The sequence below is a fragment of the Micromonospora sp. LOL_015 genome, from assembly GCF_048060275.1.
GTDB lineage: Bacteria > Actinomycetota > Actinomycetes > Mycobacteriales > Micromonosporaceae > Micromonospora_E.
The window spans coordinates 55,914-113,584 of sequence record NZ_JBHMIO010000014.1 but is presented as its reverse complement, the minus strand read 5'-3'; the positions used below and the strand labels follow the sequence as shown (position 1 = coordinate 113,584).

The 57,671-nt window shown below is 70.6% G+C and carries 50 protein-coding genes and 2 pseudogenes (2 of these 52 cut by a window edge); 16 read left to right on the top strand and 36 right to left on the bottom strand.

From position 1 onward, the window contains the following. The 3 genes in view from ACFHWU_RS14420 to ACFHWU_RS14410 are tightly spaced (at most 43 nt apart) and all read right to left on the bottom strand, a layout consistent with a single transcriptional unit that may run on beyond the window. Positions 1–566 carry the 5' portion of a carbohydrate ABC transporter permease gene (locus tag ACFHWU_RS14420; protein WP_416568336.1) on the bottom strand. It extends 376 nt beyond the left edge of the window, so 566 of the gene's 942 nt are visible here — the first part of the coding sequence; its start codon is at positions 564–566; the stop codon falls past the left edge of the window. Between the two features lie 43 nt (positions 567–609). Continuing rightward, positions 610–2,058, bottom strand: coding sequence for an N-acetylglucosamine/diacetylchitobiose ABC transporter substrate-binding protein (gene ngcE, locus ACFHWU_RS14415; RefSeq protein ID WP_416590779.1), 1,449 nt, complete (start codon positions 2,056–2,058; stop codon positions 610–612). Between the two features lie 12 nt (positions 2,059–2,070). Further along, on the bottom strand, positions 2,071–3,021 hold the full coding sequence (locus ACFHWU_RS14410; protein WP_416590778.1) for a MurR/RpiR family transcriptional regulator: 951 nt from the start codon (positions 3,019–3,021) through the stop codon (positions 2,071–2,073). 77 nt (positions 3,022–3,098) lie between these two features. On the opposite strand from ACFHWU_RS14410, the pseudogene ACFHWU_RS14405 reads away from it, so the two are divergent. Both ACFHWU_RS14405 and ACFHWU_RS14400 read left to right on the top strand, forming a co-directional pair. After that, a pseudogene (locus tag ACFHWU_RS14405) lies at positions 3,099–3,305 on the top strand (winged helix-turn-helix domain-containing protein); the annotation flags it as partial. Positions 3,306–3,544: 239 nt separating this feature from the next. Next, positions 3,545–4,009, top strand: a complete 465-nt coding sequence (locus ACFHWU_RS14400) for a hypothetical protein (RefSeq protein ID WP_416554985.1) — start codon at positions 3,545–3,547, stop codon at positions 4,007–4,009. Positions 4,010–4,081: 72 nt separating this feature from the next. On the opposite strand, the gene ACFHWU_RS14395 is transcribed toward ACFHWU_RS14400, so the two are convergent. The 6 genes from ACFHWU_RS14395 to ACFHWU_RS14370 all read right to left on the bottom strand — a co-directional run bounded on the left by ACFHWU_RS14395 (position 4,082) and on the right by ACFHWU_RS14370 (position 8,608). Beyond that, on the bottom strand, positions 4,082–4,477 hold the full coding sequence (locus ACFHWU_RS14395) for a hypothetical protein (protein ID WP_416590777.1): 396 nt from the start codon (positions 4,475–4,477) through the stop codon (positions 4,082–4,084). After that, entirely contained in the window at positions 4,477–6,639 is a 2,163-nt protein-coding gene (locus tag ACFHWU_RS14390) for an ATP-binding protein (protein WP_416590776.1), read from the bottom strand. Before ACFHWU_RS14390 ends, ACFHWU_RS14395 begins: the two co-directional genes overlap by 1 nt. Continuing rightward, complete coding sequence (locus tag ACFHWU_RS14385; protein WP_416590775.1) at positions 6,636–7,205, bottom strand: GNAT family N-acetyltransferase; 570 nt, start codon at positions 7,203–7,205, stop codon at positions 6,636–6,638. The genes ACFHWU_RS14390 and ACFHWU_RS14385 overlap by 4 nt, the downstream gene beginning before the upstream one ends. Positions 7,206–7,268: 63 nt before the next feature. Beyond that, positions 7,269–7,784, bottom strand: a complete 516-nt coding sequence (locus tag ACFHWU_RS14380) for a DUF6879 family protein (RefSeq protein WP_416590774.1) — start codon at positions 7,782–7,784, stop codon at positions 7,269–7,271. Positions 7,785–7,786: 2 nt separating this feature from the next. Further along, positions 7,787–7,993, bottom strand: coding sequence for a hypothetical protein (locus ACFHWU_RS14375; protein ID WP_416590773.1), 207 nt, complete (start codon positions 7,991–7,993; stop codon positions 7,787–7,789). Between the two features lie 165 nt (positions 7,994–8,158). Further along, entirely contained in the window at positions 8,159–8,608 is a 450-nt protein-coding gene (locus ACFHWU_RS14370; RefSeq protein WP_416590788.1) for a class I SAM-dependent methyltransferase, read from the bottom strand. A 51-nt stretch (positions 8,609–8,659) separates the two neighbouring features. On the opposite strand from ACFHWU_RS14370, the gene ACFHWU_RS14365 reads away from it, so the two are divergent. Continuing rightward, positions 8,660–9,556, top strand: coding sequence for a DUF397 domain-containing protein (locus ACFHWU_RS14365; RefSeq protein WP_416590772.1), 897 nt, complete (start codon positions 8,660–8,662; stop codon positions 9,554–9,556). A gap of 560 nt (positions 9,557–10,116) precedes the next feature. Here the strand turns inward: ACFHWU_RS14365 and ACFHWU_RS14360 are convergent. The 5 genes from ACFHWU_RS14360 to murD form a co-directional block, all read right to left on the bottom strand. Continuing rightward, positions 10,117–10,683 (bottom strand): Uma2 family endonuclease, encoded by a 567-nt coding sequence (locus ACFHWU_RS14360; RefSeq protein ID WP_416554971.1) that lies wholly within the window; start codon positions 10,681–10,683, stop codon positions 10,117–10,119. Positions 10,684–10,757: 74 nt separating this feature from the next. After that, positions 10,758–12,260: a CoA-acylating methylmalonate-semialdehyde dehydrogenase gene (locus ACFHWU_RS14355; RefSeq protein ID WP_416554969.1), complete on the bottom strand. Its 1,503-nt coding sequence runs from the start codon at positions 12,258–12,260 to the stop codon at positions 10,758–10,760. Beyond that, on the bottom strand, positions 12,257–13,588 hold the full coding sequence (locus ACFHWU_RS14350; RefSeq protein ID WP_416554967.1) for an aspartate aminotransferase family protein: 1,332 nt from the start codon (positions 13,586–13,588) through the stop codon (positions 12,257–12,259). Before ACFHWU_RS14350 ends, ACFHWU_RS14355 begins: the two co-directional genes overlap by 4 nt. 143 nt (positions 13,589–13,731) lie before the next feature. Continuing rightward, positions 13,732–13,971 carry a hypothetical protein gene (locus ACFHWU_RS14345; protein ID WP_416554965.1) on the bottom strand — a complete coding sequence of 80 codons (240 nt, stop codon included), beginning with the start codon at positions 13,969–13,971 and terminating at the stop codon, positions 13,732–13,734. Positions 13,972–13,977: 6 nt separating this feature from the next. Further along, positions 13,978–15,375 (bottom strand): UDP-N-acetylmuramoyl-L-alanine--D-glutamate ligase, encoded by a 1,398-nt coding sequence (murD, locus tag ACFHWU_RS14340; RefSeq protein WP_416554963.1) that lies wholly within the window; start codon positions 15,373–15,375, stop codon positions 13,978–13,980. Between the two features lie 100 nt (positions 15,376–15,475). On the opposite strand from murD, the gene ACFHWU_RS14335 reads away from it, so the two are divergent. Beyond that, positions 15,476–16,834: a hypothetical protein gene (locus tag ACFHWU_RS14335; protein WP_416554961.1), complete on the top strand. Its 1,359-nt coding sequence runs from the start codon at positions 15,476–15,478 to the stop codon at positions 16,832–16,834. A gap of 33 nt (positions 16,835–16,867) precedes the next feature. Here the strand turns inward: ACFHWU_RS14335 and ACFHWU_RS14330 are convergent, their stop codons facing one another. The 6 genes from ACFHWU_RS14330 to ACFHWU_RS14305 form a co-directional block, all read right to left on the bottom strand. Next, positions 16,868–17,170 (bottom strand): hypothetical protein, encoded by a 303-nt coding sequence (locus tag ACFHWU_RS14330; RefSeq protein WP_416554960.1) that lies wholly within the window; start codon positions 17,168–17,170, stop codon positions 16,868–16,870. A 10-nt stretch (positions 17,171–17,180) separates the two neighbouring features. Continuing rightward, complete coding sequence (locus tag ACFHWU_RS14325; RefSeq protein WP_416590771.1) at positions 17,181–28,319, bottom strand: LamG-like jellyroll fold domain-containing protein; 11,139 nt, start codon at positions 28,317–28,319, stop codon at positions 17,181–17,183. Positions 28,320–28,642: 323 nt separating this feature from the next. Next, positions 28,643–28,768: a hypothetical protein gene (locus ACFHWU_RS14320; RefSeq protein WP_416568346.1), complete on the bottom strand. Its 126-nt coding sequence runs from the start codon at positions 28,766–28,768 to the stop codon at positions 28,643–28,645. Between the two features lie 525 nt (positions 28,769–29,293). Next, positions 29,294–31,048: a SulP family inorganic anion transporter gene (locus ACFHWU_RS14315; RefSeq protein WP_416554954.1), complete on the bottom strand. Its 1,755-nt coding sequence runs from the start codon at positions 31,046–31,048 to the stop codon at positions 29,294–29,296. Next, positions 31,045–31,632, bottom strand: coding sequence for a rhodanese-like domain-containing protein (locus tag ACFHWU_RS14310; protein ID WP_416568348.1), 588 nt, complete (start codon positions 31,630–31,632; stop codon positions 31,045–31,047). Before ACFHWU_RS14310 ends, ACFHWU_RS14315 begins: the two co-directional genes overlap by 4 nt. A 47-nt stretch (positions 31,633–31,679) precedes the next feature. Continuing rightward, positions 31,680–33,008, bottom strand: coding sequence for an MBL fold metallo-hydrolase (locus ACFHWU_RS14305; RefSeq protein WP_416590770.1), 1,329 nt, complete (start codon positions 33,006–33,008; stop codon positions 31,680–31,682). Between the two features lie 162 nt (positions 33,009–33,170). On the opposite strand from ACFHWU_RS14305, the gene ACFHWU_RS14300 reads away from it, so the two are divergent. Then, positions 33,171–33,440: a metal-sensitive transcriptional regulator gene (locus tag ACFHWU_RS14300; protein ID WP_416554949.1), complete on the top strand. Its 270-nt coding sequence runs from the start codon at positions 33,171–33,173 to the stop codon at positions 33,438–33,440. A gap of 89 nt (positions 33,441–33,529) precedes the next feature. Here the strand turns inward: ACFHWU_RS14300 and ACFHWU_RS14295 are convergent, their stop codons facing one another. The 3 genes and pseudogenes from ACFHWU_RS14295 to ACFHWU_RS14285 all read right to left on the bottom strand — a co-directional run bounded on the left by ACFHWU_RS14295 (position 33,530) and on the right by ACFHWU_RS14285 (position 35,842). Further along, positions 33,530–33,673, bottom strand: coding sequence for a hypothetical protein (locus tag ACFHWU_RS14295; RefSeq protein ID WP_416554947.1), 144 nt, complete (start codon positions 33,671–33,673; stop codon positions 33,530–33,532). 83 nt (positions 33,674–33,756) lie between these two features. Beyond that, positions 33,757–33,855 (bottom strand): annotated as a pseudogene (locus ACFHWU_RS14290) (hypothetical protein); the annotation flags it as partial. Between the two features lie 202 nt (positions 33,856–34,057). After that, positions 34,058–35,842 (bottom strand): PucR family transcriptional regulator, encoded by a 1,785-nt coding sequence (locus ACFHWU_RS14285; RefSeq protein ID WP_416590769.1) that lies wholly within the window; start codon positions 35,840–35,842, stop codon positions 34,058–34,060. Between ACFHWU_RS14285 and ACFHWU_RS14280 the strand changes: the two genes are divergently transcribed. After that, on the top strand, positions 35,735–36,688 hold the full coding sequence (locus ACFHWU_RS14280; protein WP_416554943.1) for a TrmH family RNA methyltransferase: 954 nt from the start codon (positions 35,735–35,737) through the stop codon (positions 36,686–36,688). The genes ACFHWU_RS14285 and ACFHWU_RS14280 overlap by 108 nt on opposite strands. On the opposite strand, the gene ACFHWU_RS14275 is transcribed toward ACFHWU_RS14280, so the two are convergent. From ACFHWU_RS14275 to ACFHWU_RS14265, 3 genes are all read right to left on the bottom strand, one after another. Further along, positions 36,685–37,443 carry a hypothetical protein gene (locus tag ACFHWU_RS14275; protein WP_416554941.1) on the bottom strand — a complete coding sequence of 253 codons (759 nt, stop codon included), beginning with the start codon at positions 37,441–37,443 and terminating at the stop codon, positions 36,685–36,687. The two genes, ACFHWU_RS14280 and ACFHWU_RS14275, sit on opposite strands and share 4 nt — an antisense overlap. A gap of 169 nt (positions 37,444–37,612) precedes the next feature. Beyond that, positions 37,613–38,752 carry an SPFH domain-containing protein gene (locus tag ACFHWU_RS14270; RefSeq protein WP_416554939.1) on the bottom strand — a complete coding sequence of 380 codons (1,140 nt, stop codon included), beginning with the start codon at positions 38,750–38,752 and terminating at the stop codon, positions 37,613–37,615. Between the two features lie 47 nt (positions 38,753–38,799). Beyond that, positions 38,800–39,258 (bottom strand): NfeD family protein, encoded by a 459-nt coding sequence (locus ACFHWU_RS14265; RefSeq protein WP_416554937.1) that lies wholly within the window; start codon positions 39,256–39,258, stop codon positions 38,800–38,802. Positions 39,259–39,429: 171 nt separating this feature from the next. Here ACFHWU_RS14265 and ACFHWU_RS14260 point away from each other — a divergent pair, with 171 nt between their 5' ends. Then, positions 39,430–40,728: a serine hydrolase domain-containing protein gene (locus ACFHWU_RS14260; protein ID WP_416590787.1), complete on the top strand. Its 1,299-nt coding sequence runs from the start codon at positions 39,430–39,432 to the stop codon at positions 40,726–40,728. Between the two features lie 59 nt (positions 40,729–40,787). Here ACFHWU_RS14260 and ACFHWU_RS14255 read toward each other — a convergent pair whose 3' ends face one another. Beyond that, the gene (locus ACFHWU_RS14255; protein WP_416568353.1) at positions 40,788–41,612 is read right to left on the bottom strand and encodes a DUF3097 domain-containing protein; all 825 of its coding nucleotides are present in this window, start codon (positions 41,610–41,612) and stop codon (positions 40,788–40,790) included. A gap of 121 nt (positions 41,613–41,733) precedes the next feature. On the opposite strand from ACFHWU_RS14255, the gene ACFHWU_RS14250 reads away from it, so the two are divergent. Beyond that, positions 41,734–42,525, top strand: a complete 792-nt coding sequence (locus tag ACFHWU_RS14250) for a hypothetical protein (protein ID WP_123602363.1) — start codon at positions 41,734–41,736, stop codon at positions 42,523–42,525. A gap of 42 nt (positions 42,526–42,567) precedes the next feature. Here ACFHWU_RS14250 and ACFHWU_RS14245 read toward each other — a convergent pair whose 3' ends face one another. The 4 genes from ACFHWU_RS14245 to fabG all read right to left on the bottom strand — a co-directional run bounded on the left by ACFHWU_RS14245 (position 42,568) and on the right by fabG (position 45,984). Beyond that, on the bottom strand, positions 42,568–43,404 hold the full coding sequence (locus tag ACFHWU_RS14245) for an HAD-IIA family hydrolase (protein WP_416555019.1): 837 nt from the start codon (positions 43,402–43,404) through the stop codon (positions 42,568–42,570). After that, positions 43,344–44,384, bottom strand: coding sequence for a ferrochelatase (locus ACFHWU_RS14240; RefSeq protein WP_416554933.1), 1,041 nt, complete (start codon positions 44,382–44,384; stop codon positions 43,344–43,346). Before ACFHWU_RS14240 ends, ACFHWU_RS14245 begins: the two co-directional genes overlap by 61 nt. A gap of 52 nt (positions 44,385–44,436) precedes the next feature. Continuing rightward, positions 44,437–45,204, bottom strand: a complete 768-nt coding sequence (gene fabI / locus ACFHWU_RS14235; RefSeq protein WP_416554931.1) for an enoyl-ACP reductase FabI — start codon at positions 45,202–45,204, stop codon at positions 44,437–44,439. A 72-nt stretch (positions 45,205–45,276) separates the two neighbouring features. Further along, positions 45,277–45,984: a 3-oxoacyl-ACP reductase FabG gene (gene fabG, locus ACFHWU_RS14230; protein WP_416590768.1), complete on the bottom strand. Its 708-nt coding sequence runs from the start codon at positions 45,982–45,984 to the stop codon at positions 45,277–45,279. A gap of 125 nt (positions 45,985–46,109) precedes the next feature. On the opposite strand from fabG, the gene ACFHWU_RS14225 reads away from it, so the two are divergent. From ACFHWU_RS14225 to ACFHWU_RS14210, 4 genes are all read left to right on the top strand, one after another. Beyond that, a complete protein-coding gene (locus ACFHWU_RS14225) occupies positions 46,110–47,384 on the top strand; it encodes a sensor histidine kinase (protein WP_416590767.1) in 1,275 nt (424 codons plus the stop codon). Positions 47,385–47,411: 27 nt separating this feature from the next. Beyond that, positions 47,412–48,077: a response regulator gene (locus ACFHWU_RS14220; RefSeq protein WP_416554927.1), complete on the top strand. Its 666-nt coding sequence runs from the start codon at positions 47,412–47,414 to the stop codon at positions 48,075–48,077. A gap of 73 nt (positions 48,078–48,150) precedes the next feature. Beyond that, positions 48,151–48,984 carry an alpha/beta hydrolase gene (locus tag ACFHWU_RS14215; protein WP_416590766.1) on the top strand — a complete coding sequence of 278 codons (834 nt, stop codon included), beginning with the start codon at positions 48,151–48,153 and terminating at the stop codon, positions 48,982–48,984. Continuing rightward, complete coding sequence (locus ACFHWU_RS14210; protein WP_416590765.1) at positions 48,981–50,198, top strand: acyltransferase family protein; 1,218 nt, start codon at positions 48,981–48,983, stop codon at positions 50,196–50,198. Before ACFHWU_RS14215 ends, ACFHWU_RS14210 begins: the two co-directional genes overlap by 4 nt. Positions 50,199–50,413: 215 nt before the next feature. Here ACFHWU_RS14210 and ACFHWU_RS14205 read toward each other — a convergent pair whose 3' ends face one another. The 3 genes from ACFHWU_RS14205 to ACFHWU_RS14195 are packed head-to-tail and all read right to left on the bottom strand — an operon-like array spanning position 50,414 to position 53,462. Next, a complete protein-coding gene (locus ACFHWU_RS14205; protein ID WP_416554921.1) occupies positions 50,414–51,364 on the bottom strand; it encodes a VWA domain-containing protein in 951 nt (316 codons plus the stop codon). Further along, positions 51,361–52,344 (bottom strand): DUF58 domain-containing protein, encoded by a 984-nt coding sequence (locus ACFHWU_RS14200; protein WP_416590786.1) that lies wholly within the window; start codon positions 52,342–52,344, stop codon positions 51,361–51,363. Before ACFHWU_RS14200 ends, ACFHWU_RS14205 begins: the two co-directional genes overlap by 4 nt. After that, positions 52,323–53,462, bottom strand: coding sequence for an AAA family ATPase (locus ACFHWU_RS14195; RefSeq protein ID WP_416554919.1), 1,140 nt, complete (start codon positions 53,460–53,462; stop codon positions 52,323–52,325). Before ACFHWU_RS14195 ends, ACFHWU_RS14200 begins: the two co-directional genes overlap by 22 nt. A 318-nt stretch (positions 53,463–53,780) precedes the next feature. On the opposite strand from ACFHWU_RS14195, the gene ACFHWU_RS14190 reads away from it, so the two are divergent. Genes ACFHWU_RS14190 through ACFHWU_RS14180 form a run of 3 tightly spaced genes read left to right on the top strand, consistent with a single transcriptional unit; the run spans position 53,781 to position 56,053 of the window. Further along, on the top strand, positions 53,781–54,005 hold the full coding sequence (locus tag ACFHWU_RS14190; protein ID WP_416554917.1) for a hypothetical protein: 225 nt from the start codon (positions 53,781–53,783) through the stop codon (positions 54,003–54,005). An 18-nt stretch (positions 54,006–54,023) separates the two neighbouring features. Further along, positions 54,024–54,545, top strand: a complete 522-nt coding sequence (locus tag ACFHWU_RS14185) for a PH domain-containing protein (RefSeq protein WP_416568356.1) — start codon at positions 54,024–54,026, stop codon at positions 54,543–54,545. Positions 54,546–54,580: 35 nt separating this feature from the next. Then, positions 54,581–56,053: a PH domain-containing protein gene (locus ACFHWU_RS14180; RefSeq protein WP_416590784.1), complete on the top strand. Its 1,473-nt coding sequence runs from the start codon at positions 54,581–54,583 to the stop codon at positions 56,051–56,053. Between the two features lie 33 nt (positions 56,054–56,086). Here ACFHWU_RS14180 and ACFHWU_RS14175 read toward each other — a convergent pair whose 3' ends face one another. Together ACFHWU_RS14175 and ACFHWU_RS14170 are read right to left on the bottom strand one after the other, a co-directional pair. Then, positions 56,087–56,860 carry an SIR2 family NAD-dependent protein deacylase gene (locus ACFHWU_RS14175; protein WP_416590764.1) on the bottom strand — a complete coding sequence of 258 codons (774 nt, stop codon included), beginning with the start codon at positions 56,858–56,860 and terminating at the stop codon, positions 56,087–56,089. 92 nt (positions 56,861–56,952) lie between these two features. Beyond that, positions 56,953–57,426 carry a hypothetical protein gene (locus ACFHWU_RS14170; RefSeq protein ID WP_416590763.1) on the bottom strand — a complete coding sequence of 158 codons (474 nt, stop codon included), beginning with the start codon at positions 57,424–57,426 and terminating at the stop codon, positions 56,953–56,955. Between the two features lie 165 nt (positions 57,427–57,591). On the opposite strand from ACFHWU_RS14170, the gene ACFHWU_RS14165 reads away from it, so the two are divergent. Further along, positions 57,592–57,671, top strand: partial view of a helix-turn-helix domain-containing protein gene (locus ACFHWU_RS14165; protein WP_416554910.1) — the start only. The gene runs 706 nt beyond the window's last position; the window shows 80 of its 786 coding nt (coding positions 1–80); it begins with the start codon at positions 57,592–57,594; its stop codon lies off the right edge, out of view.

Genomic DNA, 57,671 nt, shown 5'->3' with positions numbered 1-57,671 from the left:
AAGCCGACCCCGCCCCAGACGGCGATCAGCAGCAGCCACCACAGCACCGCCGGCACGCCGAGGAACGGCGTCGGGTCGGAGACGAACTTCAGCGGCTGCTCCGCGTCGACCAGACCGATCCTGATCAGGATGCCGTTGAGCAGCCCCTGACTGTCGCCCCGGTAGATGGCGCCCCACATGATGGCGACCAGGACCAGGGACAGCACCTGCGGGAAGAAGAAGATCACCTTGTAGACGCCGGAGCCGCGTACCCCCCGCACGCCGGCCCTGTCCCCACGCCCTCCCACGTTGAGCAGGAAGGCGAGGAACAGGGCCAGCGCGATGGTGAACAGCGGCAGGGTGACCAGGAAGAAGACGTTGTGCCAGAACGCCGTACGGATCAGTTCGTCGCCGAACAGCCGGACGTAGTTGGCCAGCCCGACGAACTCCTGGGTATCGGAGTAGCCGCCCCAGTTGGTCAGCGAGTAGCCGGCCGCCTGGGCGTACGGCCAGACGACGTAGAACACGTACAGCGCCACCGGCAGTGCCAGGAAGCCCGTCACGAACCGGGCCTTTCCGTGCTGCATCGTCAGGTCACCTTCTGCTCGGTCGGGTCAGCGGAGTGACGGCTCAGGACCGGGTGAACTTGTTCACCGCGTCGTCCGCCGCGATCTCGTCGGCCGCCTCCTGCAGAGTGTCCTGGAACTCCTTGGCGGTCATCCGGCCGGCCATCAGCTCGCCGATCGCGTTCTGCTCCACCTTGTCCAGGTCGGCGTACCAGTCGGGGTGGCGGAACGAGACCAGGTCGCCGGGGGCGTTGGTCATCAGCTCGTTGGCCGAGGTCAGCGCGGTGGAGGTGGTGACGTTGTCGCCGGAGCCCTTGACCGAGGCGAGCGAGCTGGTCAGTTCGGCGAACTTGCCGGCGCCCTCCTTGGAGAGCATGGCCCGCAGGAACTCCATGCCGCCGGGGGCGTTGGCGGCCTTCTTCGGCACGATCCAGCCTTCGCCGGAGCCGGCCTGCACGGTGCCGTACGGGGCGGCGTCGTCGGCGCCGACGCTCCACACCGGGGCGATCTTCATCTGGAAGCCGCCCGGGATGGTGGCCCGCATCTCGTTCTCCAGCCAGGTGCCGCAGGGCAGGAACGCCGCCTTGCCGTCCAGCCAGGCCTGCTGCGACTCGGTGTGGGTCAGGGTGTCGCTGCCGGTGAGGGTGTAACCGTCGGCGACCATCTTCTCGACGGCGCTCATCGCGGCGGTGACCGCGTCGGTCTGCCAGGCGCCTTCCTTCAGGTTGTCGATGTCGACGACCGCCTGCCGGCCGCCGGCCAGCCAGATCCAGGTCATGATCGGCCAGCGCATGTAGTACGGGTACTTGCCGGCGAAGGCGAACGGCGCGACACCGGCCGCCTTGATCTTCGGCGCGAGGGTGAAGAACTCGTCGAAGCTGGTCGGCACCGCCCACCCGTTGCGGTCGAACAACGCCTGGTCGAACCAGAGACCGAAGACCGTGTACGCGTAGTTGAGCTGGAAGAACTCACCGTCGAACGTACCGTCGTCGACGGTGCCGGGCAGCAGCGTGTCGCGGACCTTCACGGCCGGGTCGTCCCAGCTCGGCGCGTCCAGCAGCGGGGTCAGCTCGGTCAGCGCGCCCTCGTTGATCAGGGTGTCGATCGCCATCAGGTCGGCGCCCGAGTTGTTGATCAGGTCGGCCGGGGTGGTGGAGAACTTCGGCTGCTGCTCGGTCTTGATCTTCTGGGTGGAGCTGAGGTTCACCGTGACACTGTCGTGCTTGGCCACGAACAGCGTCTTGTCGAACTCGGGGTACTCGTCGCCGAGGCCGCCGTTGAACACGACGACGTCGACGCTGCTGTCGTCGGCGACACCGAACGGGTTGTCGGCGCTCTTGGTGCCGGTCTCCGTACCCGTGCCGGGGTCGCTGCCGGCGCAGGCGGAGAGCAGGCCGGCCGCCGGGCCGGCCAGCAGCCCGGCGGCGGCCGCGCGGCGCAACAGGGTCCGCCGGCGGACCGAGGCACCGGCGACGGCGGACGGGATCCGCACGGAATCTGGGTAAAGCGACATGATGTGTGCTCCTCAGCTGGGGGTTTCGGCGGGGCGGATCGTGCTCCGGTCGACGGCCTTGTGGCCGTCGACGGCTCGGGCGGTGCGGCGGAACGCCGCGTGCGCGCGGTCGTGGGTGCGCTGCGCGACGGCGACGTAGAGCAGGTCGAGGACGACGAGTTGCGGGTGGCGGGCGGAGAGCGCGTCCGGCCGGAAGGTGGTCGCCTGGGGGGCGGTGAGCAGGACGATGTCGGCCAGGTCGGCCAGGGTGGAGCGGGGGAAACTGGTCAGCGCGACGGTGGTCGCGCCGTGGCTGCCGGCCTCGGCGACCATCTCGATGGTCTCCCGGGTCTGGCCGGTGTGCGAGATACCGAGGGCCACATCGCCGTCGCGCATCAGCGCCGCGCTGGCCAGGCCGTTGTGCACGTCGGTCCAGGCCCAGGCCGGTACGCCGATGCGGTGCAGGCTGAACTGCATCTCCTCGCCGACCAGGGCGCTGCCGCTGGCGCCGAAGATGTTGACCCGGCTGGCGGCGGCGACCGCGTCAGCGGCCTGCTCGACCTGGCTGAGGTCGAGCAGTGCGGCGGTGTCCTGCATGGCCTGGGTGTCGGCGGCCATGATCTGGCCGAGCACCCGGTCAAGCGGGTCACCGGGCTGGATCTCCCGGCCGATGTCGACGGTCCAGCCGGCGGCGCGGGCCCGGCCGGTCTCGGCGGCGATGCCGAGCCGCAGGTCGGCGTAGCCGTCGAAGCCGAGTGCCCGGCAGAACCGGGTGACCGTCGCCGGCGACGTACCGCTGCGTTCGGCCAGCTCGACGATGGTGGCGCGGGCGGCTGCGGTTGGGTCGGTGAGCACCTGGTCGGCGACCCGGCGCAGCGCACCGGTGAACTCGGTGAGCCGGATCCGGGCGAGCACCGTGTCGGCCGGCCCCGGGGCGTCGACCACCGCAGTCCCCGCGGGGATCTCCACCTCGCTGTCAGCCATCGGCGTCGACCTTTCGGGAAGGACTGTTAACTGTTAGTGGTAAAAGTTCTTACTAACACCCCCTCCGTGTCAAGACCGTGGGCGAAGTTTTCAAACCGTTACCGGCTGGGAGCACGGCCAGTACGAATTGGACCTGGAACACAAGCAGCTACGCTCACCGGGGCCAGCAGATCCTGCTGGAGCCGCGAGCCGTCGAGTTGCTGTGCCACCTCGCTGCCCACCGGGACCGGCTGGTCACCAGGCAGGAACTGCTGGACACGCTCTGGTCCGGGCGGCACGTCACCGAGTCCGTCTTCGTCTCGGCCCTGCGCGCCGCCCGTCACTCGGTCCGCGAGACTTTCTCGAGCTGCGGCCCGCATCCACGAGCCGCTGGCACACTCCCCGCTGCCTCGTCCGGGAGAACGCCGCACCCACCCACCCCGACGGCTACCGCAACGTCCACCTGTGGCCCGCCATCACCGGAGGCGACCTGCCGCTGCTCGTCGCCGCCGAACGGGCACTGCTCTCCCTGGAACTGGACGTCGTGTGGCGGCTGCTGGCTGCATCCGCGATCGGCACGGACGTTACCGAACAGGCACGACGGCTGGCCGATACCTTCGCCAGCCGCAAGCCACCTGACGGCCGCCGACAAGCGTCGGCCAGCGCCGCCGACGCCCTGGAAGCATCGATCGCCGCCACCAATCCAAAGGACACCAAGGGCGGGACGTACCGAAAGTTCCGCGAGGATCTGCGAGACAACAAGATCAAGGACCGGGGTATGGCGCAGGCATGGCCAGCGCACATCCTTGTGCTACTCAACAGAGCCCGTGATCGCGCTCCGATCACCCACGGCACCGCGACCACCGCGGACGCGGTCATCGTCGAGGCTGCCGCCGCCCTGGGTGGATTGGGCAAGGCGGGTCAAGCCGGCGGCCTGCTGCACCGTCATCGCCAACTCCATGGCGAGGTCAGCGGTTGCATCCGTAGCCGGACGCAGCCCACCCGCTGACGATCCACTACCGCTCAGAGCCGTTCGGCGCGGCAGTGAACCAGTCCCTGCGGCTGCTGACCAGCCCGGTCCTCACGCCCCGGTCCCAAAGTGCACGCCGTCGTGGATGTCACGTGCCTGCACCGCCGGACCGCGGACCGGGCCGGAGATCGTGTTGCTGGCCCGGCTGTGGTCGTCTGCCGTCCGCGCAGCCCTGACCTCAGCCCAGAGCCGGTGCAGCTCGGCGGCGAAAACCTGGTCGTTGAGCGTGGCTGCGGTCAGCGCGGCGCGTAGTTCCGCGATCCGCGGACCGTCCAACGGCTCACGTTGGGCTGCGTCGAGTGCGTTCCCGGTGGCGGGCTGCTCGGCAGCCTTCCGCCGGACGAGCCGGACCAGTGCCGCGAACGCGGCCTTGCCGCCAGCGGTCACCTCGGCTGCTGCGCCCGTCGCCAGCGCCGTCGCGACAGCGGTCAGGACTGGGTCATTCATCAGTACTCATGTCCTTCCTCAATTGGCTCCAGCCGCCGCCGCACCTCGGCGACCAGCGGGGCGTCCAACCCGATCAGCGTCGTCAGCGCCGCCGACCACGCCTGACGCGCTGCGGTCCGGTCTCCGTCCGCCGCGTGCGCATCGCCCACGTACACTAGGGTGATGCACTCATGGCGGGGATCGCCGGCCGCCGCGAACAACTCGCGAGCGCGGGCAAGATGGTCCAGCGCCGCGACAGGCTCCGGCACGTCGGTCAGGGTGCGACCGAGCTGCAGCTCGACCAGCGCCTCGCTCCAGCGGTTCCCCAACGTCCGAAAGATCTCCATGGCCTGCTCGTACGACGCGATCGCCTCGGCGTACCGGAGCATGTTGCGGTGGCCGTTCCCGAGGCTCATCAAGGACAGACCGATGCCCCGGTCCTCGCCGGCGTCGCGGAAGATCTCCAACGCGCCCTCGGCGCACGCGATCGCCTCGTCGAAGCGCCCCGAGTCCTCGTAAGCGAGGCAGCAGCCGCGCAGCGCGTAGCCGGCTGTCCAGCTGTCGCCGACCTGCTGGGCCGCGTCCCGCGCTTCCGAGTAGTACCGCAGTGCCTCGTCGATTTCGCTGCGGTCCCACCAGGCATCGCCGAGGAGCAGCAGCATGAAGCCTTCGGCCGATCGGTCCGCCAGGTGGCGGGTGCAGTCGAGGGCCAGGAGATGACTGTCGATCCAGGCCCGCCAGTAGGAGCGTCGTTCGAAGAACGCCATCGAGGCGGCGGCGAGTTTCCAGGTGACGTCGCAGTGCCCGGTGTCGTGCGCCAGGCGGATGACGTCGAGTACGTTCAGGCGCTCCTGCTCGGACCAGCGCAACGCCTCGTCGAGCGTCGCGAACGGAGGCCGCCCGTCAGCGGTGACGCCGGTCAGGCCCGGAATCGGTCGGCCCTGGGGAAGGATCTTGCGATAGCTGTCGTACGCCCGGACCAGGTGCCAGTCGAACATCCGCGCCAGCCCAGCCTTGGCCTCGGCGGGTGGCTCGTCCGCCTGCGCCCGTTCCGCAGCGTACAGCCGGAGCAGGTCATGCAACCGGTACCGGTGCCCCACGATCCGGGTCAGCAGGTGCAGCCCAACCAACGAATCCAGGTGCCGCCGCGCCTCCGACACCGGCCGCCCGGTCAGTGCCGCCACCGCCGAGAACGAGACATCTGCGCCCGGATGCAGCCCCAACAACCGGAAGGTACGCGCGACCGGAGGGTCGAGCGACCGGTAGGTCCACGAGACGACGGTACGGACGGCGGACAACTCGTCACCGGGCACGGACAGTGCGTCGAGCCGACCATTCTCCTCCTCCAGCTCCGTCACTAGATCGGCCAGGCTCATGTCCGGGTCGCTGACGGCGCGGTCGGCCACGATGCGTAACGCGAGTGGGAGCCGCGAGCAGAGTGCCGCCAGCCGCACGGCCGCCGCAGGCTCGGCGTCGATGCGTTCCGGGCTGGTCGTCTCGCGCAACAGCCGGATGGAGTCGTCGTCGGTCAGCACGTCGAGTACCGCCCGGATCGCACCGTCGCGCACCGCCAGACCGGAAAGCCTGTCCCGGCTCGTGATGATCACCATGCAGGTCGGGGAGGCGGGTAGCAGCGGTCGTACCTGCTCGGCGGTCGACGCGTTGTCCAGCAGCACCAGCATGCGACGTCCGTCGGTCAGTGACCGGTAGAGCGCGGTCCGCCCGGGCAGGTCCGTCGGAATCTTCTCCGGCGGTACGTTGAGCGCCCGTAGGAACCCGTCGAGGGCCTCCTGCGGGGTCAACGGCGGCACCGCATCATAGCCGCGCAGATTGATGTAGAGGTCTCCGTCCGGGAACCGGGCGCGCACCCGGTGTGCCCAGTGGACCGCGAGCGCTGTCTTGCCGACCCCGGCGCTACCCGAAACGGTCGAGATCGTCACGACCGGGAGCCTGCCGTCGCTGGTCCGTAGATCTGTCTCGTCGAGTAGCGAATCGAGCTGCCGGATATGCAGTTCCCGGTCGATGAAGCCTTTCGTGGCGGGTGGCAGTTGGCGTGGCGGGGGAAGCGGGACATCGGTGACCCGGACGTGCACGCCACCAGATATCTGCGCGGCCTGGACAACCGCACCGGCGCCTCCGGCGAAGTCGTTGTCGGCGTCTGCGTTGCCGTGGGCCGGGTTCATGGCACCTCGGCTCCGCCACGCGCGGCGAGAAAATTGGGACCCCGCAGCCCCATCAGTACGAGATCCTGATACCTGCCGTCGAAGTACTCCTGTTCGCGAAGTAGCCCTTCGACGACGAATCCCAGTCGTTCGTGCAGCCGCAGCGAAGCGACGTTACTAGCGTGAATGTCCGCAAGGCACTTGTGGTAGCGCCGTTGCGTGAACATGTAGCGCAGCAGGATTCGTGCGGCTTCCGTCGCATAACCGTGGCGCCGTTGGTTCCGCGCGATGGCGAGGCCGTAGCTGAAGCTGCCGCTACGTTGGTCCGTGTCGCGGGTCGAGATCGCCCCGATCATTCCCGAGTTGTCGACCCGTTCGATGGCGAGCGCGAAGCAGTCACTTCCAGGCTGCCAGGTGCCGACAGCGACGATCTCCTGCCGGCGTTGTGCCGTCGAGCGCGGCGGCTCGACCCGGAACACGGACCGTGCGTCCTCGGTGTGCTCGGCGAAGGCCTGGTAGTAGCGGTCGTCATCGGGTTCGATCGCACGTAGCCGGACAAGGTCGCCGACCCAGAGTGAGCTCGACATGCCTGCACCTCCCTCACTTCGCCGCGGACCTGGACTCACAGACGGTCACCGCGCATCGCGTCACTACGACCGGTAGTCGGCGAACCTGGTCGCGCGGGTCCATGCCACGTCGCGCCAGTAGCAGTGCTGGAGTATGTCGTCCACACCGTCGACCGCCTCAAAGCCGAGGAACGTGTCGTCGTCGCCGAAGTGCAGGACCGCGAGTTTGCGCGAGTCGAAGAGCCAGAAATCATGGTGCGGGAGGTCCAACGCATCGGCCACGTCGCGATCGATGTATCGAATGTCCTCGCCGACAGCCAGGTTGTACGGGGTGATGGAAATTTCGAAACGGAGGTAGTCGCTCGGTGGATCATCGACGACTCGGACGCGTTCCACCCGCTTCCCGGTCGAGGTCTGCGACGCCATCAGGTCGAGCCAGCCCCGAAGCCATTCGATGCCCGGGTCCCGGCCAGCAAGAAAATCCTGAAATGGAAGATCCTCGGCCTGCACCCCGTAAGATCTTCGCACCTCGAACTTGAAGGCGACATGCTCAAAGCCCAGAAAGAGCTTCTGGAAAGCATCAGGGTCGTCGACGATCACCGTCATTCGCTACTCTTGCCCTCGAACCAGGACATGAGCGAACGGGGCACCACGACAAAATTCTCGCCCGGCAGCACGTCACGGAGCTGGGAAAGCGCCTCCGGGTCGGTCAACTCATGACCTTGAACGACGATGTCCCCGGTATCGGTCTCGTAGAGCGTCGGACAAGATCCAGCGTTGCTCGATGTGGACGAATACCAGTCGATCAATTAATGACGGAAGCTGTCTTTGCCCCTACCTGTCCAATCTTTCGCAATGTGAGACCTGTCCCATAAGCGGCCTGTCGACCTACGCTGTGGAAGTTAGCGCTCGTCCCCTGTGGCCGCCGTCGAGGGTCGACGCCGGGCGTCCGCTGCGAAGCTCTACAGCGGAACTCACAGCTCGGGCCGCTCGGCAGTGGCGGTGAACCGGTCCTTGCGTGGCTGCTCACGTCCAGCTGCGCGACGCGCAGCCCCACCTTGCGACACAGCGCGGCGAGGTCCTCCGGCTCGTAGTAGCTGAACCACCGGAGGGCCGGGAAGTCGAGGTGCTGCGCCACCCGTCACGACCCCGTACTTCACGCTGATCAGCACCTTACCGCCCGGCAGCAAGACCCGACGGATGTCGACCGGCGCGGTAACCGCGTACTGCCGGGGCAGGTGCAACCGGACCCCGCTGGCGATGACACCGGCGAAAGCCGCGGACCGCAGCGGCAGGGCGAGCGCGTCGCAGCAGACGGCAGCGTTGACTGCGATCCGTACAGTGGTCGCGCGTAGCAGCTCCGGGGTGACGTCGGCGAGGACGACGGCCCGGCCGGTGCCGGCGACTAGGTCGGCGCCGCGCAGGAGCGACGCACCTGGCAGGAGGTGAAGCGGGCCAAGGTCTGTTCGCGTACGATGTCGTGGCGCATCGAGAACGGCAAGTTCCCCGCCAAGATGAACACGGTCCGAGGTCTGTGCTGGTTCTACGGAGCGGGCCCCGAGACAACGAACGCGCTGACCCGCCTCGCCGGAGCGGGTGACGAGCACGGCTGGTGGGAGTCGCACGGCGACGCCGTACCGGACTGGTTTCAGCTCTACGTCGGCCTCGAAGCCGCCGCCACCGAGATCCGCAGCTACAACCCGGAGTTGGTCCACGGTCTCTTGCAGACCCCGGACTACATGCGGGCGGTGTTGCGTGCCGCCGACCCACAGACGTCCGAGCAGCAGATCGAGCGGCTGGTGTCGCTGCGGCTCAATCGGCAGATCTCCTACTACGACCGTGAGGAGCCGGCCCGGATCGTCGCCGTCCTCGGTGAGGGCGCCCTCCCCCGCGAGGTCGGCAGCCCGGCGGTGATGGCCGAGCAACGCGCCCACCTGGCCAGCGTCGGTCGGCGGGTCCGGGTGGAGATCCGGGTTCTCCCCTGGTCCGCCGGTGCCCACGCCGTGATCGCTGGTGCTTTCACCGTCCTGGACTTCGCCGACCCGACGACCGGACGTGGTCTACGTCGAGTCCCATATGGGCGCTCGCTACCTGGAGCTTGCAGTAAAGCTGGCGGAGTACCGCCGAGTCTTCCGGCTGATCCGCCAGCAGTCGGTCTCGATCGAGGAGCACCTGCGATGAAGCCCGGCACCCCCCTGGTGCACCTCCAGCCGCAGCGCCGGCAACGGCGGCGAGTGCGTCGCGTACCTCGGCACGCCGGCCACGCCGAGGTACGCGACAGCAGGGACCGCACCGGCCCCACCTTGATGTTCAGCACTGCCCAGTGGGGCACCTTCACCACGGCCCTGCAGACCGGCGCCCTCCCCCACTGACCCAACCCACCACGGTGTCGCCCGGCTCCCGTAACGAGCCGGGCGACACCTCCGTCTGCACCAATGAAGGGCAGCTCCCGACAGAGCTGCGACAGGGTCGAAGTCTTGCCCATCCTGGCCTGCGGCGAAACCACCGGCCCGCGAGAGGTCCATGCTCACGGCCGTCACGCGGGCTGCATCCGCAGGACCTTCCCGGACTGAGCCAAAGACGCTACCAGGACACGACCGCCTCGGCCAACGTCAGCTGACTGCCGTCTGGCTGCCAGTCGCAGACGTACCGCTCGTAGTGGAGGTCGTGCCGCCGGGTACAGAAGGCATCGACCCGGTCACCAAGCACAACGAGTACGCGGCAGCCGGCATATCTCAGTACTAACTCGTGGACCAGGGTCCGGCCCGGACAGTCACGATGCATCGCCTGGCCGGTTATCGCTTCACGGTGCCCGCAAGGATGCCCCTGCCTGGATCCTCAACATGAGCGCGGACGAGCACGATCTCCGCTGACCGCCGACGACCAGGTCGATGCTGCCGAGTGGCGGCGTCGCCGCACCGACCCGGAGCTGTCAAATCTCGCCGAGATCGACCTCAACAGGAAAAGGCGCTGCCAGCTTCACGAGGCCGGTGAAGACTTCGTCGTCGCGGTAGCGGCCCGTTGCTGGGTCGAGCACGTACGTGTAAACGATGGGCGCGCCAGTGACTACCTGCTCAACACGCCAATAGAACTGAATTCCAGCCCGCGCATACTGACTTGCCTTGACGATCCGGTCGGTCGTCTCCGATCCGGGAGAGACCACCTCGACCACGAGAAGCACATGCTCGGGTCGTGTCGGCGTGACGTCGATGGTGTCCGCCCGGTAGACCGTCACATCCGGACGGCGGTTGTTCAGCGGCACGTCTTGGAGCCGGAGATCGAAGTCAGTGTCCGCGTTCCAATCCGGCCCCGCCGCGAGGTCCAAGGCGTTCGCCAAAATCCTGGCGAGGCGGTTGTGCCGCTTGGAGGCGCTCGGACTCACGAGGACCATCCCATCCACGATCTCGATACCCGCGCACTGCTCTTCTGTCCACGTCGCGTATTGCTCGGCCGTGACCTGCTCATGCATCCAGTCCGGCGCGACCATTTCTACAGTCATACACACCTCCTGAATGACGGTCGGCTACCAGGTCCAAGATACCGTGGCTCCGGATGACTCACCGAAGGGACCGGTCAGGTCTGGGTGGGAAAGCCGAGGTTGACGCCGCCGTGGCGGGGGTCGAGCCAGCGGCTGGTCACCACCTTGCCCCGGGTGAAGAAGTGCACCCCGTCACGGCCGTGGGCGTGGCTGTCGCCGAACAGCGACGCCTTCCAGCCGCCGAACGAGTAGTACGCCATCGGCACCGGGATCGGCACGTTTATGCCGACCATGCCGACCTCGACCTCGTGTTGGAAGCGCCGGGCGGCGCCGCCGTCGTTGGTGAAGATCGCCGTACCGTTGCCGTAGGGGTTGGCGTTGACCAGCTCCAACGCGGCGTCGTACGAGTCGACCCGCAGCACCGACAGCACCGGGCCGAAGATCTCGTCGGTGTAGACCGACATCTGCGGGGTCACCTGGTCCAGCAGGGTCGGGCCGAGCCAGAAGCCGGCGGCGTCGCCGTCGGCCGACACGCCCCGGCCGTCGACGACGACCTTGGCGCCGTCGGCGGCACCGGCGGCCACGTAGCCGGCGACCCGGTCCCGATGTGCGGCGGTGATCAGCGGGCCCATGTCGCAGCCGGGCCGGCGGCCGTCACCGGTGCGGATCCTGCCGAGCCGTTCGACGATCCGGGCGACCAGGTCGTCGCCGACCGGTTCCACCGCCACCAGGGCGGAGATCGCCATGCACCGCTCCCCCGCCGAGCCGAACCCGGCGTTGACCGCCGCGTCGGCGGCCAGGTCGAGGTCGGCGTCGGGCAGCACCACCATGTGGTTCTTCGCCCCGCCGAGAGCCTGGACGCGTTTGCCGGCGGCGGTGCCTCGCTGGTAGACGTGCCGGGCCACCGGGGTGGAGCCGACGAACGACACCGCCCGTACGCCCGGATGGTCCAGCAGTGCGTCGACAGCCTCACGGTCGCCGTGCACCACGTTGCAGACCCCGGGCGGCAGGCCGGCTTCGGTGAACCATTGCGCGAGCAGCACCGCCGCCGACGGGTCCTTCTCGGACGGTTTGATCACGACAGCGTTGCCGCATGCGACGGCGATCGGCACGAACCACAGCGGCACCATCGCCGGAAAGTTGAACGGTGAGATGACCGCGACGACGCCGAGCGGCTGGCGCAGGCTGTACGAGTCGACCTCGGTGGAGACGTTCTCGCTGAAGCTGCCGGTGAGCAGCGCGGGAATCCCACAGGCGTACTCGACGACCTCCAGGCCGCGTTGCACCTCGCCGGCGGCGTCGGCGAGGACCTTGCCGTGTTCGGCGGTGATCGCGGCAGCGAGTTCGTCGCGCCGGGCGTTGATGATCTCCCGGAAGGCGAACAGCACGTTGGCCCGCCGGGACAGCGACACGTCGCGCCAGTCGCGGGCGGCCCGCGCCGCGACCTGCACGACGGCGTCGACCTGCGCGGCGCTGGCGAACCCGACGGTGGCGGCGACCTGCCCGGTCGCCGGGTCGAACACGTCACCGTGGCGACCGTCGCCGCCGGCTGCCAATGTGGTACGGGTGCCGTCGACGAAATGCGGGATCCGGGTCATGCCGCAGCTCCTTCCACAGCGGCCGACACGGAGACGGCGCCGGACACCGACGCGATCGCGTCGACCAGGATCGCCAGGCCTTCGCGGGCCTCGTCGTCGGTGAGCGTCAACGGTGGGCCCATCCGCAGCACGTTGCCGTACAGGCCGCCCTTGCCGACCAGCAGCCCGCCGGCCCGGCAGGCCTCGAACACGGCGGTGGTCGCGGCCGGGTCCGGGTCGTGGGTGCCGGGCCGGACGAACTCGACGGCCAGCATCAGGCCCTTGCCGCGCACCTCACCGACGATCGGGTGCCGAGCCGCCGCCTCGACCAGTCCGGTGCGTAGCAGCTCGCCGGTGCGGGCGGCGTTGGCCTGCAGGTCGTGGTCGCGCAGATAGTCGAGCACGGCGACGCCGGCCGCCGTGCTGACCGGGTTGCCACCGAACGTGGAGAACGAGATCGCCGGTACGCAGTTGAGCACGTCGGCGCGGCCGACGACGCCGGCCAGGGCGAAGCCGTTACCGATGCCCTTGGCGAAGGTCAGCAGGTCCGGCACGACACCGTGCGCCTGGTAGCCCCAGAAATGATCGCCGGTACGCCCCCAGCCGGTCTGCACCTCGTCGGAGATCAGCAGGATGCCGGACTCGTCGAGGACCTTCTTCCACGCGCCGAGCAGCCCGTCGGGGCCGTGCACGAAGCCGCCGACGCCCTGGATCGGCTCGGCGATCAGGCAGGCGACGTCACCGGCGGTCTGGGTGGCGAGGACCTCGCGCAGGTCCTCGACGGCGGCGTCGAGCTGGGCGTCGGGGCCGAGCCGGGCCAGCAGGCCGCGCAGCCGGTCACCGGAGTGCAGCCAGGCCACCTGCAGCGGGTTGAGGGCGCTCGCCGACCAGCTGCGGTGCCCGGTGATGCCCATCGTGGCGTACGACCGGCCGTGGTAGCTGTTGCGGACGGCGAGGATCTGGTGTGAGCGGCGGTAGTTGGTGGCAGCCAGCAGCGCCGCCTCGTTGGCTTCGGTGCCGGAGTTGGTGAAGAAGACCCGGGCGTCGGCGATGCCGGACAGCGCGGCGATCCGTTCGGCCAGCTCCACCTGGTAACGGATCAGGTAGAGGGTGGAGGTGTGCACCACGCCGGTGCCGAGCTGACGCTGTACCGCTTCGCGGATCTCCGGGATGTCGTAGCCGATCATGTTGGTCAGCACGCCGCCGAAGAAGTCCAGGTAGCTACGGCCGTCGGCGGCGGTGACCCGCCGTCCGGAGCCGGCGACGATCTCCAGTGGTTCGGCGTAGTAGAGCGGCATCCAGTCGGGCATCACGGCCCGGTGCCGGGCCAGCAGGTCGTCGGAGGTCATCTGCGGCGCCACCCTTCCCCGGGAGAGTCGGTGCATGCACCTTCCCACCGGGGAACGGGCATCGGCAACTGCCAGCCTGTAGTGGCCGACCCGGCTCGACCTGACAGTCCGTCCCTGGGCTGGTTTGCGGCCTGCGGCTCGCCTCAGTCGTTCGAGGCGCTCGCCCCCGCATCTGCCTCTACTTCCGCCTCCGCGCCGCTGGAGCGTTGCCGCGCCGAGCGCACCCACAACCACACACCGGTCAGGCCACTCGTCACGGCCGCGACGGCGACCACGGCCTCCACCGCCAACGGGAAGTCGCTGAACGGGGACATCCGCTGCATCACCAGCCCGGCGAAGGCGACGGCGAACAACAGACAGGCGATCATCCGGTCACGAATCATGCCGTCCTATATAGCACCGGTGCCCCGTGCCGCCGTTGCCGGCACTGCGGAGTTGCCGGGTGCGGTGTCGCGGACGGCTGCGGTGAAGACCTCGGAGCGGTGTTCGAAGTTGCGGAAGTGCCCGTAGCTGGGGGCGGCCGGGGACAGCAGCACCACGCCACCAGCCGGGGTCAGTTCGCGGGCCAGCCGGACCGCCGCCGGGACGTCGTCGGCGAGGGCGGTGTGTACGCCGGGCAGCCCGGCCAGGGTGTCGACGATCCGGGGGCCGCTGTCCGGCACACCGATCACCGTCAGCTCAAGGTCGGCGACGTGCTCACGCAGCGGTGTGTAGTCGAGTCCCCGGTCGGTGCCGCCGACGATGACGGTCAGCGGACGGCCGACGTACGCGTCGATCGCGTGCATCGCCGAGTACGGGCTGGTGGAGATGCTGTCGTCGACGAAGGTCAACCCGGACGGGTCGGCGATCTCGGCGAGCCGGTGCGGCAGGCCGGCGAAGCCGCTCACGGCCTCGGCGATGGCGTCGCGTTGCGCGACGCAGTCGACGCCGAGCGCGTCGAGTACGGCGAGCGCGACGCAGAGGTTGCCTTCGTTGTGCCGGCCGGCCAGCGGCAGCACCGCCCGGGCGAACAGCGGCTCGCCGGCCCGGTGTAGGTACGGCCGACCGTCCGGCCCGGGTGCCAGGTGGTAGGAATCCGGTAGGCCGACGGTGACGGCGTCACCAAGCCGGGCGGCGGCACCGAGACGCTCGACCAACCTCGGGTCCGTACCGTTGAAAATAACCTTTTCCGGTCCGTACGCGATCAGGTTGAGCTTGTCGGCGTAGTAGCGTTCCTCGCCGCCGTGCGAGTCAAGGTGTTCCGGAAACAGCGACGTCAGCACGGCGATCCGGGGCGAGTCGGTCAGGTCGCTGCACTGGTACGAGGAGAGTTCCAGCACGTACAGGTCGGCTTCGGGCATGGCCAGCAGCGGCACGCCGATGTTGCCGCCGATGGCGTTCGGCCGGCCGAGCGCGGTCAGCAGATGGCTGATCAGGCTGGACGTGGTGGACTTGCCCTTGCTGCCGGTGACGCCGACGGTGCGGGCGGCGTGGTCGGCCATCCACAGCGCGGTGCCGCCGGTGATCGGCACGCCGCGCCCACGCAACTCGACCACCCACGGGTGGGTCTGCGGCACGCCGGGCGAGCGGACCACCACGTCGGCGGCGGCCAGTCGGGCGAAGCCGTCCTCGCCGGTGTGCAGCGGCGCGAGGTCGGCGTCCCAGTCCGGCGGGGCGGCGGTCGCGCTGTCGTCGACGGCGACCAGGGCGGCCGGGGCCTGGGCGGCGATCGCGGTCACCGCGGCCCGTCCCTCGCGGCCGGTTCCCCACACCGCGACGGATCGGCCACGCAGGTCAGCCAGGCGCACCGGTTCATCTCCTCCAACGGCCAGCATGTCATCGGGCGCCGGATCATGGGCGCGAACCGGGACTAGTATGTCTGGTCGGTGATCAGTGGAGGAGGCACGGGTGACCCGCGACGAATTGCGACGCTGCACCGCGTTCACCTTTCCTACGCTGGAGTTCGATCCGGTGACCGGGGTGGCCGAGCTGGGCTATGCGCTCACCGGCGGTGACGGCGGTGAGCTGACCTTCGTCGAGCGGATCACCTTCCCGATGCCGCAGGATGCCACCCCGCCGCCGACCGGGCCCGGGTCGACGTTCCGTCGGGTGCTGGAGCTGCTGCACCTGGTCGCCGGGGTCAGCTACTACAAGGCGGCGGCCCCGCCTGCGCTGGTGGCGCCGGCACCGCTGGGGCCCGAGGCGGTCGCGCTGGTCACCGCCGCCTACACCAAGGGCCTGGCCGAGTACGCGTACCGCAACGAGCTGCCGCACGTGCTCGACCTCACCCCGGTGCTGCCGGACGGATCGCCGGCACCGCCGGAGCCGGTGGACACCGCCGACCGGCGGCCGTTGTCGGCGGTCGGCGGCGGCAAGGACTCGATCGTGTCGTTGGAGGCGCTGCGCCGGGCCGGCTTCGACCCGGTGCCGTTCTCGGTCAACCCGAATCCGGTGATCGTGGCGGTCAACGCGGCGTCCGGGCTGACCGCGCTGGCCGCCCGCCGGGCGTTGGACCCACGGTTGTTCAACCTCAACGCGTCCGGGGCGTACAACGGGCACATCCCGGTGACCGCGATCAACTCGCTGATCGCGGTCGGTACGGCGGTGCTGCACGGCCTCGGCCCGGTGGTGATGTCCAACGAACGGTCCGCCTCCGATCCGAACCTGATCTGGAACGGGCACGAGATCAACCATCAGTGGTCCAAGGGTGTCGAGGCCGAAGGGCTGCTGCGCGACGCGCTACGCGGCCATGCCGGGCTGACCGAGCCGTACTTTTCGCTGCTGCGGACCCTGTCCGAGCTGCACATCGCCAAGCTGTACGCGGCGTCGACCGGCTACGACCCGGTGGTGACCAGCTGCAATGCCGCGTTCAAGTTGCGTGACCGCAGCGAACGCTGGTGTGGGGCGTGCCCGAAGTGCCGGTTCGTGTTCCTGGCGTTCGCGCCGTTCATGCAGCGGGACCGGCTGGTCGGCATCTTCGGGGTGGATCTGCTGGCCGACCCGGCGCAGTCGGCCGGTTTCCGGAAGTTGCTCGGCGTCGACGGGCACAAGCCGTTCGAGTGTGTCGGTGAGGTCGAGGAGTCACTGGTGGCGTTGCGGATGCTCGCCGAGTCGCCGCAGTGGCGCGACGCGCCGCTGGTGGCCGAGCTGATGGCGGCGGTGCCGGAACAGGCCTGGCCGGCGGTCGGTTCGTCCGACGTACTGCTGCCCGGCGGTCCGCACCACGTGCCGGCGGCGTACGCGAAGGTCCTCACCGCGTTGGGCTGAGACCCGCCACCGCCGGCACACCACACCCCGGGTTCAGGTTTCGGTCGTCCAGTGGCCGGACTGCCGGGAGGGCGCCGGCCGGGCAACCCAGTCTGACCGGTCGGCGTCGTCGCTCCAGTCCGGCACCTCGCCGAAGTAGATGATCATCGCCCAGTAGTGCCGGTCCTCGTGCAGGACGATCTCGTCGTCACCGGAGAAGTCCTGCCCGTGCCACTGCTCGTTGATCCGGGCGACGGCTTCGGCACGCGAGATGCCGAACAGCTCGACCATCTCGGCCGCTGTCGCGTCCAGCAACTCCCGGACCTCGACCGACAGGTCCATCTGATAGACGTCCATGATCATTCTCCTAGGGCTGCAGGGCGTCGGTGAGCACCCGGCCGGCGTTCCTGCCGTAGAAGACGACCTGGTTGCCGGACCAGCGGGGCGGAGCCCCCAACCTCAGGAATCCATCGACGTTCATGAGCATCGGACCCTCGACCACATCGTAGTTGTTGGACAGGTTTCCGCCGGCACCGGTGCGGTAGCGGCGCACGGTGTTGGTCAGGTCCCGGCCGCCGCGCCGGTTGAACGTCTTTGTGAACATGGCGTTGAGTTTCGCGGTCGGCACCCTGAAGTGAAGAACCACCCCGTCCCCGCCGAATCGCTTGCTGGCCCATTTCTGTGCCTGCTGCTGCGAACGGGTGGTGTAGAAACCCTTGCCGAAGTCCATTCTCGACCGGCTGGAGAAGCTCGGGTCCACGCCGTTGTTCCGGATGTTGTCCGCCGCCTGCCGGCTGGTGCCGTGGTACAGGTCCGTGTAGCCGTCGCAGTTGTGCACCAGCACCGGCCGGTCGGCTGCCACCACATAGTAGGTGTGGTCGCCGTCGACGGTGAGGTCGTTCATCCATTTCAGGCCGGTCCAGACCCGGACCGCCGCGACCTGCTGGGTGGTTTCGCCGTCCGGGCTGCGCAGCCGATCACCGGGTCGCAGGTCTTCGGCGTCGGTCCACCGCCCGGTGGTGGCGTTCCAGAACGGGTGGTGCGCGGTCGTCTCGACGACCGTGCTCTCACCGGTGACGGTGTCGGTGACCGTGACGTCGGTCAACTCCCGGTCGGCGTGGTGGTGCAGCAGCCGCACCGGCCGAGTGGAGCTTTGCCCCGTCTGCGGGTCGGTGGCCAGCACCTCGTCGCCGAGTTCGACCTCGCCGATCGGCTTGGTGGTGCCGTCGGCCATCCGTACCCGGGTGCCGGGGGCGAAACTGTGCCGCACGCAGCTGGCAGCCCCGTCGGCCCGGCTCCCGCCGGCGCGGACGGCGTCGTCGGCACGTTCGGCGGCTTCCCGGGTGGACCGGCTGGAGCCGCGCGACACCGCCCGGGACGCGTCGTCGGCCTTGCTGCTGACCGCCCGGCTGAACGACCGGGCCCCGGCGGCGGCCTTCGCACCGACACGGGCGCCGGCCTTGCCGACGCTCGTGCCGGCGACCTTCTTCACGCCGGTGGAGGCGGCCTTGCTCAACGCCTTGCCGGCGACCGGGCCCATCATCGGCAGGGCGGCACCGAGACCACCGGCCAGGCCGCCGATCACCGCGTCCTGCAGCAGATCCATGCCGGTCTTGCCCTGCATCCCACCGGTGACCAGGGCACCGGTGATGCCACCGACCATGCCGCAGGCGACCATGCCGACCCCGGTCCAGCCGATCGCGACCAGGCAGCTGGCCTCGACGACCATGCCGACGATCGCGCCGACGATCTCGGCCTTGTGTTCGACGATCCAGTCCCGGGCTGTACGGGCCCACTGGCCCACCTGTTCGGCGGCTACTTTCAGCGCCTCACCGGCCTTGATCAGATCCTGATAGCTCTGCTCCACCGTCTGCCTGATGGCGTTGGCCGCCTCGACGAGCTCTTCCTGCGTCCACGTGGTGGCCGCCGCCAGGCCGTCGCCGACCCAGTCGAGAAAGTCGGTAAAGTCGTCCCACGCGTCGCCGGCCCAGTCGACGGCGTCGTCCCACCTGTCGCCGGCCCAGTCGGTGAAGTCGTCCCACGACCTCGCAAACCGTTCTCCGAAGTGGCCGGTGGGGTCGACCACGGTCAACGGGTTGCCGTCGCCGTACTGGTACCGGTTCGCCCGGATCGGGTCCGGTACCGCACTGACAGTCAGGCTGTCGCGGGCACCGAACTGTGCGGTCGCCGGGTCGTACCAGCGGGCATGCATGTTGACCTGCCCACTACGCACGTCGGTCCACTCCGACTGGTAACCGAGGTCACCGAGCATGCCGCTGTCCGCGGTCACCTCGCCCAACGGCGAATAGGTGCGGCTGCCGGTCACCGTCGCCCCGGCCGGGTTCAACTGGGCGACCACGTCACCGTGCAGATCCGTCCACACCAACCGGCGCGTGTTGTTGTGCCGCGCCCCGACCACCCCACCGCCCGGATCCCGGGTGAAGAACGCGTTGGAACTGTCCCGGGCGAGGTGGTTACCGAGACCGGTGTACTCCCAACCGTCCCGGAACGCCCGACCCAAGCCGTCGTAGTCGAACACCCGGGCGTTGCCACCGGCCGGGGTGTGCTCCACCACCTGGTCGAACGCGTCCGACACCGTCCTCGCCGCACCGGCCGCGCTGCGGGTGCCCCGCGCCGTGTACTGGTAGCCGACACCGGTACTGTCCGAAACGAGGCGGTTACGGGCGTCGTAGACGTAGTCGATGTCGCCGACCCCGGTCCGGTTCCCCGCCTTGTCGTAGCGGTAACCGACCGTCGTGTTCCCGTCGTCCCACGACGTCAACCGGTCCGCCAGATCGTAGGTGTACGTGTTGACCGTCGTGGACGAGCCACGGGTCACGGTCTTACTGGTCTCGTTACCATTCGCGTCCCAGCCGTAGCTGATCGACGCGATCTTCGACCCATCCGACGACACCAACCGGTCGCTGGTCAACCGATGCAGATCGTCGTAGGCGAACACCCGCCGGTTCCCCGACGTGCCGAACGTCATCGACGACACCGCCGACATCACGTCATACGTGTAGCGGATTGCGGTCCCCATGTCGGCGTTGTCCACCGACGCCAACCGGCCCGCACCGTCATACCCGTACTGGGTCAACCCGGCCGCGTCGTCCCGCCAGGCCATCAACCCGTCCGCCGTGTACCTGAACGACGCGTTCCCCGACGGACCGGTCACCGACAACGGCAGGCCGCGGTCGTCGTACACGACCTGATTGCTGCCACCCGGCGCCGAGAACTCCACGAGCCGGCCCGCCGCGTCGTAGCCGTACGTCCGGTCCTGCGTCGCGGCCTCCGCACCGGAGCCGGACTGACGCACCAGCCGACCGGCGTCGTCGTAGACCAGGGTCCGCGCCACCCCACCGGGCACCCGCTGCGACACCGGCTGCCCGGCCGCATCGTAAACCGTGGTGAACGTCCGGTCCGCCGCGTCCGGGTACGCCGCCGTGGCCGGCTCGATCCGCGACTGCGGCAACCCCCACACGGTGTACGTGGTCCGGAACGCCCGCCCCTCCCCGTCGGTGAACCGGGTCGGATTCCCCGCCAGGTCATACCCGAACGACGACTCGATCGTTGTCGTCGCATCCACCGGCTCGGACTGCGTCCGCAACAACCCCGTCGCGTCGTAGCCGAACCGCGTCACCGTGCCGCGTGCGTCCGTCGCCGACACCACATTGCCCGCCGCGTCATACGACCAGGCCGCCGTCGCCAACGCCGCCCCACCGGCCGCCCGGTACGCCGCCGACGACACCGGCCGCGACAACATGTCATAACCCGTCGTCGTGTACGTACCGTCCGGATTGATTTCCTTAACCGGCCGACCCAGGCCGTCGTGGACGACACCGCGGGTCTGCCCCGCGCCGTCGACCACAACTGTCAGCTCACCGGCCGCGTTGTAGCCGTACCCGGTGGTCACCCCCGCCGGCGACCGCACCGACGACAACCGCCCGGCGACGTCGTAGCCCATCGTCGTGGTGTGCACCTGACCGGTCTGCCGCACCGCCTCACTCACACTCGTGACCCGACCCAGGAAGTCGTAGCCACTACCGGCCACCGCACCCGTCGGATCCGTCGTCGCCAGCAGGTTGCCCGCCAGGTCGTAGCGCGCCGTCGTCGTGCCGTCGTCCGGCGCCACCTGGGTCACCAACCGACCCAACTGGTCGTAGTCGAACTCCGTGACCCGGCCCAACGGATCGGTCTGCGACACCACCTGACCGAGGCTGTCGTACACCGCCGACGCCACCGGCGTCACCGACGACGACTCACCCGGCGGCGTGTACGCCGGCAACCGGACCTCCACCGGCCGACCCACCCGGTCCACCCCGTACGTCGTCACCGCCCCGTTCGGATCCGACTCCGCAACCACCTCACCGAACGTGTTGTAACCAACCCGCTCCACCGGCCGGGCCGTCACCACCGGACCATCCAACTCACCGGTTTCCGACTGCACCGCCGGACCCGTCGTCACCACCGGACGATCCGCCTCGTCGTACTCCACGAACGTGGCGTGACCCAACGGATCAATCACCGACGTCGCCAGACCAGCGTTGTCGACCACGTAACTGGTCCGCGACACCCCCGCGTCCGCCGGAGGCACCGCACCCGCCATCACCCCGGCGGCCCAGTCATCGTCGCCCGGCACCCCCTGATACACCTGCAGATCAGAGATCGCCCCCTCGAGGCCCGAGCCGATCCGCACCCCGCCGGCCGCCACGCTGTGGAAGCTGCTGCCGGTGAAGTCGTCGACTTTCTCGCCGTCGAGGAACACGATCCACCGGCCAGCCTGCGGGTCCACGCCCACCGCCAGGTGCTGCCACTCGCCCGCCTGCATCGAGCCCTGCCCGAAGGTGCGACGGCGGTGTAGTACGCCGCCGCCTTTGAACACGAGTTGCTCGGTCGCCAGCGCCCGCCACGCGTCGACGGTGTGGTCGTAGTGGAGTGCGAACGCGGGTGCGCCCCGCTCGGCCACGTTCGTCCGGGCGAGGCCCGGCATCGCCAGTACCGAGGCGGAGTATCGCAGATCGTCCAATCGCACCCAGGCAGCGACCGTGTACGGCCGGGTGGTGTCCACCACCGGCGCATCGGTGACGATTTGCGACGACGATCCATTGAACGACGCGACCCGACCCCGCTCGGGATCCGACGCCCAGACCACGTCCGTGGCCGTACCCGGACTGTTCCCCGCCGAGTCGACCGCCGTCGTCCCACCCGTCTCGGCCAACCGCCACCGCGCCACCGGCGTCACCGACCGGTCCGCCGACAGGTAGCCCGTCTGCGACACCGGCCGGCCCAACACGTCGTAGGCGTAGTCGACGACCGACAACGCCTCCCCTGCAGCGTCCCGATCCACCCGCGACAACACCTCGTCGGTCCGGGACAGCGTCACCTCGGTCACCCGATCCAGGCCGCCCGGATCCAGCACGCTGCGCACCTGCCGGCCCGCCGCGTCGTAGGCGTACGCCGTCACCGTCGCACCGTTGTCAGTGACCTGCTCGACCAGGTTCCCCGCCTCGTCGTAGCCGTTGCTCTCCAGCAGGAACGACGAGCTGTCACCGTCTGAGCGGGTCACCGTCGCGGTCCGCCCGTCATCGGTATACGTGTACCGCGTCACATAGCCCATCGCGTCCGTGGTCGACGCCAACCGACCCGCCGGGTCGTACACATTCGACTCCACCACCAGATCCACCGGATCCGTCGGATCATTCGGATTCCCGGTGAATCCCTTCACCGTCCGCGACAGCAGATTGCCGTTGACGTCCACCTCGTAGGCGTTCACCACCCCATCCGGATCGGTCTGCTCCGCCAGGTGCCCGTACACGTCATAGCCGTAGCTGGTCACCGCCCCCTCGGCGGCCACCGACGCCGACCGACGCCCACCCTCGTCGTACGACCAGGTACTGACCCGGGCCACATCCCCACCGGACGCGTCACTGACCCGCTCCTCCGCCAGGAACCCGTCCACGCTGTACGAGTAACGCGTCACCGCCCGATGCACCGCACCGGTCACCCGGTCCGTCACCGCCGGACCCGTCCGCGTCACCACCCGACCCACCGAGTCGTACGTGTACGACGTCGTCCGCCCCTGCGGATACGACGACGTCACCACCGTCTCCGTCAACGTCCGACCCAACCCGTCGTACGTGAACGTCGTCTCCGCAGTCGCCGCGTCCGACACCCACGCCACGTCACCCGCCGAGGTGTACCTGATCGTCTGCCATCCCTTCGACGCATCCAGCACATGCCACGGCAGACCGGCCGGGGCGGACCCACCGTCGACCGCGGGCACCTCCGTACCGTCGGTGTATTCGATCTCCGTCTTCCGGCCGAGCGGGTCCCGCACGGTGTGCAGGTTGCCGGAGTTGTCGTAGCCGTAGGTCGTCAGGTAGGTGTCGTCCTGCGCACTCTGCGAGCCCGGCCCCCGCACGTGGGTCAGGCGGTCGCTCCTCGGGTGCGTCGGGTCGCTGCTGTAGAAGGTGTAGGTGTAGTAGCTGCTGGAGCACTTGTCGGCGGCCTGGTCCTGGCAGGTCACCTCCTGGACCGTGTTGCCCCGCTCGTCCTGCACCGACCGGGTCACGTTTCCGTTCGGGTCGTACACCAGACTCGTGAACCCACCCGTGTCATAGCCGTACAACGTCGTCTGACCCAACGCGTCGGTCTGCGACACCTTCCGCCCCGACACCAGATCGTAGGAGTACGACACCTCGTTACCGCCCGGGTCGGTCACCGACACGATCTTCACCGGATTCGACACCGTCGTCGTCTGCGCGTGCTCCGCTGCCGCGTCGACATGCACCGCACCCGGCGGCAACACCTCGTCCGGCAACCCACCCGCCGCCGTCTCCGACAACCGGACTGCGGCAGCCCCGTCGCCCGCCGCCGTCACCACCAACGGCACGGTCCGACCCACCGACTGGTAGTGCAACGCCACCTCGTCCGCGCTCAACGCCCGGTCATAGAGCGCGACCTCCGCCAACGCACCCGCGTAGTACGCCGTCGAGTCCGAGGGCAGCCCCGACCAACCGTTCCCCGTGTACCCCGCACCCAGATATCCGTGACTGAGCCTTTCGACCCCGCCAGCCAGGGAGCCGGTGCTGGACTGCACCCGTACGCCGTCGAGGTACAACGCCTGGACGGTGTCGTTGCCGGCGGCGGTCTTGGTGAGCACCGCGTGGTGCCACTTGCCGTCGTTGACCGGCGCCGCCGAGACCAACGCCAACGCCCACCACTGATTGGCCTGGTCGTTGCAGTTACGGATCGCCAACTGGGTGCCGTCCGTGGTCGACGAGCCCGGCACCTCCAGACACCGGCCCGCCCCCGAGTTGCGCCAACCGTTCCCGGACGTTCCCCACTTCTGGTTCGCGCTGCTCGAACAGGTCTGCGCCTGGACCAGGGTGCCGTTGCCGGTCGCCTGACCTGCCAGGCCCAGACACCTGTCACCCCGACGCAACTGCCGGCTGCTGCCGACGTAACGCCAGCTCTGCGCCGTCGCACCGTCGCAGGTGGCCAGTTGCACCCTCGTGCCGTCGGCCGCCAACTCGGCGCACTTGCCGGCGAGCCCCGACGTCAACGGCCCGGTCGGATCCACCGACGCGGACAGCCCCCGCAGCCGGCCATCGGAGTCGATCCACAACACCGGCGATCCCACCGACGGCGTCCCGTCCACCGCCGCGTCCTGCACCCCCGCCAGCACATCGCCGGTACCGGTGGTCCTGAACCAGAGCTCCTGGGACCGCGTCCCGGCCGGTGCCAATCGCTCCCCCGGCACCGACACCAGCGACGCTGACCCGTCGAACGACACCGCCGTGCCGTCGGCGAACGGACCCGCCACTCCCAACGTCACCGAATTGAACGTCGCGGCCGTCTGCCAGGTCTCGTTGACCGCCTGAACCCCGGCCGCATCCCGCAACCGCCAGTAGTCCGTCGGCGCCGACCCCAGCACCGCCGCCGCGTACACCCCGCTCGTTCCCGCCACCCTCGGCGTCCCCAACGCCCAAGTCCCACCGTTGCTGTCGGTCACCGACGCCAGCTTCCCAGTCACCGAGTCCATCGACAACGACGTCAGCGTCCGCTCCTCGGCGCTGGTCACCTTCGACAACTGCCGGCTCTGACCCCGCGCCGTCGCGTTGATCTCAGTGACCTCGGCCGAGGTCAACGTCCGGTTGAAGAACGCCACATCGGCGATCTGCCCTTGGAAGAAGTTCGCATGCCCGTGGTAGTTCGGCGAACCATGATGCGGCTGGTCCGGCCAGTTCCCGCCGACGAACCCCGCACCCACGTACACATGCTCCGACCCGCCCACGTCGAACATCTCGATCAGGCCGTCGCGACGGACCGCTTGCTGGATGCCGTCCACATACAGCGACTGGCTCGTGCCGGCCCCGGCCAGCACGACGTGATGCCACTGCCCGTCGTCCACCCGACCGGACGACTGCATCGTCGTCGAGTTGCCGTCATAGAACTTCGCGTGCAAGTTCCCACTCGACCCGAGATAGATCGACGGAGTGTAGTTGCGCGACGTCGTCCCGTCCGAGATCGGATCATGCTGGTACGAGAACAACACCCCCGCCCGGGACACCGTCCCCGTCCGGAACCACAGACTGACCGACTGGTACGCGCTGTCGTTGACCAGCCCGCTCGGCAACCGCACCCGCGACGACGTGCCGTTGAACGACGTCGACGTCGACGTCGACCCCGGCCACACCCCCGGCACCCCACCCGCCGACGTACCCTCGTAGAACGCCACATCGGTGCCGCCGTTGTCCAGCGTGCTGCTGGCCGCCAGGGTCGCTCCGGAAGGTTCGTTCAACCGCCAGAACGACGACGGCGCGTGGTTCAGCACCGCGTTCGCCCCCTGGTTGGCGCTGTTACCCCAGGAGTACGTGGTGCACGACGCCGTCGGCGGACACACCTTCGTCAACCGGTCATGGTTGCCGTACGTGTACGTCCACACGTAGCCACTGCCACCGGCGGTCGGCGCGTCCGTCGTAACCTTCGTCACATGCGACCCGGCCGACGGACTCGCCGTCCCCGCCCACGTCAGCGTCAGCGACCGCCCCGACGCGCTAATCAACTCCGACACCAGCCCACTGCCGTTGTACGTCAACGTCAAGGTCTGGTCGTTGGCGTCCGTCACCGACGTGACCTTGAACGCGCCACCCCCGGCCGCGCGGGAGAACACGTACGTCGTCCCGTGTTTGACGGTCAACCGGTACCCGGTTACCGACGAACCGGACTTCACCGCGGTCAACACCTCGTACCGACCCGGCGGCGGCACGAACGACCCGTTCAACGTCGGCCCGAACACCGCCTCCGACCCGTCCGGATACCGCACCACCGCACCCAGCACCGCACCCGCCGAGTTGGTCCGCTCGGTCACCCGCGCGTCCAACAGACTCGACCAGCCCTGCCCGAACGCCCCCGACCGCCGGGTGTCCAACGTGTTGTACGACCGGGTGATCTCCAACGCCGGCCCCACCCCCGCCACCTGCGCGTCCGTCACCGCCGACGTGTAGTTGCCGATCTCCGGGTGGTAACCCACCCCCGGGTTCTGCACCAACCGGGATCCCAACGCCGGCTGCGGCACCCGCGTGTAGAACACGTACTTCGGATACCGGGCGCCGTAGACAGCCCCGTCATACGGCTGCACCGCCCACGAGTACTGCTTGTTCGTCTCCAACAACCCGACCGGGACGTCGTAGTACGACTTGGTGCCCTCGTTGACGTGGATGAGGGTCCCGGTGCTGTCGTAGATCCAGACCTTGTAGCGCACAGTGCCGGACTCGTCGAAATCGCGGCCCCGCACGTACAACCGGGGCGTCAACGTCGACACCACCGCACCGTGGGTCGGTGCCCGCTGGTCCACCTGCGGCGGCAGGTTGTTCGACAAGGTCAGCTGCAACCGCGGCGCGTAGTCACCGCCGGCATAGTTGGCCGAAGCGAACAACGCCGCTGCCGCCTCAGACCGGTGTTCCTCGTCCAACAACGCCAGACCGAGATTGGGCTGACCGAGCGCCCAGCCCGAAATCAGGTCCCGGACGTCGATCTCGACCCACTGGCCGACGGACGGATTCGGGTTCGGGTTCTCACATGCCCGCCCGTTGTCGGTGTAGTACCGGTAGTGACCCGGCCCCAGGTCGATCTTCGGCCCCGGGTGGGCGGCGGTGCGCAGATCTCCGACGCTCCATTCCTCCTCGACCAGCCCGACCTTGATCCGTTGGACGTCACACCTCGCCCGGTAGTTCAGGTACAGCCGCAGGTTCGCCGAGGAGATGAACCAGCCCGACCTCGCAAGCTCCGATGGGATGGTGAACTTGAGAAACGTCCGGGACAGGACGCCGTCCTGGTTGCCGATCGCGAGACGGTCACCGTTCTGCACGGCCGGGCCGGTATCCGGATCGGTGTCAACGAACACGTCCCCGATCGTCGAGATCAGCGCGCCCACGTCCGCCCGCACCGGGAACACCCGCGCCGGATCCGTCAACCACTCCCGGTCAGCCACCAGCTTCAGCGCCCGACCGCCTTCGACCTCCACCAGCTCCATCGACACCGCCGGCGACCGCGCCGGCAGCCCCGTCTGCGGATCAACCGACGAATCCCGCATGACAGCTGGCGGGATCGATGCCACCACCGACCCGGCGTCGGCGACCACTTCGACCGACCCATCGTCACCGGAACGGACCGACACCCCGTCCAGCATCAGCGGAAACACCCACTCCGACCCGGCCTGCGGCGAGGCCAGCACCAGCCCCTGCTGCACCCCGTCCGGCCGCGCCACCACCTCCAGGTCGGTGTCCGCGACCACCTCCGGGTACGTGGCCGTCTTGCCGTCGACCGCCGGAGCCACCGCCGCCGCACCAGCCAGACCCCAGCCCACTGACCCATCACCGGGCAGCGACAACTCCACCAACGCCCCACCGGCAGACGTACCGGCCAGCGACACCCCCAGCGAGTTCTCCCTCACCACCCACCGGCCGCCCCGACGCACCAACGTCGAATCCACCGGCCGCCACGAACCATCCGCCGCCTCGTAGTTGACCTGCCCGGTGCTCAACTCCGCCGTCGTCGAACCATCCGCGTTGGCGTACACGTCGGCATTCGGCCCCGACGCCACCGCGTCCCGCACACTCGACTCCGGATCGAACCGGCCCACCGTCACCGGCGTCACCGACTCTCCCACCACCGGCTCCCCGGCATACCCCGACAGACCGTTCACCAACCGCTGCGCCGAACCCGCCCCACCCGACGCCCGCGTCGCCGCCGACCCCACATACCCACCCGAACCGGCACCGTCACCGACCCGCGCCGCCGGCAGCTCCACAGCCGGCCCGCCCCACGGCAACCACCCCGACCGGCCCGTGAACCACGACGACAACCACCCCACCGGGAACTCACCGTCCGCCGGCACCGCACCCGGCGGCACCGACGACGACAACCCCACCAGCGCCGCGACCACCACCGCGACCCCACCAGCCCACCGCCGCCACCGGACGAACGTCCCCGCTGTCCTCAAGCGACGCCGACGGTGAACAGCACGACTCGTAGACATCAGCGGCCACCTCATTCCACACCGGAGCGTTGTCCCTGCGGACCAGGTCACATCATCCATGGGCGGAAATCGCCGTGACTTGGCGGAAATTTGAGGAACCGCTGAGGAACTGGTAGGGGATTTCAGCAGCAGGCCCTGTGGCGAAGACGCCGCAGGGCCTGCTGCTACCGGTGACCGTGCCGGACGTGGTCAGACACAGGCGTGGTCAGGCGGAAACGAAGTCCAGCACGTAGTGGACGAAAAGACGCGGGCCACACCAGGGCCTGCAGGATGCCCAGCACGACCACTCAGAAGCCGTCCGCCTGCTGAATGTAGTAGACCAGCGCGCCGATCAGGCCGAGTCCGTACACGGCGGCACCGTGGCCGCCACCGCCCCGGTTGTCCCGGCGGGGCCTGCGCTCCTTCTTGTCCATCTCATCACTCCTCGTCAGACGTGGCCGTCGCAACGTACATCCGAGCGTCGATCATCCGGTGATGAACTGGCTACCGATACCAGCGTGCTCCCGGCCGGGCTGACGCGACAGGCCGACGGGCCCGGATCCGAGGGTCCGGCGTCCCGGCCACCATTTTACTTTCCAGGAGGGACCTGACACATGCTCAAGTTCATCCGACACGCCATCGTCGCGACGGTGTTGGTGGTGTCCACCAACCTGGCCTTCACCGGTCCGGCGTAGGCCGAACTCCCCGCCCCACCGGTCGGCTCGCTGATCGATGTCCGGTTCTTCACGAACGCAGGCCACACCACCGAGGTCGGTAGGTGGCTCTACGGTTCGTGCGACGGCCAGTACCTGGACGAGCAGTGGAGTTCCCGGACCTCCTACTACGGCTGGCGAAGCGTGCCCTGCTGGTGACCAGTGGGCGCTGACCGGGGTTGCCGGCGCAGTCGGCGTGCCCGGCCGGCACCAGGGTGACCACGGTGGCGGACCGGTCCGGCACGGTCAGAGCACCTCCTGCGGCAGGCGCTTGGGCCGCTCGGCGTCGACGGCGGGCGATCCGGTGACCGTGTCGACGGCGTCGGCGACCTCGGGGTGCAGTTGCCCGGCGTCGCGCATCACCGACCAGAGCCCGGCCCGGGTGAGCAGGTCGCGTACCGGCCCCCGGACCGTCGCCAGATGCAGGGCTGTCTCACGGCCGGCGAGCCGCTGCCGGGTCTGCGCCAGGGCGTGCGCGCCGTCAGTGTCGGCGTCGCTGATCGCGCTGGCGTCGAGTACCACGGCCCGCAGCTCGGGGCGGCTCTGCGTCAACGTCAGCAACTGGTCGGCCAGGTACTGGGCGTTGGCGAAGTACAGCGGGCCGTCGAAGCGCAGCACCGCGACCCGTGGGTCGGTGACCAGGCCCTGGTAGCGGGCGAGGTTGCGGAAGGTCGCGGTGCCGGGCACCCGGCCGAGTTCGGCGGTGTGCGGTCGGGCCGAGCGGCGCAGGAACACGGCGAGGCTGAACGCGACGCCGACGGCCAGCCCCGGCTCCACCCCGGCGACCAGGGTGACCAGGAAGGTCAGCCCGAGGGTCAGCCCATCGGTACGCCGTACCCGCCAGGCCGACCGGGCTTCCCGCCAGTCGACCAGGCCGAGGACGGCGACGACGACGATCGCCGCGAGGACGGCTTTGGGCAGGTGGTGAAAGGCCGGGGTGAGCAGCAACGCGGTGGCCGCCACCACGGCGGCGGTGACCAGGGAGGCGACCGGAGTCCGGGCGCCGGCAGAGAAGTTGACCGCGCTGCGGGAGAATCCGCCGGCGACCGGAAAGGCGTGGAACGCCCCGGCGGCGAGGTTGGCCGCGCCGACGGCGACGAGTTCGGCGTTCGGTTCGACCTGCTGGCGTGAGCGGGCGGCGAGCGACTTCGCCACCGCGATGCCTTCCATGTAGGCGACCAGGGCGATCGCGACCGCCGCTGGCAGCAGCGCCCGCAGGTCGGCCAGGGCGATCGACGGCAGATCCGGGGTTGGTAGCCCGCTGGGCACCTCGGCGAGGATCGGCACACCGCGGGCGCCGAAGGCCAGGGCCGCGCTGGCGATGGTCACTGCGGTGACGACGAGCAGCGCGCCGGGCAGTTTCGGCAGGTAGCGGCGGAGCAGCAGCAGGCCGGCGATGCTGGCCGCGCCGACCGCGACGGTCAGCGGGTGCACCGTCGGAGCGGCCTGCCAGAGGCTGCCGACGATGCCGGGCAGGTTCTCGGCCCGGTCGGCGCGCAGCCCGAGCAGGTCCTTGACCTGGCTGACGGCGATGACGATGGCCGCCGCCGAGGTGAAACCGGACAGCACCGAGTGAGACAGGAAGTTGACCAGAGCGCCGAGGCGCAGCACCCCCATCAGGACCTGAATGGCACCGACCAGCAGGGCAAGCAGGCCGGCAAGGGCGGCGTACCGGCCGGGGTCGCCGTCGGCGAGGGGGGCGAGCGCGGTGGCGGTCATCAGCGCGGTGATCGCCACCGGGCCGACGGCGAGCGAGCCTGAGGTGCCGAGCAGGGCGTAGACCAGGACCGGGACGACGGCGGCGTACAGGCCGGTGACCGGTGGCATGCCGGCGAGGGCGGCGTACGCCATGCTCTGCGGCACCAGCATCACCGCGACGGTGAGCCCGGCGATCAGATCGTGCCGCAGCACGTGCCGGTCGTAGCCGCGCCGCCAACCGAGAATGGGCAGGACCCGCGCCGGGCCGGTGCGCTGCTGGCGGGGGTACGCGGTGGTGGTCATTTCGCTGCGCCGGCCCGGCTGATCCGGGTGAGCGAGGCGTCGATGTCACACCCGGCGCCCTGGTTGTACGGCAGGCGGGCCAGCAGCATGCCCATGGCGCAGGTGTTGCTCAGCGCCGCGACGGTCAGCCCGGCGCCGATGAGTCCGGCGACGTACCGGGCCGGCGGGTACCAGATGCTGGCCAGCACCGAGACCAGCACGATCGCGCCGGCGACCAGCCGCACCTGACGTTCCAGGCTCCAGCGTTGCCGGCCCCGGTTGACCGGGGCGCCGGCGGAGATCCAGGCGTTCATTCCGCCGTCGAGGACGGTCGCGCCGTCCAGGCCGGCGCCGGCGAGTTTCGCGCAGGCCTGGTTGGCCCGGTTGCCGGACTGGCAGATCAGCAGGATGCGGCCGCCGGCGTCGGCGACGATCCGGTTCAGGTGCGCGTCGACCTGGTCCAGTGGCAGGTTGATCGCCCCGTCGATGTGGGCGGTCTCGAATTCGGCCGGGGTGCGCACGTCGACGACCAGGGTGTCGGGGTTGTCGGCCAGCAGGGCGCGGGCGGCGGGCACCTGCATGTTCGGGTTGGTGGTGGGGAACATGTCATTCCTCCGTGCGCTGGTGTTCGTTCGGGCTCGTGCGGTGGTGGTCAGGATTCGGTGGTCAGGTCGGCGACGCCGGCCCCGCTGAGCACGGCGGGCCGGTGGCCGGCGCGGACCAGCAGGCTGGCGGCGATGGCGGCCCGCCGGCCGCTGCCGCAGGCGACGAGGACCGGTCGCTGCGGGTCGAGTTCGGCGGGGATGCCGTCGGTGACCAGGTCGGCGAGGAAGCGTTCGACCGACCCAGGCCAGCTGACGCGCGCCCGCTCGCTCGGCATCCGTACGTCGAGCAGCTGTGCGTCGGGCTGGGCCAGCCGCTGCCGGAAGCTGTCCAGGTCGAGCAGTTCGTAGCCGGGGCCGAGCTGGTCGGCGGGGGCCGGCCGGTGGACGCCCTGGACGGTGTCGAGCCCGATGCGGGCCAGCTGGACGACGGCTTCGGTGACGTCCTGGCCGGATTCGGCGATCAGCACGACGGGTGCGCCGTACGGCAGCAGCCAGCCGGCCCAGCTGCCGAAGTCGTCAGTGAGCTCGATGCCGACGGAGCCGGGCAGCAGGCCGGCGGCCTGGACCGGCCGGGGCCGGATGTCCAGCAACTGGGCGTCGTCGGTGGTCGGCAGGTCGGCGGCGGTGATCTCCGGGATCTCGACGGCCGGCATCGGCTCGCCGCCACGCAGATTGGCCGGGCCCATGTACTGGTAGAAGGCCGGGATCGGCATCGGCGCGGCGAGCAGCCGGTCGGCGAACGTCTCCGGGTCGCCGACGCCGAGCAGCGGGTTGGTGTCGACCTCGTCGCCGATGGTGGAGGTGAACCGGCCGGCGCCGGTGGCGGTGCAGAACGAGCCTTCACCGTGGGTCGGGTAGAGCTCGACGGCCCGGGGCAGGCCGGCGAGGCGGTGCAGCGAGCCGTGCTGCAGCCGGGCCAGGGTGCGGGCCCGGTCGGGGCCGAGCAGGTCGGGTCGGCCGGCGGAGGCGACGAGCAGGCTGCCGCCGGAGAAGACGGCGACCGGCTCGCCGTCGATCAGCACCAGGTAGCTGGTGTGTTCCGGGGTGTGACCGGGGGTGTGGACGGGGCGCAGGGTGAGGTTGTCGGCTTTGATGTCCTCGAGGTGGAAGGCGGGAGTGTGCCGGTAGGTCGGTGCCGCGCCGGCCGGGAGGACCAGCTCGGCGCCGGTCCGTCGGGCGAGCTGCGGTCCGCCGGAGACGTAGTCGTTGTGCAGGTGGGTCTCCAGGACGAACCGCAGGTCGACGTCGCGTTCGGCGGCGGCGTCGAGGAACCGGTCGATGTCGCGCTGCGGGTCGACGAGCACCCCCTTGCCCTCGTGGACCAGCAGGTAGGACTGGTCGCCGAGGCCGGGGGTACGGAATGAGATGAGTTCCACGGGTGCTCCTCCGCTCTCGCGTATACCCCTGGGGGTATCTACGGACCCAGTATGTTCGAATGAACGGACATCTGCAAGTGATACCCCCGGGTGTATCGTGTAAACCCAGCTGGGCAGGCCCGAAGCACCAGCGGGAGACCCCCGGACCAGGAGGAACTCGCCATGCAGGTCGAGGAGAACACCACGGCGGACGTGGTCAAGCGGCTACGGCGGGCCGAAGGGCAGATCCGCGGCATCATCGCGATGCTGGAGTCCGGCCGGGACTGCGCCGAGGTGGTCACCCAGCTCGCCGCCGTCTCCCGGGCGCTCGACCGGGCCGGCTTCAAGGTCATCGCCAGTGGGCTCGAACAGTGCATGGGTCCCGACGCCGACGCCACCGAGCGCAAGGCCAGCCTGGAGCAGATGGAGAAGCTCTTCCTCTCCCTGGCCTGACACCGGAGCCCGACGGACGGGCCTGACACCGGGGCGCGACGACCCGCCGGGGCCCGGTGGGTCGCCGTGCCCGGGGCAGGGTCGTGGGGTCAGCTCCGGTCCGGCCGGGTGGCCAGGTACCAGTCAGTCAGCTTGACCGTGTCGTCGGTCAGCCGCGCGTCGAGGTCGGCCTCGGTACGCGGCGCGCCGAGCACCACGTCGTCACCGGGTCGCCAGTTCGCCGGGCAGGACACCCCGAGTAGTCGGCCTCGGCCTGCCGGCCGTAGCCGATCCACGCGCCGGTGCGCGCGGCGAGTTCGAGGTGGCCGGCGATGAAGTCGGCGTGGAAGTGGGTGTTGACGACGCCTTCGATGGTGAGGCCGTGCGCCTGCGCGTCGGCCAGGTACTCGGTGACGTCGCGACGCGGATCGACCACGATGGCGGCTTCGTGGTCTCGTCAGCAATCAGATAGGACGCCTGGGACAGGCAGTCCAGGTAGTACTGGGCGAAGAACATGCCCGGGACCTCCTTCGGCGGTGGTTCACGGCTGCCGGATTCAGTCCCAACATACCCCCAGGGGTATAAGTGGAACGGCGGCTCAAGGTCCCAAGATTCAGCACCTTCGACCCGGTGGGCGGTCAGGCCGGTGGCCGGGGCCGTACCTCGTCCAGTGCCAGCACCGCGACGTGCAGCGACAGGCACGCCTGCACCGAGTCCAGGTCGACGCCGAGAATCTGCCCCAGCCGGGTCAACCGCTCGTAGAACGCCGGCCGGGACAGGTGCATCGCCGCGGCCGCCGCCGACTTGTTGCGGCCGAGCTCCAGGTACGCCCGCAGCGTGGCCAGCATCCGCTGCCGGGGATGACGCGCCTCGTACGCCAGCAGCGCGCCCAGCTCACGCTCGACGAAGACCTGCAACCGGGGTTCCTCCCGCAGCAGGTGCAGCAGCCCGGCCAGGCCGACGTCCGGCAGCCGCAGCACCTGGTCTGCGCGGCGGTCCCGGCGGCCGGCCTCGGCCACCTGGCGGGCCTCGACCAGGGTCCGCCGGGCCTCCCGGACGCCGTCCACCCCGCTGCCGGCGGCGACCACCACCGGCACCGGCTCGGACCGGCGCAACCGGTGCAGCGCGGCCAGCAGACCGTTCAGCGCCGGGTCCGCCGCCGTGGCGTCGCGGACCGCCAGCAGTACGCCGACCGCGTGCTCGTCCAACGGGCTGGCCAGGCCGGTCAGCCCGGTTTCCCGCAACGCCAGGCCGACCGTCTCGGCGAGGTCGCGCAGCCGGGCCTGGACCGTCTCGGCGCTGACGGCCGACGGCACCGCCACAGCCGGCCCGACCCCGCCGACCTCGGTGGCCGCTCCGGGCTCGGCATCGGAGCCGGCGTCCCGGAACCGGACCGCAACGCCGACCAGATGCCGCCGGTCCAGGCCGACGCCGAGCGCCCGGGCCCGCATCGCCACCTCGTCGACCGGCTGCGACCCGTCCAGCAGCGCGGTCAGCAGCGTCCGGTGGATCTGGCGCTCCAGCCCTTCGGCGTCGCGGCGGATCAGCCGGCCCAACGCCAGAGTCGACGCGGCCCGTTCGAGCAGGATCGACCACCGCAGCGGCGGACCACCCGACCCTCCCGACCCTCCCGACCCTCCCGACCCACCGGACCCGCTGGACCCGCCGAAGACACCCAGGACACCCGAGCCGCTGGGACCGGCAGCCGGGCAGCGCAGCAGCAGCCGGCCCCAGTCCTGGCCTCGGGCGCCGACCATGGTCACCAGCCAGCCGGTGTCCGCGTGATACGCGGTACGCCCGGTCGGCTGGATCCGGCGCGAATGCTGCTCCCAGCCGTCCAGCAGCAGCCGGGGGTTCTCCCCGGCGGCGTGGTACGCCAGCACCCGGCGAGACAGGTTCTCCAGCACCACCGGCGCGCCGGCCAGCTCGGCCGCCTGGCGTACCACCTCGGTGGCCTCCGCACCCTCCACGGACAGCTCGGTGAACCGCTGATGGATTTCCTCGGTCGCCCGCAGCTCGGCCAGCTGGGCGTCCACGATCAGGGCATGCACCGCCTCGGTGATCAGAACGAACCGGGTCTCCCGGCGCAGCTCCACCAGCGGCAGCCCGCGCCGGTGCGCCGCCGCGACCATCACCTTCGGCACCCCGCCGTGATAGCGGCGGCCGAGCTCCACCACCAGACCGGATACGCCGACCTCGGCCAGGTCGGCGATGAAGGCCCGCACTCCGGCGTCGTCGGCGGGCAGCCCGATCCCGGTGGTCAGCACCAGCTCACCGCCGCGCAGCAGACTGGCGATGTCCGGCACCTCGGTGACATGCACCCAGCGGACCGGCCGATCCAGGCTCTCCTCGGCGGCGACCACCCGGGGTCCGCCGTTCCGCACCGGGTCGAGCGCCAGCACCTCACGGACGGTCGGGAACACCCGCAGAACGCTACCCGGGCGACCGGCACAATGCCCGGTGTGCCAACAACGGAGATCATGGACCCGGACGACGAGCGGATCGCCGACTACCGGGCGCTGACCGACGTCGAGCTGCGGACCCGGTGGGAGCCGCCGAACGGCCTGTTCATCGCCGAGGGCGAGTTGGTCATCGGGCGGGCCCTGCGGGCCGGCTACCGGCTACGGTCGGTGCTGGTCGACGCCAAGCGGGTCGACCAGCTCGCCGACCTGCCGGCGGAGGCGACGGTCTACGCGGCGACCCCGGCGGTGCTGGAGTCGATCACCGGATTCCACGTGCACCGGGGAGTGCTCGCCTCGTTCCACCGCCGGGCCCTGCCGACCCTGGACGAGGTGCTCGACCGGGCCCACCGGCTGGTCGTCTGCGAAGGGATCAACACGCACACCAACCTGGGTGCGCTGTTCCGCAGCGCGGCGGCGCTCGGCATGGACGCCGTGGTTCTCTCCCCCACCTGCGCGGATCCGCTGTACCGGCGGTCGGTGCGGGTCAGCATGGGCGAGGTGTTCGCGGTGCCGTACGCCCGGGCGGCGGCCTGGCCTGCGGCGCTGGCCACCGTCCGTACCGCCGGGTTCCGGCTGCTCGCGATGACCCCGGCACCGGACGCGGTGCCGGTCCAGCGGCTGGACGCCGCGGCCCGGGCCCGGCCGGCGCTGCTGCTCGGCGCGGAAGGGCCGGGGCTGAGCACCGCGGCGGTCCAGGCCGCCGACGTACGGGTAGCGGTGCCGATGCGGCGCGGCGTCGACTCGCTCAACGTGGCGACGGCGGCGGCGGTCGCCTTCTGGGAGCTGTGCCGCGACGACCCGGCCTAACGGGAGCTGGCCGGGGCGGTCGCCGGCACCTGCACACTGGGCACCATCCGGCCGGCGGACCAGGCCAGGCCGATCCCGGCGGTCAGGGTGAGGACCGCACCGACGGTCTGCAGCGGCCCGGAGAGCAGCCCGACGAACCCGAGCAGCGGGGACGCGACGATCAGCAGCCAGCCGTCGAGCCGGTTGAACAGCTCCGAACGCAGCACCGCGGCACCGGCCAGCAGCCAGCCGAAGCTGTACAGTGCGGCGCCGACCAGAGCGATCGACCGGGCCGACGTACCGTAGACGGTCGTGCCGTCGGGCAGCCCGACGAACGGCACCGTCGACGCTGTACCGGCCAGACCGACCAGCAGCGCCGAAACGGCGGTGCCCCGGCTGCGGGCGGCGGCGTGGATCCCGGCGATCGCCACCAGCGTGACCAGCCCCAGCCAGCTGGCGATCACCCAGGAGGCCAGGTACGCCGGCCGGCCGTCAACCAGGTCGGGTGCCGGGCCGCCGCCGCGCAGTCCGCTCAGGCTGCCGATCCCGAACGCGATCGCGTAGAGCGGCAACGCCCAGATGGCGAACCGGCTGAACCGACGGATCGACCACGCCCAGGCCGCGTTGGTGGCCGGGCCGGCCGGGGTGTTCTCCGGTGCGGCGGCGGCCACCACGGCGACCCCGGCGTCGCTGCGGGAGACCACCCGCACCGGGCCGGACCGGCCGGCGTTGGACGCGGTGGTCCGGGGTCGGGTGTTCCTGACGGCACGCGTCACGGTGTCGCCTCCCCGCGCTGCGGGGCCCGCGGCGGGCCCTGTCGGCTGTGCTCACTGACCGACCGATCGTGACAGCCGACGACAGCGGTACGCGCGGGTTCCTCGGATTTCCACCGGTCGGGTCGGCTGACCCGGCCTCGATCGGCTCGGGCCGGGTCCCGGCCTTGGGTCAGCCGCGTTCGGCCTGCGGGCGCCGCTGCTCGGAGTTCAGCTCGCCGAGCAGCTCGGACGCAGGCACCGGCTCGGGCGCGGGCAGCCCGGGCGGCCGGGCCTTGGCGCCGCCGGCCGCCGTACCACCGCTGGTGACCTGCTCGGCTGCCCGCACCTCGTCGTTGACCCGCTGCGCCTCGGCGGCGGCGGCCTCGGCGGCCTCGGCCGCCTCCCGCTCCACGGCGCTGGAGTCGACCTGCTGCGACGGCGCGTCACCGACCATTTGGCTGAGCCCGCCGAGCGCCCCGCCCAGACCTTCAAGGGCCTTGGTCAGCTCGGCCGGGACGATCCACATCTTGTTGGACTGGCCGTTGGCGATTTGCGGCAGCGCCTGCAGGTACTGGTAGGCGAGCACCTTCTGGCTCGGGTTCGCCTGGTGAATGGCGTCGAAGACGGTCCGGATCGCCTTGGCCTGGCCTTCGGCCTGCAGGATCCGGGCCTGCCGGTCACCGTCGGCGCGCAGCACCGCGGCCTGCTTCTCGCCCTCGGCGCCGAGGATCTGTGACTGCTTGTGCCCCTCGGCGGTGAGGATCGCGGCGCGGCGGTCCCGCTCGGCGCGCATCTGCTTCTCCATCGAGTCGCGGATGCTCGGCGGCGGCTCGATCGCCTTGATCTCCACCCGGGTCACCTTGATGCCCCATCGGCCGGTGGTCTCGTCCAGCACGCCGGACAGGTGCTGGTTGATCTCCTCGCGGCTGGTCAGCGCGCGCTCCAGGTCGAGCGAGCCGATGACGTTACGCAGCGTGGTGACGGTGAGCTGCTCGATCGCCTGCAGGAAGTTGGCGATCTCGTAGGTGGCGGCCCGAGGGTCGACGACCTTGAAGTAGAGGACCGTGTCGATCGACACCACCAGGTTGTCCGAGGTGATCACCGGTTGGGGCGGGAAGCTGACCACCTGTTCCCGCATGTCGACCTTGGCCCGTACGGTGTCGATGAACGGGACGAGCAGGTTGAGACCGGGCGTCAGGGTGCGCTGGTACCGGCCGAGCCGTTCGACCAGGTCCATCCGCTGCTGCGGCACGATTCGCACCGCCCGGACCAGGGTCAGCACCGTGATCAGGGCGACCGCCCCGACCAGCACCGCGATCACTAAGTCCATCGTCGTTCACCTTCTCGGCTCGAGATACTGATGCCGGCTCGGGGTGTTCATGCCGGTCCGCCGCCGGTGACGTCGTCCCGCCAGACCAGCGCGGTGACGCCTTTGACCTGGATCACCTGTACCCGTTCGCCGGGGGCGAAGACCTGGGTGCCGTCGTACGAGCGGGCGCTCCACAATTCGCCGTCGATCTTGACCTGGCCGCCGTCCGCGTCCACCCGCTCCAGCACCAGTGCCGACGCACCCTCGATCGCCTGTACGCCGAACGGCTCTTCGCCCGCGCCGAGCGCGGACTGCCGGTGCCGCTGGATGACCGGCCGGACGGCGACCACGGTCAGCGCTGAGACGGCGGCGAAGACCAGGGCCTGGGCAGCCACCGGGGCGCCGAGAGCGGCGGCGACCGCCGCGGCGAACGCGCCGGCGGCGAACATGACGAGGAACAGCGTCGCGGTGAATAATTCCGCGACCGCGAGCACGACGCCCAATACGATCCACAGGACGGGTTCCACACACCGATCGTGACATGTACGCGCACCACCGGCGACCTTTAAACCGACAAATCGGGCAGCTATCGGTGAGCCGAACCGATCCGGCCACCCTAAGTCACAATCCCTTCTACCTGAGTAACGATCAAGGAGCAGGTACGCGTGTCCGCACCCCTGTCCCCCGACACCATCAGCATGATCGACACTGCGGTCGCCGAGACCCAGTCGTACGGTCGGGCACCCTCCGTCGTCCTCGGCGTACTCCGGGACCGTCGACTGGTGCACGTCGCGTCCGCCGGTGACCATCCGCTACCCCACCCCGACCTGCAGTACCGGATCGGCTCGATCACCAAGACCTTCACCGCCACCCTGGTGCTGCGGCTGCGCGACGCCGGCCGGCTTGACCTCGACGACCGGCTCCGCGACCACCTGCCCGACGTCCCGTTCGAGCGGATCACCCTGCGTCAGCTCCTCGGCCACGCCGCCGGCCTGCAACGCGAACCGGACAGCGACGGCTGGTGGGAACGCCACACCGGCACCGACATCGCCACCCTGCTGGCCGGGCTCGGGCCGGACAAGGTGGCCTTCCCGCCGCACCGCACGTACCACTACTCGAACCTGGCGTACGGGCTGCTCGGCGCCGCCCTGCACCGGATCACCGGCACGCCGTGGGCCGAACTGGTCGCCACCGACCTGCTCGGCCCGCTCGGCATGACCCGCACCACCTACCACCCCACCGACCCGTACGCCGCCGGCTACGTGGTGCACCCGTGGCACGGCACGCTGCGCGAGGAGCCGCGTACCGACACCGGCGCGATGGCCCCCGCCGGCCAGCTCTGGTCCACCGTCACCGACCTGAGCCGGTGGGCGGCGTTCCTCGCCGACCCGGACCCGGCGGTGCTGGACCCCGACACGATGGCGGAGATGTGCCTGCCGGTGGCGATCAACGACCCGCACCGGTGGACCGGCGGCCACGGGCTCGGCCCCGAGCTGTACCGGGTCGGCGAACGGGTCTTCGCCGGCCACGGCGGCTCGATGCCCGGCTACGTCGCGCTGCTCGCCGTGCACCGCGACACCGGCAGCGCGGTCGTCGCCTTCGCCAACTCGTACGGCTTCGCCCGGGGCACCATCCGCGAGCTGGGGCTACGGGTGCTGGCCGGGGTGCTCGACCGGGAACCGGCCGCGCCACGACCGTGGCGGCCGGGCACCCTGCCGCCGCCGGAGATCGACGCCATCTGCGGCCGGTGGTGGTGGATGGGACGGGAGACGGAGGTCTCCTGGGACGCCGACGCCGCCGAGCTGGTCCTCACCCTGCTCGGGCCGGTGCGGCCGGTGACGTCGCGGTTCGCCGCAGCGGGCGCGGACCGCTGGCAGGGCCGCAGCGGCGCCCAGCAGGGCGAGCTGCTCACCGTACGGCGTGGACCGACCGGCATCCCGACGGCGCTGGACCTGGCCACCTTCGTCCTCACCCGCGACCCGGACGACCTCGGCTGACCGGCCGCCGGCGCACCACTGCGGGGGGCACGGTCCGCTCACTGTCACCGCACGGCGGCTCACTGCGGCGGTACGGTAACGAAGTCGATCAGCCGCTCCATCGCATTGATCAGCGGCGTCTCCACGTCCTGGTAGCTGTGCACACTGGACAAGATGCGGCGCCACAGCTGTGCCGGATCGGAAACGCCAACCGCCGCGCAGACGCCTTCCTTCCACGGCTGTCCGGGCGGGATCCGGGGCCACTGCCGCAACCCGATCCGGTCCGGTCTGACCGCCTGCCACACGTCCACGTACGGATGCCCGGTGACCAGTACGTACGGCGAGGTGACCGTGGCGACGACCCGGCTCTCCTTGGACCCGGGGACCAGGTGGTCGACCAGCACGCCGAGCCGGCGCTGCGGGCCGGGCGCGAACCCGGCCACTGCTGCGGCCAGGCCGTCGATGCCGTCCAACGGTTCGACGACGACACCCTCGACCCGCAGGTCGTCACCCCAGATCCGCTCAATGAGCGCGGCGTCATGCACCCCCTCCACCCAGATCCGGCTGGCCTGGGCGACCCGGGCCGGCCGGTGGCCGACCGCGACCGACCCGGAGGCGGTGCGCTGCCGCTGCCGGGGCGCCGTGGGTGCCCGGGACGGCCGGCGCAGCGTCACCGGCTGGCCGTCGAGCAGGAAACCGGCCGGGACCAGCGGGAAGTGTCGTCGGCGGCCGTGCCGGTCCTCCAGCGTCACGGCGCCGGACTCGAAGCCGACGACCGCGCCGCAGAAACCTGAGTCGGCGTCCTCCACCACGAGATCCGGCTCGGCGTCGACCTCCGGCACCACCCGCCGGCGGCGCCAGTTGCCCGCCAACACGTCGTCGCCGTACCGCCGGTCACCGCCCACGTCCGGCAGGCTAACCGCATCGGCCGGCGGTGGCCCGCCGACGCGCCGACCGGACACCCCCGACGGTGACCTGCCGCCCGGCGTCGAGACAACCGGCGGCGCGGCACGTACCCTAGCGTGCATGTCCCCCGCAGCAGGCGCGGCGACCCTCGCGACGCGCCGCTCCAGCCGGTTCGTGGCCTGGGTGCGCGCGTGGCGCGCCGGCCTGGTGCCGTACGACGAGATAGCCGACGAGATAGCCGGCGACGAGGAGCATCTGGTCGCCGACGCACCCGGTGCCTGGACCGACCTGCCGTTGCGCGACGCACTGTCCTGCTTCGCGAAGCTGCCGCCGGACGAGATCCGGCTGGCGTTGCCGGCGCCCGGCGACCCCCGTGGCCTGCCCGGTCCGGGCGAGTTCACCGGCGCCGCACTGCTCGCCGGCGAAGCGGTGGTGGCGCGCGGGCTGGGCGTCATCCCCGAAGTACGCTCGCACACGTCCGGGTCCGGGGTCACCTTCGAGACGGTGCTGTGGCGGATCTACCCGCTGCCGCAGGAGCTGCCCGCCGCCGGGCACGCCGGGCCGAGCGCCGCCGAGGCCGAGGCCGAGTTGTCCACCGCGCTGGCCGAGACGACCACGGCGCTGACCCGACTGGACGTCGCCCACTGGCGGCCGGAGCTGGCCGGGGCGCTGGCCGCGCTGCGCCGCCCGGACGGTGGGATGGACCTGCCACCCGGATTCGATCCGCGGGCCCGCCGGTTGTTCGCCCGGGCCAGCGTGCTGGACCAGGTCCTGGCGCTCGCCGAGCACGTCGCCCCCGGTGGCGCCGTCAACGGCTACGAGGCCCAGCAGCGCGACGCCGCGCTACGGCCGCTGACCACCGCCTGCCGCCGGGCGCTGGTCGCCGCCTGCAACGCCCCGCTGCGGCCCTGACTGCCGATCGCGGCCGGACGCCCCGACCAGATCTCGTCTCGGTCAGATCTCGTCGATCAGATCGGCCACCGATGCGACGATTCGCGACGGCCGGTACGGGTATCGGTCGATGTCGGTACGGCTGCTGATCCCGGTGAGCACCAGGATCGTCTGCAGCCCCGCCTCCAGCCCGCAGAGCACGTCGGTGTCCATCCGGTCACCGATCATCGCGGTACTCTCCGAGTGTGCATCGATCGTGTTCAACGCCGACCGCATCATCATCGGGTTCGGCTTGCCGACGAAATACGGCTCCACCCCAGTCGCCTTCGAGATCATCGCCGCGACCGAGCCGGCCGCCGGTAGCGCGCCCTCGGTCGACGGCCCGGTCGGGTCCGGGTTGGTGCAGATGAACCGGGCACCGCCGTTGATCAGCCGGACCGCCTTGGTGATCGCCTCGAAGCTGTAGGTGCGGGTCTCCCCCAGCACCACGTAGTCCGGCGCGTAGTCGGACAGGATGTAGCCGACCGCGTGCATCGCCGTGGTCAGCCCGGCCTCACCAATGACGTACGCGGTGCCACCCGGCCGCTGGTCGGCGAGAAACTGCGCGGTGGCCAGCGCCGCTGTCCAGATTGCCTGCTCCGGCACGTCGAAACCCATCCGGGTGAGCCGGGCCTGCAGATCGCGGGGGGTGTAGATGGAGTTGTTGGTCAGCACCAGGAACGGTTTACCGGAAGCGCGCAACCGGTTGATGAACTCCGGCGCACCGGGGACCGGTTGGCCCTCGTGCACCAGCACACCGTCCATGTCGGTCAGCCAACTCTGGACGGGTTTACGGTCGGTCACGAGGATCTCCGGGGGGTGGAAGAGGCAATGCAGCAGTTCACCGGGCAGGTGTCCCAGACCGGCAGCGTACCGAGCCGTACCCGGGCGAGGGAGCCGTCCGGGCGCAGCCGTTCCGACACCAGGTCCCGGACCATCGACACGAAGGCCGGGTGGGTGCCGGGGCTGGCTGCCCGGGTATACGCCAGACCGAGCTCCTTGGCGGTCGCCGCCGCCTCGGTGTCCAGGTCCCAGACCACCTCCAGGTGGTCGGAGACGAAACCGATCGGGCTGACCACCACCGCGTCGACCCCCTGACCGGCGAGTTCGCGCAGGTGGTCGTTGACGTCCGGCTCCAGCCAGGGCACCTGCGGCGGCCCGGACCGGCTCTGCCAGACCAGGTCGTACGGCAGGTCCGGGGCGGCGTCGGCGGCGACCAGCCGGGCGGTCTCGGCCAGCTGGGCCTGGTAGCGCCCGCCCTCCGGGCCGGCGGCGGCCGCCGCGCTGGTCGGGACCGAATGGGCGGTGAACACCAGCCGGGTACGCTGACGCAGCGCCGGGTCGATGGTGTCCAGCGCGGCCCGGACCGCTTCGACGTGCGGGACGACGAACCCGGGATGGTCGTGGAACTGCCGCAGCTTGTCGATCACCGGGGCGTCCGGGCCGACCGCGGCCCGCGCCGCCGCGATGTCCTCCTGGTACTGCCGGCACGACGAGTAGCCGCCGTAGGCGCTGGTGGCGAAGGCGAGGGCGCGGCGGACCCCGTCGTCGCGCATCCGGGCCACCGTGTCGGCCAGCATCGGATGCCAGTTACGGTTGCCCCAGTACACCGGCAGGTCAAGCCCGTGGGCGGCGAAGTCGGTGCGAATCGCGGCAAGCAACTCCCGGCACTGCTGGTTGATCGGCGACACGCCGCCGAAGTGCTGGTAATGCTCGGCGACCTCGGCCAGCCGCTCCGGCGGCACGTTGCGGCCCCGGGTCACGTTGCGCAGGAAGGGCAGCACGTCCTGCGGACCTTCCGGGCCGCCGAACGACAGCAGAACCAGTGCGTCGTACGCCATGGGCCCTATTGTTCCTGGTCGGGCCGGACCCCACGGCGGCGCACCCCGAAGATCAGGCGCCGATGGCGTGGAACCCGCCGTCGACGTGCACGATCTCACCGGTGGTCGCCGGGAACCAGTCCGACAGCAGCGCCAGGCAGGCCCGGGCGGCCGGCTCCTGATCGGTCAACTGCCAGCCCAGCGGCGCCCGCTCGGTCCAGGCCTGCTCGAAGGCCTCGAAGCCGGGGATCGACTTGGCCGCCATGGTGCGCAGCGGGCCGGCGGAGACCAGGTTGCTGCGGATACCCTTCGGTCCCAGGTGCAGCGCCAGGTAGCGGGACGCGGACTCCAGACCGGCCTTGGCCACCCCCATCCAGTCGTAGACCGGCCAGGCCAGGGTGGCGTCGAAGGTCAGCCCGACGACCGCACCGCCGGTACGCATCAACGGCAGCGCCGCCATCGCGAGCGACTTGTACGAGAAGGTGGAGATGTGCAGCGCGGTGGCCACATCGTCCCAGGGAGCGTCGAGGAACCCGCCACCGAGGCAGCTCTGCGGGGCGAACCCGATCGAGTGCACCACCCCGTCGAGGCCGTCGACGTGACCGCCGACCTTGTCGGCCAGCCCGGCCAGGTGCTCCGGGTTGGTCACGTCGAGCTCGATCACCGGCGCTTCGGCCGGCAGCCGCTTGGCGATCCGCTCCACCAGCGACATTCGGCCGAACCCGGTGAGCACCACGGTGGCGCCGTTCTCCTGGGCGAGCTTCGCCACCGAGAAGGCGATCGACTGGTCGGTGATGACGCCGGTGACGAGCAGCCGCTTACCGGCCAGCAGTGCGGACACAGGTTTCTCCGTTCGGTGTTTCGTAGCCAGGTCGGGTCGGTGCGGGGTGTCGCAGGTCTTCGGCGTCGACGGTCAGTGCCCCATGCCGAGGCCGCCGTCGACGGGAATGACCGCCCCGCAGATATAACCGGTGGAGTCGCCGGCGAGCCACGTCACCGCGGCGGCCACCTCGTCGGCGGTGGCGAACCGGCCGGCCGGAATGGCCTTGCGGTACTCGGCCTTGCGCTCCTCGGGCAGCGCCGCCGTCATGTCGGTCTCCACGTAGCCGGGGGCGACGACGTTGGCGGTGATGTTGCGTCCGCCGAGTTCGCGGGTGATCGACCGGGCCATGCCGACCAGGCCGGCCTTGCTCGCCGCGTAGTTGACCTGACCGGGCGAGCCGAGCAGGCCGACCACCGACGAGATGAAGATCAGCCGGCCCCAGCGGGCCCGTAGCATCTTCGTCGAAGCGCGCTTGGCGCAGCGGTAGGCGCCGGTCAGGTTGGTGTCCAGTACCGAGGTGAACTGCTCCTCGGACATTCGCAGCAGCAGCGTGTCGTCGGTGACGCCGGCGTTGGCGACCAGCACCTCGACCGGCCCGAGCTCGGCTTCGACCGCGCCGAAGGCCTGGTCGACCGAGTCGGCGTCGGTGACGTCACACCGTACGCCGAGCAGGCCGTCCTGCTCGGCGAAGCTGGACCGGTAGGTGACCGCGACCCGGTCGCCCTGCTTCGCGAACGTCTGCGCGATCGCCAGGCCGATGCCCCGGTTACCGCCGGTGACCAGTACGGTGCGGGCCACGTTTCCCCCTCGTCTCGGATGATCCGGCTTGGAGACTAGGTGCTACCCCCGGGTAAGCAGTAACCCGGGGGTACTAGCCCCACGGTGTCATGACATCGGCACGATCCGGTCGTAGCCTCGCACGGGTGAGCGGCTCGGTGGTCCCCCAGACAGTTCGAGCCCTGCGACGACTGGTCGTCGGACCGGACTATCCGCCAGCGCCGGCCGCCCGGCCCCACGGCTGGTGGCATGCCGTCGGACGATGGCTGGCGTTCGGGCTGTTCCTCTACATCAGCGCGGCCGCCGCACTCGAGCTGCAGGACGCCAACCACCTGCTCGTGCCGCTCGGACCGATCCTCGGCTTCGCCACGGTCGCACCGGCGGCGCTCGCCTTCCACCGACCGTTGTGGGCCTGGCGGTCGTCGTTCGTGCTGCTGTTCGTCAGCGGTACGTGGTACCCGCACCCGGAGCCGTGGAGTCTGCTGCAGGTTCTGGCGCTGCTTTTCGTGTTCGCGATACTCGCTGGCCGGGCCGACCTACCGGTCTCGGCGGCGGCGGGGGCCGTCACCGGATTGCCGGTCCTGGCGCTCGCGAGCCAGGACGAGAGCCGCTTGCTGCTCATCCTGATCACGGTGGTCGTCGCGGTCGCCGACCAGGTGCGCCGGCGGCGCGCCAGCCAACGCGCGCTAACCAACCAGACCGTCGTCACCCAACAGGAGATCGAGCGGCGGGCGGTGCTGGAGGAACGCGCCCGGATTGCCCGGGAGATGCACGACGTGGTGGCCCACCACATGTCGATGATCGCCGTGCAGGCGGAGACCGCGCCGTACCGGCTGACCGGGATGACCGGGCCGACCCGGGCCGAGTTCACCGCGATCGCCGACGCCGCCCGATCCGCGCTCAGCGACATGCGCCGGCTGCTCGCGGTGCTGCGCAGCGATACCGAGCAGGCGGCGCGCAGCCCGCAGCCTGGGCTTGCCGACATCGCCGGGTTGGTGGCCGCCACCCGGCGGGCCGCGCTGGACGTCGAGCTGGGGTGGGACCCCCGGCTCATGCCGGACGCGGTCGCCGAGCCGGTCGGGCTGGCGGCGTACCGGATCGTGCAGGAGGCGTTGGCCAACGCCGGCCGGCACGCGCCAGGGGCGAGGGTACGGGTGGAACTACGGATGACCCCCGCCCGGCTGGTGGTGCGGGTCGGCAACGGGCCCGCCCAGCTGGCCACGGGTGCGCAACGCTCCGCTGGCGGCCACGGCGTCATCGGCATGCGGGAACGGACCGAGTTGCTGGGCGGCAGCTTCGCGGCCGGCCCGGACGACCGATCCGGGTTCGTGGTCACCGCCTGGTTGCCGTACCGCCCGAACAACACCGCCGCCGCCGCAAACCCCCACGCCGTCGCTGACCGGGACCAGCCGGCCGGGTAGCGTGCGGACGACGATCTGAGGACGACATTGATCAAAGTATTGATTGCCGACGACCAGGCGATGGTCCGACAGGGCTTCGGCGCCATGCTCGGTGCCCAACCGGACCTGCTGGTCGTCGGTGACGCCGCCAACGGCGCGGACGCGGTCAGCGCCGCCCGCCGACTCGACCCCGACGTGGTGTTGATGGACATCCGGATGCCGGTGCTCGACGGAATCGCCGCCACCCGGCAACTGCTCGCCGGACGATCCCGCGACGAACCGCCCCGGGTGCTCATCCTCACCACGTTCGACCTCGACGACTACGTCTACGAGGCGCTGCGGGCCGGGGCCGGCGGGTTCCTACTCAAGGACGCGCCGGCCGCCGACCTGGTCAACGCGGTCCGCGTGGTGGCTGCCGGGGAGGGTCTGCTCTCACCGTCGGTGACCCGGCGGCTGATCGCCGAATTCGCCACCCGGCCCGGGCAGGAACGTCCCCGCCCGGTGTCGCTGACCACGTTGACCGTACGGGAGACCGAGGTGCTGCGGCTGATCGCCCGCGGCCGGTCCAACGGCGAGATCGCCGCCGACCTGATCGTCGCCGAGCAGACGGTCAAGACCCACGTCGGGCGGATTCTCAGCAAACTGGGTCTGCGTGACCGGGCGCAGGCGGTCGTCGTCGCGTACGAGTCGGGGCTGGTCGCCGCCGGCGAATAGCTCCGCGGTACTACGTGGCTTCTGGCTCCACGGCACGACGCGCGCCCATACACCGACACCGCAGGCTGTCGGCATGCGTATCCGCCTGATCGCTCTCGCCACGTTGTGTGGCGCCGCACTGGCCACCGTGCCGGCCGACCACGGCGACCTGCTGCCGGTCACCGCCGGACGGCAGTTCCTGGCCTTCGACACCACCGGGGACGGCACCGCCGTCGAGGTGGTCGGCCACCTGCCGACCGCCCGCCGGATCACGGTGCTGGTACCGGGAACGGACAACACCCTGGCCACCTTCGACCGCGGGCTCGGTGGATTCACCCACCGCGCACCGGCGGTGCAGGCCCGGGTGCTGTACGGGGCGGCGCACCGCCGTGAGCCGCGTACCGCGGTCATCGCCTGGCTCGGCTACGACGCGCCGGAAGGATTCGGGCCGTCGGCGCTGCGGTCGGACCGGGCCCGCGCTGGTGCTGTCGAGCTGGTCCGGTTCCTCGCCGAAGTGTGCCGACAGCAGCCGGACGCCACCGTCGTAGTCGTCGGGCACAGCTACGGCGCACTCGTCACCGGACGGGCGGCGGCGGACCTGGCCGACTGCGTCACCGATCTGGTCGCGCTCGGCGCTCCGGGCATGGGCGCGTCACACGTCGACGAGCTCGCCACCGGCGCCCGGGTGTGGAGCGCCACCGCCGACGGTGACTGGATCAGTTGGGTGCCGCAGGTACGGCTGGCCGGATTCGGCCACGGAACGTCCCCGGCGGACCCGTCCTTCGGTGCCCGGCCGCTGCCGGCCGAGAGGGTCGACGGCCACGATGGCTATCTACGGCCCGGCAGCGACACGCTCAAGGCCCTCGCAGACCTGGTCACCGCCGACCCGGACCGGTCCGGCACGCAGGCCATATCGGTGGCCCGGTGAACGGGGCGCAGACGGTGGTGGCGACCAGGACACAGCGTGACCCGGTCATCGATCTGATCCGGGCGTTCGCCATCGTCGGAGTCGTCGGCGGACACTGGTGGGTAACCGCGCTACTGCTGGACGACGACGGCGTACTGGTCGCGGCCAGCCCGCTGGTCGACCTGGCCTGGCTGAGTCCGCTGACCTGGCTGGCGCAGACTCTCGGCCTGCTGTTCTTCGCGGCCGGGTTCGCCGCCGCGCGGACCACCCAGCGAACCGGCTCCGGCGGGACCGGCGGCTTCTGGCGTGGCTGGCCCCGGGCGCTCGGCGGCCCGCTGTCGGGGCTGGCCGGCTGCCTGGCGCTGGCGCTGCTCGTCGGCTATCTCGTCGGCGCGCCCACCGGCACCCTGCTGACCGTCGCGAAGCTCACGATCAGTCCCTTGTGGTTCCTGGTCGTGCTGCTGATCCTGCGGGCGGTCGGCGGGCCACTGCGCCGCGCCATCCGGCAGAGCCCGGAGCAGGCGTTCGTGATCGTCACGCCGGTGATCATGGCGGCGGTCACCACGGTCACCGCCACCGACGCCGGGCACCTGCCGTCGGCGCTCGCCGTACTCGCTGCCTGGTTGTTGCCCTTCCTCGCCGGCATGGTGATGGCCGAGTACGGTCCTCCGCCGGCCCGGTGGGCGTTGGGGATGACCGTCGGCGGCGTGGCGCTGCTGCTCGCCCTGACCGTCGTCGGCGGGTACCCGGCCAGTGCGGTGGGCGTACCGGGGCAGATCACGTCGAACCTGGACCCGCCGTCGCTGGCGACCCTGGCGTCGGTGGCGGCGCAGATCGGTGCCGCCGCGCTGATTATCAGGTGGCTGCGTGGTCGGATCGACACCACCGCCCGATGGTGGGCACCGATCGCCGGGATCAACCGGCACGCGCTGGGCATCTACCTGTGGCACCAGCCGGTGCTGGTCGGGTTGACGTTCATCGCGCTGTGGATCGCCGGCGGCACCGCCGTCGCCGGGGTGCACACCCGGCCCGACGATGCCGGATGGCTGGCCGACCGGGCCGTCTACCTGCCGCTTCTCGCCATCGGTCTCGCAGCGATGCTGCGGATTGTGCCGACCCGGCCGCCCGGGTGTACGCTCTGGCCCGGTTCAACGGCCGGACGACCTACGGAGGTGATCCCTGTGCGAGATAGCGATCCTCCCAGTCGCCGCCGGGCCGCCGGCCCACCACACTGATCCGGTGTGGCTCCGGTGCGCCCGCGCGACTCACCCGTGTCGCCCGTCAGCCCGCCTGCCGGTCGCCCCGCCAGGGGTGCCCACCCGTCGCCGGAGCCAGTCCCATGAACCGTTACGTCGCGCCGCTAGGATTCACCCTCGCCGCAGTCTGGATCGCCGTCATCTTCGTACTGGCCAGCGGCGCCCGGTGAGACGCGGTGCCGCTGATCGTTCGGTCACGGCAAGCGTGAGGTCCACAGCAGACTCAGCACGGCGGCACCCAGCGCCAGCAGCAACGCCAGGGCTGCGTACCACTGGGTTATCTCCCGCGGCACGGTCCGCTGACCGATCGACGATCCCATGTCCTCGTACACCTGGTTGAGCTCGCCCACCGACGCCGCCTCGTAGAAGTAGCCGTTGGTCGCCTCGGCCAGCTCGGCCAGCGCGAACCGGTCCACCGGCACCCGCTGCACCTGGTTGCCGATCTGCACCTGGCCGTCGTCGGTGCCGAACGCGATCGTCGACACCGGTACGTTGGCCGCCGACGCCGACGCAGCGGCCTCCTCGACCGACCGGCCCGAGGTGCGGTAGCCGTCCGACAGCAGCACGATCCGGGCCGGCGGCGGACCCTGCGCGCCGTCGGTCGGCACCAGCCGGATCGCCTCCAACGAGGTGAACACCGCCTCGCCGGTGGCGGTGGCCTCGGCCAGCACCAGACCGTCGATCGCCTGGGACACCGCAGCCCGGTCCTTGGTCGGCGAGACCAGCACGTTCGCCGACTTGGCAAACGCGACCAGCCCGATGTTGTAGCCCTCCGGCAGCTCAGCGACGAACTCCTTCGCCGCCTGCTGGGCCGCCTCGATCCGGCTGGGAGTCACATCGTCGGCCTCCATCGACAGCGACACGTCGATGGCGAGCATGACGGTGGCCCGCTCCAGCGACTCCTCGGTGTCGATCGACGGCCGGGCCAGCGCCGACGCCAGCACCAGCAGGCTGAGCAGGAACGCCCCGGCGGCCAGGTGACGGCGCCAGCCCAGACCACGCGGAGCCAGCGTACGCAGCAGGTCCACGTTGGTGAACCGGACCGCGTACGCCTTGCGGCGGAACTGACGCCACACGTACATCCCGGCGATCGCCAGAACCGGCAGCAGGGCGAGCAGCCACCAGGGCTGCAGGAAACGGATCATCGAGCTTCGCTTTCCGGGCGCGGGGTGGGGGCCGGGCGGGCGATGCCACGGGTACGGGCGTGCCGCTGCCCGGCGACGAACCGGACGATGTCCAGCAGCCAGTCCGAGTCGGTCCGCAGCCGCAGGTGGGCCGCGCCGGCACCGCGCAGAGTCTGCGCGATCGCCGCCCGCTGGGCCCCGGCCGCCTCGGCGTACCGCCGGCGCAGCCGGGGATCTGCGGTCTGCACCTCGTGCAGCGTGCCGGTCTCCGGGTCGGCCAGGGTCAGCACGCCGGCGTCGGGCAGCTCCAGCTCACGCGGATCGACCACCTCGACGGCGAGGACGTCGTGCCGGACGGCGAGTTTGCGGACCGGCCGGCCCCACTGCTGCGGCGGGGCCAGGAAATCGGAGATCACCACGGCGACACCGCGGCGACGCGGCGGCCGGTTCAGCATGTCGATCAGGGCACCGAGGTCGCTGCGGCCGGGTCGGGACTGGGTGCCGGCGATCGCCCGCAGCAGCCCGTGCGCCTCCTTACGGCCGGTCCGCGCCGGCAGCCGGGTGAGGACGCCGCCGAGCGCCGGATCACCGGTGCCGATCACCGCGCCGACCCGGTTGCCGCCCCGCGCGGTCAGGTACACCATCGCCGCCGCCGCCGAGACGGCCAGGTCCCGTTTGAGGCACCGGGCGGTGCCGAAGTCCAGGCTGGCCGACAGGTCCACCGCCACCCAGGCTTCCAGCTCCCGGTCGGCGACGGTACGCCGAACGTGCGGCACGGTGGTCCGGGCCGTCACCGGCCAGTCCATCCGGCGTACGTCGTCACCGGGCCGGTACTCGGTCGACTCACCGGCCTCGCTGCCCGGACCGGGCAGCAGCCCCACGTAGTCGCCCTGCAGCAGGCCGTCGAGCTTGCGGGTGACGGTCAGGTAGAGCCGGGACAGCACCGCCTCCGCCCGGCCCGAGCTCGGCACCGCAGCGGTCACTGCGACTGCCCGGGCCAGCCGGCGCCACCGGGCGGGCCGGGCACCGCGGCGGCCGGCGCGGCATGTCCCATCGGTCCCACCGGCTGCGGCGTCGCGTTCTGCCGGGGAGCGACCGACGGCAGCGGCACCATCTGCATGATCCGCCCGACGACGTGGTCGGCGGGCACGTCGTCGGCGAGCGCGTCGTAGCTGAGCACCAGCCGGTGACGCAGGATGTCCGGGGCGATGTCCTGCACGTCCTGCGGCAACGCGTAGTCGCGCCCGCGCAGCAGCGCCAATGCCCGGCTGGCCCGTACGATGCCCAGCGAGGCACGCGGGCTGGCTCCGTACTGGATCAGCTGCGCGACGTCCGGCATGCCGTGCTCGGCCGGCGCCCGGGTGGCCAGCACCAGGCGTACGGTGTAGTCGACCAGGGCGTTGTGCACGAACACCTTGTCCGCCTTGCGCTGCAGGTCGACCAGGTCGGTGGGCTTGAAGACGACGCTCGGCTGCGGCGCCTCCACCCCCATCCGGTAGACGATCTCCCGCTCCTCCGCGTCGGTCGGATAGCCCACCACGATCTTCATCAGGAACCGGTCGCGCTGGGCCTCCGGCAGCGGGTAGACGCCCTCCTGCTCAATCGGGTTCTGGGTGGCCATCACCAGAAACGGATCCGGTACCGGGTGCGTCTGCCCGCCCAGCGACACCTGCCGCTCGCTCATCACCTCGAGCAGCGCCGACTGCACCTTTGCCGGCGCGCGGTTGATCTCGTCGGCGAGCAGGAAGTTGACGAACACCGGCCCGAGCTCGATGTCGAACTTCTCGCTGGACTGCCGGTAGATCCGGGTGCCGACCAGGTCGGCGGGGACCAGGTCGGGGGTGAACTGGATCCGGGCGAACGAACCACCGACGACGGTGGCCAGGGTCTCCACGGCGAGCGTCTTCGCCACCCCCGGGACGCCTTCGAGTAGGCAGTGACCTCGGGCGAGCAGCGCGACGAACATTCGCTCAACCATCCGGTCCTGACCGACGATGACCCGTTTGACCTCGAACATCGCCCGCTCGAGCAGGGTCGCGTCGATGGCCGGTGTCGCCTCGGGGGGCGACGGCGGCGCAGCGGTCGGTGTCGACGATTCGGGCGTGGTCGGCTGGGCCACCGGTCCTCCACAGCGTGCTCTGGCGTCGTCAGGGTTCTGGCGTCGTCGGGTCGAAAAGGTCGTGCCGCACTAAGCGTCGCACGCCGGTCCGAACCGGCGGGCAGGGGCTGAGAAAGCACCGCCCGGTGGGTAGACACGAGGGGGATCGGCGTGTGTACGATTCAGCCGTCGCCGGGCGGCTTCCCCCGTGGCCGCCCGGCGCTCACTCCTTCAGGTGCGTGCCGCCCCTGTCCTGGTGCCTTCCCGGCCTGCTCCCAGCCTCGTCTGGCGCCTTCCTGCCTAGCGCCGCCTCGCCTGGTACCGACCTAGACTCGTACCGTGGCCGCACCCCCCGATTCCGCCGACACCGCACCGGGCGAGCAGTTGACCTGCTCCGCCAAGGGCTGCCGTGCCCCGGCGATCTGGGCGCTCAACTGGAACAATCCCCGGCTGCACCAGCCCGAACGCCGCAAAACCTGGCTGGCCTGCGCCGACCACCGGGACCGGCTCGGCGACTTCCTGCACGTACGCGGATTTCTCCGCGACGTGGCACCGCTTGGCTGATCGCCTACGCTCGTAAGGGTGACCGAACAGTCCGCCGCACCCGCAGCCCCGATCAGCCCGTTGGAGCCCTGGCCGGAGACGGTGCAGTGGCAGCCTGTCTCCCGTGACCTGGTCTGGGTGGAGCTGATCCGGCTCGCCATCGGGATGAGTTTCCTGCTCGTCGGGCTCGGCATCGGCTGGGCGATCACCGGCTTCTGGTTCGTCGGCGTCGGCTTCGCCGCCGCCGTGCTGCTCACCGTGCTGCGGGTGGTGGCGACGGTACGGGCCGTCTACGCCTGGGGGTACGCCGAACGCGACGACGACCTGCTGGTGCGGCACGGGCTGCTGGTCCGCCGGATGTCGATCGTCCCGTACGCCCGGATGCAGTTCGTCGACGTCTCCGCCGGCCCGCTGGAGCGGGCCTTCGACCTGGCGACCGTGCAGTTGCATACGGCCGCGGCAGCCAGCGACGCCCGGGTGCCCGGGCTGCGGCCCGCCGAGGCGTCCCGGCTACGGGACCGGCTCACCGCGCTCGGCGAGATCCGGGCGGAGGGTCTGTGAGCCAGCCGCACGAACCGGTCCTGCCGCCGCACCCGCTGCCCGGCCAGGCCTACCCGCTGCCCGGCCAGCCGTACCCGCCGTACCCGCCGCCCGGCCCGGTCGAGGAGCCCCGCCAGCGGCTGCATCCGCTGAGCCCGATCCTCAAGGGCAGCAGGGCGCTCGTGGTGATCATCGCCGGCCTGTCCTGGCAGACGCTCGGCCGGGTCGGTTTCGGCCGCTTCGCGCTGCTGGTCGTGCTGTGCCTGCTCGGCTACCTGGCGGTGGCGGTGATCAGCTGGTACAACACCGGCTACCACGTGGTCGGCCGTGAGCTGCGAATTCACGAAGGTCTGCTGTGGCGGCGGACCCGTGCCATCCCGCTGGAGCGGCTGCAGGCCGTCGAAGTGGTCCGGCCACTGCTCGCCCAGCTGACCGGTCTGGCCGAGCTGCGGCTCGAAGTGGTCGGCGGCGGCCAGACCGAGGCGCCGCTGGCGTACCTGACCGTCGCCGACGCCGCCGCGCTGCGGGCCCGGCTGCTGGCGCTCGCCGGCCGCGCCGGCCGCGCCGGGCCGGCACCGGACGCGACAGCCCCCGGCGGGACGGCACCGCCGCCGGACGGCGCCCCGGCCGGCCTGCCCGACCCATCGGCGCCGCCACCCGGCCGGCTGCTGCACACCGTGGTCAACCGGGACCTGCTGATCAGCCAGCTGCTCACCCCGCAGACCATGTTCCTGCCGTTCGGTGTCGCGTTCGTGATCGCCCAGTTCGCGATGGACGCCACCTGGTCGTTCGTGGCGGTCGCCAGCACCCTGACCGCCACCGCCGGGGTGATCCTGCAGCCGATCCGGCGGGTGCTCAGCGACTGGAACTTCCGGCTGGCCCGCGACGAGGTGGGTCTGCGGGTCCGGCACGGGCTGACCGAGACCCGGTCGCAGACCGTACCGCTGCACCGGATTCAGGCGATCGGGGCGACCTGGCCACTGCTGTGGCGGGGAAAGAAGTGGCTGCGGATGCGGCTGCACGTCGCCGGCTACGCCGCACCGGACGGGCAGGGCGGCGGCACCCAGTCCGACCAGTTGCTGCCGGTCGGCGTACTGTCCACCGCCAACCACATCCTCGCCGACGTGCTGCCCGGCATCGCGCTCGACGCGCTGCCGATGACGCCGCCGCCGCGCCGTGCCCGCTGGCTCAACCCGCTGGTGCAGCCGAAGCTCGGTGCCGGGCTTGCCGACGACGTGTTCAACGTCCGCGGCGGGCTGCTGACCCGGCAGATGCTGGTCGTGCCGTACGCGCGGATGCAGAGCATACGGGTGGTGCGCGGGCCGTTGCAGCGGCTGCTCGGGTTGGCCACCGTGTACGCCGACACCGCCGGTGGGCCGAGCGCCGCCGCCAAGGACCGGGACGTGGCCGAGGCATGGTGGCTGGCGGCGGAGCTGAGCGACCGGGCCCGCGCCGCCCGTAGCACGCCGGCTGAGCCTCGGCCGTCGGCTGAGCCAGCCGCACCGGCCGAGCCACCGCCGTCGATCTAGAAGAATTGTGGTCGATATACCGGCCAAATCCTTCTAGATCAGCTGCCGGACGAGTGCGGGCAGCACCGTACCGATGGGTTCGCGCAGCACCGCGTCGGCGATCGGGTCGTACGGCGTCGCCGCCGCGTTGACGATCACCACCCGGGTGCCGGCTTCGGCAGCGATCTCCACCAGCCCGGCGGCCGGCTGCACGGTCAGCGACGTCCCGACGGCGAGCAGCAGGTCGCAGCGTTCGGCGGCACGCACCGCCCGGCGCAGGGTAGGCCCGTGCAGCGACTGGCCGAACGAGATCGTCGCCGCCTTCAGGATGCCGCCGCACAAGCGGCAGTCCGGGTCGTCCTCACCGGCGGCCACCCGGGCCAGCGCCTCGTCCATGCCGGTCCGGTCGTCGCAGCTCAGGCACTCGACCTCGGAAATGGTGCCGTGGATCTCGATCACCTTGTCCGGGCTGTTGCCGGCGCGTTGGTGCAGGCCGTCGATGTTCTGGGTGACGATCGCGGCGAGCCGGCCGGACCGCTCCAACTCCACCAGGCTCGCGTGGCCGCCGTTCGGCTGTGCAGACCAGGCCGGATGGTCCCGGCGGCCGATCCAGGACCGCCGCCGCACCGCCGGGTCGGCGACGTACGCGTCGAGGGTGAACAGCTTGGCCGCCTCCGGGTCCCGGGTCCAGACGCCGTTGGGGCCCCGGAAGTCGGGTATCCCGGAGTCGGTGGAGATGCCGGCTCCGGTCAGCACCAGGATGTCCCGGGCTGCGGCCAGCCACTGCACCACCTCGTCGGCAGGTGTCGCGCTCGATCGGTCGGACATGTCCCCGACGGTAACCGCCGTTCGCGGCGTCGGCCGCCGCGATCCCTGCGGGCGAGGGCGAGCCGCGTCCACCGCAGGTGCCGATCGCCGGGTCACCCGTCACCGTCGTCGTCCGGCTCGCCGGCCGGCATCAGCCCGGACAGGTGCAGCACAGCCCGGATGCGCCGGGCGGAGCTCGCGTCCCACCGGTTCAGAATGGCGAGTGCCTGCAGGAACGGTCGACACGGTGCCGGGATGCCGCCGCACCGGTGACACTCCCCGGTGGTGCGGTTCGGGATGTGGGTCCGAGCGGTGGAGTTCGCATCATGGACGACTCGGGCCAGCTCCGGTGACCAGGTAGGGTCGCCGCCTCGCGCCGGGTCGTCCAGGACGCCAGCGGGAGTTGGCGCGACGCCGCGTCCCCCGGCGAGCTGGAAACGGTCGTCCTGGTCCGGATCTGTCTCCCCCGGGTTGCGCTTCGGCAGCGGCGGCCGGTTCGGTGTCGGATCGACGTTCCGCGGCACGCCGATCGAGGTGTAGCGGGCCAGCCTCGGCGTCCCACCGATCCCGTCGTTTCTGATCATCATTACCCCCTCGGATCGATTACGAACAGCGTGTATCTTTTTGCTGAGTTCCACCCTGGATCGCTGACGATGCTCAATGAAAGAAGGCGTTAGACACAGGGAATGTACGTGCTGTCCAGGCCAGCAAGAGATCAACAAGTTCGAGTGATTTGAGGGATGTGAAGGTCTATGGCTGGGAACGATTATCTGATATCGGAGCTACGCCGGCTGCGCGAGTCGTTCGGGCTGACCCAGGATGCGTGGGCCGA

Coding starts and splice junctions, on each gene's coding strand:
- ACFHWU_RS14315 (WP_416554954.1), bottom strand. CDS start 31,048: ATGACCACCACCGCGTACCCCCGCCAGCAGCGCACCGGCCCGGCGCGG.
- ngcE (WP_416590779.1), bottom strand. CDS start 2,058: ATGTCGCTTTACCCAGATTCCGTGCGGATCCCGTCCGCCGTCGCCGGT.
- ACFHWU_RS14345 (WP_416554965.1), bottom strand. CDS start 13,971: ATGATTCGTGACCGGATGATCGCCTGTCTGTTGTTCGCCGTCGCCTTC.
- ACFHWU_RS14270 (WP_416554939.1), bottom strand. CDS start 38,752: ATGGACTTAGTGATCGCGGTGCTGGTCGGGGCGGTCGCCCTGATCACG.
- ACFHWU_RS14330 (WP_416554960.1), bottom strand. CDS start 17,170: ATGGACGTCTATCAGATGGACCTGTCGGTCGAGGTCCGGGAGTTGCTG.
- ACFHWU_RS14360 (WP_416554971.1), bottom strand. CDS start 10,683: ATGACTGTAGAAATGGTCGCGCCGGACTGGATGCATGAGCAGGTCACG.
- ACFHWU_RS14390 (WP_416590776.1), bottom strand. CDS start 6,639: ATGAACCCGGCCCACGGCAACGCAGACGCCGACAACGACTTCGCCGGA.
- ACFHWU_RS14385 (WP_416590775.1), bottom strand. CDS start 7,205: ATGTCGAGCTCACTCTGGGTCGGCGACCTTGTCCGGCTACGTGCGATC.
- ACFHWU_RS14350 (WP_416554967.1), bottom strand. CDS start 13,588: ATGACCTCCGACGACCTGCTGGCCCGGCACCGGGCCGTGATGCCCGAC.
- ACFHWU_RS14280 (WP_416554943.1), top strand. CDS start 35,735: ATGCACCCAGCGGACCGGCCGATCCAGGCTCTCCTCGGCGGCGACCAC.
- ACFHWU_RS14300 (WP_416554949.1), top strand. CDS start 33,171: ATGCAGGTCGAGGAGAACACCACGGCGGACGTGGTCAAGCGGCTACGG.
- ACFHWU_RS14260 (WP_416590787.1), top strand. CDS start 39,430: ATGATCGACACTGCGGTCGCCGAGACCCAGTCGTACGGTCGGGCACCC.
- ACFHWU_RS14310 (WP_416568348.1), bottom strand. CDS start 31,632: ATGTTCCCCACCACCAACCCGAACATGCAGGTGCCCGCCGCCCGCGCC.
- ACFHWU_RS14365 (WP_416590772.1), top strand. CDS start 8,660: ATGTCGTGGCGCATCGAGAACGGCAAGTTCCCCGCCAAGATGAACACG.
- ACFHWU_RS14395 (WP_416590777.1), bottom strand. CDS start 4,477: ATGAATGACCCAGTCCTGACCGCTGTCGCGACGGCGCTGGCGACGGGC.
- ACFHWU_RS14175 (WP_416590764.1), bottom strand. CDS start 56,860: ATGTCCGACCGATCGAGCGCGACACCTGCCGACGAGGTGGTGCAGTGG.
- ACFHWU_RS14215 (WP_416590766.1), top strand. CDS start 48,151: ATGCGTATCCGCCTGATCGCTCTCGCCACGTTGTGTGGCGCCGCACTG.
- ACFHWU_RS14320 (WP_416568346.1), bottom strand. CDS start 28,768: ATGGACAAGAAGGAGCGCAGGCCCCGCCGGGACAACCGGGGCGGTGGC.
- ACFHWU_RS14410 (WP_416590778.1), bottom strand. CDS start 3,021: ATGGCTGACAGCGAGGTGGAGATCCCCGCGGGGACTGCGGTGGTCGAC.
- ACFHWU_RS14250 (WP_123602363.1), top strand. CDS start 41,734: ATGTCCCCCGCAGCAGGCGCGGCGACCCTCGCGACGCGCCGCTCCAGC.
- ACFHWU_RS14170 (WP_416590763.1), bottom strand. CDS start 57,426: ATGATGATCAGAAACGACGGGATCGGTGGGACGCCGAGGCTGGCCCGC.
- ACFHWU_RS14205 (WP_416554921.1), bottom strand. CDS start 51,364: ATGATCCGTTTCCTGCAGCCCTGGTGGCTGCTCGCCCTGCTGCCGGTT.
- ACFHWU_RS14355 (WP_416554969.1), bottom strand. CDS start 12,260: ATGACCCGGATCCCGCATTTCGTCGACGGCACCCGTACCACATTGGCA.
- ACFHWU_RS14240 (WP_416554933.1), bottom strand. CDS start 44,384: ATGGCGTACGACGCACTGGTTCTGCTGTCGTTCGGCGGCCCGGAAGGT.